The organism is Neoluteolibacter marinus (assembly GCF_014904755.1).
GTDB classification, from domain to species: domain Bacteria; phylum Verrucomicrobiota; class Verrucomicrobiia; order Verrucomicrobiales; family Akkermansiaceae; genus Haloferula; species Haloferula marina.
The window spans coordinates 1-57,671 of the sequence record NZ_JACZFQ010000021.1 but is presented as its reverse complement, the minus strand read 5'-3'; the positions used below and the strand labels follow the sequence as shown (position 1 = coordinate 57,671).

At 64.3% G+C, this 57,671-nt stretch carries 38 protein-coding genes and 1 tRNA gene (1 of these 39 running past the window's edge); 23 read left to right on the top strand and 16 right to left on the bottom strand.

Annotated features, from left to right (window positions below; all coding sequences use genetic code 11):
- Positions 1 to 454: the 3' portion of a CDP-diacylglycerol--serine O-phosphatidyltransferase gene (gene pssA / locus IG178_RS05345; protein ID WP_193211494.1), read on the top strand. Its footprint begins 413 nt before the window's first position; 454 of the gene's 867 nt are visible here — the last part of the coding sequence; its start codon lies beyond the left edge, outside the window; it ends in the stop codon at positions 452 to 454.
- 28 nt (positions 455 to 482) lie between these two features.
- Positions 483 to 1,109 (top strand): N-acetylmuramoyl-L-alanine amidase, encoded by a 627-nt coding sequence (locus tag IG178_RS05340; protein ID WP_343225929.1) that lies wholly within the window; start codon positions 483 to 485, stop codon positions 1,107 to 1,109.
- A gap of 1 nt (position 1,110) precedes the next feature.
- On the opposite strand, the gene lpxA is transcribed toward IG178_RS05340, so the two are convergent.
- The gene (gene lpxA, locus IG178_RS05335) at positions 1,111 to 1,887 is read right to left on the bottom strand and encodes an acyl-ACP--UDP-N-acetylglucosamine O-acyltransferase (RefSeq protein ID WP_343225928.1); all 777 of its coding nucleotides are present in this window, start codon (positions 1,885 to 1,887) and stop codon (positions 1,111 to 1,113) included.
- A gap of 87 nt (positions 1,888 to 1,974) precedes the next feature.
- Here lpxA and IG178_RS05330 point away from each other — a divergent pair, with 87 nt between their 5' ends.
- Positions 1,975 to 3,177: an RsmB/NOP family class I SAM-dependent RNA methyltransferase gene (locus IG178_RS05330; protein WP_193211492.1), complete on the top strand. Its 1,203-nt coding sequence runs from the start codon at positions 1,975 to 1,977 to the stop codon at positions 3,175 to 3,177.
- Here the strand turns inward: IG178_RS05330 and IG178_RS05325 are convergent.
- Positions 3,159 to 4,847 (bottom strand): amidase family protein, encoded by a 1,689-nt coding sequence (locus IG178_RS05325; RefSeq protein WP_193211491.1) that lies wholly within the window; start codon positions 4,845 to 4,847, stop codon positions 3,159 to 3,161. The genes IG178_RS05330 and IG178_RS05325 overlap by 19 nt on opposite strands.
- A 370-nt stretch (positions 4,848 to 5,217) precedes the next feature.
- Between IG178_RS05325 and IG178_RS05320 the strand changes: the two genes are divergently transcribed.
- The 3 genes from IG178_RS05320 (at position 5,218) to IG178_RS05310 (ending at position 8,928) form a co-directional block, all read left to right on the top strand.
- The gene (locus IG178_RS05320; protein ID WP_193211490.1) at positions 5,218 to 6,588 is read left to right on the top strand and encodes a hypothetical protein; all 1,371 of its coding nucleotides are present in this window, start codon (positions 5,218 to 5,220) and stop codon (positions 6,586 to 6,588) included.
- Complete coding sequence (locus IG178_RS05315; protein ID WP_193211489.1) at positions 6,585 to 8,369, top strand: hypothetical protein; 1,785 nt, start codon at positions 6,585 to 6,587, stop codon at positions 8,367 to 8,369. Before IG178_RS05320 ends, IG178_RS05315 begins: the two co-directional genes overlap by 4 nt.
- Positions 8,370 to 8,757: 388 nt before the next feature.
- Positions 8,758 to 8,928 carry a hypothetical protein gene (locus IG178_RS05310; protein WP_193211488.1) on the top strand — a complete coding sequence of 57 codons (171 nt, stop codon included), beginning with the start codon at positions 8,758 to 8,760 and terminating at the stop codon, positions 8,926 to 8,928.
- Here the strand turns inward: IG178_RS05310 and IG178_RS05305 are convergent, their stop codons facing one another.
- The 5 genes from IG178_RS05305 to nuoD form a co-directional block, all read right to left on the bottom strand.
- Positions 8,929 to 14,340: a LamG-like jellyroll fold domain-containing protein gene (locus IG178_RS05305; protein ID WP_193211487.1), complete on the bottom strand. Its 5,412-nt coding sequence runs from the start codon at positions 14,338 to 14,340 to the stop codon at positions 8,929 to 8,931.
- Positions 14,341 to 14,611: 271 nt separating this feature from the next.
- Positions 14,612 to 16,030, bottom strand: a complete 1,419-nt coding sequence (gene nuoF, locus IG178_RS05300; RefSeq protein ID WP_193211486.1) for an NADH-quinone oxidoreductase subunit NuoF — start codon at positions 16,028 to 16,030, stop codon at positions 14,612 to 14,614.
- Between the two features lie 22 nt (positions 16,031 to 16,052).
- On the bottom strand, positions 16,053 to 16,643 hold the full coding sequence (locus IG178_RS05295) for an NADH-quinone oxidoreductase subunit NuoE family protein (protein ID WP_193211485.1): 591 nt from the start codon (positions 16,641 to 16,643) through the stop codon (positions 16,053 to 16,055).
- Between the two features lie 2 nt (positions 16,644 to 16,645).
- The gene (locus tag IG178_RS05290; RefSeq protein ID WP_193211484.1) at positions 16,646 to 17,314 is read right to left on the bottom strand and encodes a thioredoxin-like domain-containing protein; all 669 of its coding nucleotides are present in this window, start codon (positions 17,312 to 17,314) and stop codon (positions 16,646 to 16,648) included.
- Between the two features lie 18 nt (positions 17,315 to 17,332).
- On the bottom strand, positions 17,333 to 18,583 hold the full coding sequence (gene nuoD, locus IG178_RS05285; RefSeq protein WP_193211483.1) for an NADH dehydrogenase (quinone) subunit D: 1,251 nt from the start codon (positions 18,581 to 18,583) through the stop codon (positions 17,333 to 17,335).
- Between the two features lie 143 nt (positions 18,584 to 18,726).
- Here nuoD and IG178_RS05280 point away from each other — a divergent pair, with 143 nt between their 5' ends.
- On the top strand, positions 18,727 to 19,608 hold the full coding sequence (locus tag IG178_RS05280; RefSeq protein WP_193211482.1) for a sugar phosphate isomerase/epimerase family protein: 882 nt from the start codon (positions 18,727 to 18,729) through the stop codon (positions 19,606 to 19,608).
- Positions 19,609 to 19,628: 20 nt separating this feature from the next.
- Here IG178_RS05280 and IG178_RS05275 read toward each other — a convergent pair whose 3' ends face one another.
- A complete protein-coding gene (locus tag IG178_RS05275; protein WP_193211481.1) occupies positions 19,629 to 21,620 on the bottom strand; it encodes a sialate O-acetylesterase in 1,992 nt (663 codons plus the stop codon).
- 410 nt (positions 21,621 to 22,030) lie between these two features.
- Between IG178_RS05275 and IG178_RS05270 the strand changes: the two genes are divergently transcribed.
- The 3 genes from IG178_RS05270 to IG178_RS05260 all read left to right on the top strand — a co-directional run bounded on the left by IG178_RS05270 (position 22,031) and on the right by IG178_RS05260 (position 28,525).
- Complete coding sequence (locus IG178_RS05270; protein ID WP_193211480.1) at positions 22,031 to 27,343, top strand: cadherin domain-containing protein; 5,313 nt, start codon at positions 22,031 to 22,033, stop codon at positions 27,341 to 27,343.
- Positions 27,340 to 28,167, top strand: a complete 828-nt coding sequence (locus IG178_RS05265) for a hypothetical protein (protein WP_193211479.1) — start codon at positions 27,340 to 27,342, stop codon at positions 28,165 to 28,167. Before IG178_RS05270 ends, IG178_RS05265 begins: the two co-directional genes overlap by 4 nt.
- A 127-nt stretch (positions 28,168 to 28,294) precedes the next feature.
- The gene (locus IG178_RS05260; protein WP_193211478.1) at positions 28,295 to 28,525 is read left to right on the top strand and encodes a hypothetical protein; all 231 of its coding nucleotides are present in this window, start codon (positions 28,295 to 28,297) and stop codon (positions 28,523 to 28,525) included.
- Positions 28,526 to 28,546: 21 nt separating this feature from the next.
- Here IG178_RS05260 and IG178_RS05255 read toward each other — a convergent pair whose 3' ends face one another.
- The 3 genes from IG178_RS05255 to IG178_RS05245 all read right to left on the bottom strand — a co-directional run bounded on the left by IG178_RS05255 (position 28,547) and on the right by IG178_RS05245 (position 34,352).
- Positions 28,547 to 29,260: a hypothetical protein gene (locus IG178_RS05255; RefSeq protein WP_193211477.1), complete on the bottom strand. Its 714-nt coding sequence runs from the start codon at positions 29,258 to 29,260 to the stop codon at positions 28,547 to 28,549.
- 11 nt (positions 29,261 to 29,271) lie between these two features.
- The gene (locus IG178_RS05250; RefSeq protein WP_193211476.1) at positions 29,272 to 32,664 is read right to left on the bottom strand and encodes a hypothetical protein; all 3,393 of its coding nucleotides are present in this window, start codon (positions 32,662 to 32,664) and stop codon (positions 29,272 to 29,274) included.
- A gap of 350 nt (positions 32,665 to 33,014) precedes the next feature.
- Complete coding sequence (locus tag IG178_RS05245) at positions 33,015 to 34,352, bottom strand: tetratricopeptide repeat protein (protein ID WP_193211475.1); 1,338 nt, start codon at positions 34,350 to 34,352, stop codon at positions 33,015 to 33,017.
- A 101-nt stretch (positions 34,353 to 34,453) separates the two neighbouring features.
- Between IG178_RS05245 and IG178_RS05240 the strand changes: the two genes are divergently transcribed.
- The 3 genes from IG178_RS05240 (at position 34,454) to IG178_RS05230 (ending at position 39,534) form a co-directional block, all read left to right on the top strand.
- Positions 34,454 to 35,392: a bifunctional riboflavin kinase/FAD synthetase gene (locus IG178_RS05240; RefSeq protein ID WP_193211474.1), complete on the top strand. Its 939-nt coding sequence runs from the start codon at positions 34,454 to 34,456 to the stop codon at positions 35,390 to 35,392.
- A 62-nt stretch (positions 35,393 to 35,454) separates the two neighbouring features.
- Positions 35,455 to 37,935: an Amuc_1098 family type IV pilus outer membrane protein gene (locus IG178_RS05235; protein ID WP_193211473.1), complete on the top strand. Its 2,481-nt coding sequence runs from the start codon at positions 35,455 to 35,457 to the stop codon at positions 37,933 to 37,935.
- Between the two features lie 54 nt (positions 37,936 to 37,989).
- On the top strand, positions 37,990 to 39,534 hold the full coding sequence (locus IG178_RS05230) for a hypothetical protein (protein WP_193211472.1): 1,545 nt from the start codon (positions 37,990 to 37,992) through the stop codon (positions 39,532 to 39,534).
- 8 nt (positions 39,535 to 39,542) lie between these two features.
- Here the strand turns inward: IG178_RS05230 and IG178_RS05225 are convergent, their stop codons facing one another.
- Positions 39,543 to 40,199: a 3-keto-disaccharide hydrolase gene (locus IG178_RS05225; protein WP_193211471.1), complete on the bottom strand. Its 657-nt coding sequence runs from the start codon at positions 40,197 to 40,199 to the stop codon at positions 39,543 to 39,545.
- A gap of 165 nt (positions 40,200 to 40,364) precedes the next feature.
- Here IG178_RS05225 and IG178_RS05220 point away from each other — a divergent pair, with 165 nt between their 5' ends.
- Positions 40,365 to 40,976 carry an HNH endonuclease gene (locus IG178_RS05220; RefSeq protein ID WP_193211470.1) on the top strand — a complete coding sequence of 204 codons (612 nt, stop codon included), beginning with the start codon at positions 40,365 to 40,367 and terminating at the stop codon, positions 40,974 to 40,976.
- 3 nt (positions 40,977 to 40,979) lie between these two features.
- Here the strand turns inward: IG178_RS05220 and IG178_RS05215 are convergent, their stop codons facing one another.
- Entirely contained in the window at positions 40,980 to 41,768 is a 789-nt protein-coding gene (locus IG178_RS05215) for an MlaE family ABC transporter permease (RefSeq protein ID WP_193211469.1), read from the bottom strand.
- Positions 41,769 to 41,894: 126 nt separating this feature from the next.
- On the opposite strand from IG178_RS05215, the gene IG178_RS05210 reads away from it, so the two are divergent.
- From IG178_RS05210 to IG178_RS05185, 6 genes are read left to right on the top strand one after another with little or no spacing between them, the layout of a single operon-like run.
- On the top strand, positions 41,895 to 42,902 hold the full coding sequence (locus IG178_RS05210) for an AAA family ATPase (RefSeq protein WP_193211468.1): 1,008 nt from the start codon (positions 41,895 to 41,897) through the stop codon (positions 42,900 to 42,902).
- Between the two features lie 5 nt (positions 42,903 to 42,907).
- Positions 42,908 to 43,840, top strand: a complete 933-nt coding sequence (locus tag IG178_RS05205) for a DUF58 domain-containing protein (RefSeq protein WP_193211467.1) — start codon at positions 42,908 to 42,910, stop codon at positions 43,838 to 43,840.
- Positions 43,841 to 46,666 carry a PA14 domain-containing protein gene (locus tag IG178_RS05200; RefSeq protein WP_193211466.1) on the top strand — a complete coding sequence of 942 codons (2,826 nt, stop codon included), beginning with the start codon at positions 43,841 to 43,843 and terminating at the stop codon, positions 46,664 to 46,666.
- 5 nt (positions 46,667 to 46,671) lie between these two features.
- On the top strand, positions 46,672 to 49,083 hold the full coding sequence (locus IG178_RS05195) for a hypothetical protein (protein WP_193211465.1): 2,412 nt from the start codon (positions 46,672 to 46,674) through the stop codon (positions 49,081 to 49,083).
- Positions 49,084 to 49,101: 18 nt separating this feature from the next.
- Complete coding sequence (locus IG178_RS05190) at positions 49,102 to 52,665, top strand: DUF4175 family protein (RefSeq protein WP_193211464.1); 3,564 nt, start codon at positions 49,102 to 49,104, stop codon at positions 52,663 to 52,665.
- A 5-nt stretch (positions 52,666 to 52,670) separates the two neighbouring features.
- Positions 52,671 to 53,729 carry a prenyltransferase/squalene oxidase repeat-containing protein gene (locus IG178_RS05185; protein ID WP_193211463.1) on the top strand — a complete coding sequence of 353 codons (1,059 nt, stop codon included), beginning with the start codon at positions 52,671 to 52,673 and terminating at the stop codon, positions 53,727 to 53,729.
- Between the two features lie 7 nt (positions 53,730 to 53,736).
- Here IG178_RS05185 and IG178_RS05180 read toward each other — a convergent pair whose 3' ends face one another.
- Positions 53,737 to 54,366, bottom strand: a complete 630-nt coding sequence (locus IG178_RS05180) for an FHA domain-containing protein (protein WP_193211462.1) — start codon at positions 54,364 to 54,366, stop codon at positions 53,737 to 53,739.
- Between the two features lie 144 nt (positions 54,367 to 54,510).
- On the opposite strand from IG178_RS05180, the gene IG178_RS05175 reads away from it, so the two are divergent.
- On the top strand, positions 54,511 to 54,828 hold the full coding sequence (locus IG178_RS05175; RefSeq protein WP_193211461.1) for a bactofilin family protein: 318 nt from the start codon (positions 54,511 to 54,513) through the stop codon (positions 54,826 to 54,828).
- A 38-nt stretch (positions 54,829 to 54,866) separates the two neighbouring features.
- On the opposite strand, the gene rarD is transcribed toward IG178_RS05175, so the two are convergent.
- Positions 54,867 to 55,754: an EamA family transporter RarD gene (gene rarD / locus IG178_RS05170; protein WP_193211460.1), complete on the bottom strand. Its 888-nt coding sequence runs from the start codon at positions 55,752 to 55,754 to the stop codon at positions 54,867 to 54,869.
- A complete protein-coding gene (locus tag IG178_RS05165) occupies positions 55,751 to 56,368 on the bottom strand; it encodes an LON peptidase substrate-binding domain-containing protein (protein ID WP_193211459.1) in 618 nt (205 codons plus the stop codon). The genes rarD and IG178_RS05165 overlap by 4 nt, the downstream gene beginning before the upstream one ends.
- 163 nt (positions 56,369 to 56,531) lie before the next feature.
- Here IG178_RS05165 and IG178_RS05160 point away from each other — a divergent pair, with 163 nt between their 5' ends.
- Positions 56,532 to 57,398 carry a M28 family peptidase gene (locus IG178_RS05160; RefSeq protein ID WP_193211458.1) on the top strand — a complete coding sequence of 289 codons (867 nt, stop codon included), beginning with the start codon at positions 56,532 to 56,534 and terminating at the stop codon, positions 57,396 to 57,398.
- Between the two features lie 78 nt (positions 57,399 to 57,476).
- A tRNA-Ala gene (locus IG178_RS05155) sits at positions 57,477 to 57,549 on the top strand.
- Positions 57,550 to 57,671 lie beyond the last annotated feature (122 nt).

Sequence of the window (57,671 nt, the reverse complement as noted above, 5' to 3'; positions counted from 1 at the left end):
GGCGCGGTTCAATTGCATCGCGGCGATGCCCCCGCGTCCCGGGCGGACGACCGACTTCAGCGGCCTGCCGATCCCGATGGCGGCCGGCTTCATCTCCTCGCTGACCTACCTGGTGATTTATTTCAACGAGACCGACCGCAACCTGGGCGCGTGGAAGTACTTGCTGGGCGGTGCGATGCTGGGCCTGTCGCTGCTGATGGTGAGCAAGGTCAAATACCCGAGCTTCAAGAAGGTCGGCTGGCGGACGCGTGGCACGCCGCTGCTGATCGTGGTGGCGGCCGTGGTCCTGATCGTCACCGTGCGCTTCCACTACGTGATGCCCGCGGTGCTATTCAGCGCCTATCTCTTGTATGGGCTGGTGGTGAGACCTTTCCTCCCCGTGAAGGTCCAGCGCGAGATCGAGGCGGAAGGCGAGGAGGTAGGCGAAGCCGCCGAGGAGAAAGACGTTGAGTGATCTTACGGGATTCCGTATGACAGGGCGCGTGAGGAAGTGTTTCGACGCGAACCGGTTTTCCTCCCTGTCCCGATGGATGTTCGGGTGGATCCTGGCCCTTCTGGTGTGGGGAACCACCGCGGACGCGGCACGGTATACGACCGTGATCATCGATGCCGGACACGGTGGCAAGGACAAGGGCGCCTACTGGGGTGGCATCCGGGAGTCGCACCTGACGCTCGCGACGGCCCAGCGGCTGGAGCGCTTGTTGAAGAAGAAGGGAATGAAGACGGTCATGACGCGGCGCAGCGATGTGTTCGTCTCACTGGCCTCGCGCGCGGCGATCGCGAACCGCTACCGGAACTCGGTGTTCGTGAGCATTCACTACAATGCTCACCGGAACACCCGCTTCCGCGGGGTTGAGACCTACTGCTGGGGGGCGACCGGCATGAAACTGGCGGGGGCGATCCAACGGCGGCTGCCATCCCGGCTGGGGACGCGCAACCGCGGGGTGAAGCGGCGCCAGTTGACGGTGCTGATGAAGACGAAGATGCCCGCTGTGCTGGTGGAGTGCGGCTTCCTCAGCAACCCGACGGAGCGCGGGCGATGCCGCGGGGCGAGTTACCAGCAGACGGTCGCCCAGGCGATCTGCGACGGGATCATGGTGGTCCGTTAGATCACGGGCTCATCACGCCCTTCTTCGACGGCGTGGCGATCGCGTCGAGGAAGCGCCGCGCGGCTTCCGGCCAGTCGATCACAGCGGCCTCGGCGAGGGCCTCCTTGCGGAGCTTTCCGGACTGGAAGATCAGCTGGAAGGCACGCTTCACGGCCGCCCGCGTTGCGGCGTCGAATCCCGCCCGGCGCATGCCGACGGTGTTCAGGCCGGCGAGGGTATTCCGCCCGTGGGCGGTGCAAAAGGGCGGCACATCCTGACTCACCGCCGAGGTGCCCTGGATCATCGCGAGGTCGCCGATCTTGATGAACTGGTGGTAGCCGGAGCCGCCGCCGAGGAATGCCTTGTTGCCAATCGTGACATGGCCGCCGAGGAGCACGTTGTTGGCGAGGATGTTGCCATCCCCGATTTTCACGTCGTGGGCGAGGTGGACCCCGATCATGAGGAAATTCCCCTCGCCGATGACGGTGTGCATCCCTGCCTTCGACCCGCGGTGGACGGTGACGTATTCCCGCAGGGTGTTGCGGGGGCCGATGATCACGCCCGAGTCCACGGACGGATCGAACGAGAGATCCTGCGGGTCGGCTCCGACCACGGCACCCCAGCCGATATCGCTCGCTTCGCCGATGTGGGTGCGGCCGGTGACCAGGGCATGACCGCCGACTTTCACGCCGGCAGCAAGCTTCACCGGACCCTCGATCACCGAGAAGGGGCCGATGCTGACGTCGTCGGCAATCTCGGCTTCGGATGAAACCTGGGCGGTCGGATGGATGGTCGGCACGCCGGTTTCTAGGTCCGCCGTGGCCCTGCGGCAAGAGCAGGGAATATCGTCATTGATTGCCGCACCGCGCCAGCCAAGGTCGCGGTGATGAGAGTTCACCGGGTGTTGGCGGAAGGCTGTGCGGGGGTCCTGAAGGAAGTGTTCGTCGAGGGCAAGGTCCTCGACCGGGCGCTCGACGAGTCCTTCCGCGCCAACCCGAAGTGGGGCAAGCGCGACCGCGGGTTCATTGCGACCACCGTTTTCGAAGTAACCCGCTGGCGGAGGTCGCTGGCCTTTGTGGCCGACGGGGATGCGGTCGAAGCTCTATGCGCGGCGCAATGGCGGCGCGGCGGGCTGGAGGTTCCGGATTGGTGGCAGTGGAAGGGCGCCGATCTGGCCGACATGGCCGCCCGCGAGGAGGAACTTCCGGGGCAGCCGCGGGCGGTGCGGGAGTCGGTGCCGGATTGGCTGGATGCTCTCGGTGAGGCGGAGCTGGGCGAGGCGTGGGATCGGGAACTCGCGGCCCTGAATCGCCGGGCGCGGATTTTCCTGCGGGTGAACCCGCTGCTGGCCACGGTCGACGAAGTGGTTGAATGGCTTGCCGGGGAAGGCGTGACCGTCCAGCGGGTGGAGGGCGTGCCCCAGGCTTTGGTGCTGCCGGAGGGGAAGCTGCTGCCGAAGCCTTGCGCACAGGACGGTCGGATCGAAATCCAGGACGCCGGGTCGCAGCAGATCGTTCCCTTGCTCGACGTCGAGCCGGGGATGCGGGTCGTCGATGCCTGCGCCGGGGCCGGTGGAAAGACGCTTCAGATCGCCGGACTGATGAAGAACAAGGGTGAGATCCTCGCCCTGGATGTCGCCGAACGAAAGCTGGTCGAACTCAAGAAGCGTGTCGGCCGGGCCGGGGCCCGCAACGTGCGGATCGAGCGATGGCAGGACAGCACGCTGCGCCAGCGCAAGGGCTGGGCGGACCGCCTGTTGATCGATGCCCCGTGCTCCGGCTTGGGCACCCTGAAGCGCCAGCCGGACTTGAAGTGGCGGCTCACCAGGGCCGGCTTGGAGAAGATCAAGCGCAAGCAGGCGGAGTTGCTTGCCCTCTATCAGAACTTGCTGGGGCCGTCCGGAAAGTTGGTCTACGCCACCTGTTCGCTGCTGCCGTCCGAGAACCAGGGTCAGGTCGCCGCATTGATCGGATCGTCGTCCCGCTGGCAGCTCGGGAAGGAGGAACTCATCTCGCCGGCGGCGACCGGCTGGGATGGCTTCTACGGCGCGTGCCTGATGCCGGAGGGGGTTCAGTCTAACAGACTGTAGTGGATTGCCGGTTTGCGGCGTTCGGCGAAGTGCTCCGCGACGGCGGCGATTCTCAACAACACGGGTTCGTCCCACCAGCGGCCGATCGCTTGCATGCCGACCGGTAGTCCCGCCGGGTCGTGGCCGGCCGGAAAGGAGATGGCGGGGAGACCGGTCAGGTTGCCGGCGACGACGAAACGCATGATCTCCGAAAGCAGGGCGAGATCGGATTCCCCGCCGCGCATGGCATCGCTCTGAATCCGCGGTGCCGTGCAGCCGGTGGTCGGTGTGAGGATGGCGTCGACGTTTTCAAACGCGCGCCGGAAGATGGCCATCGCCCGGGTGCGGACCCGTTGCGCCTGGATGTAATCGGAGCTGGTGAGGTGGCGCGCCAAGGCGAGGTTCATGCGGGTGTCGTGGGAGAAGTCCTTGCCGTGATCCTTATGATAGCGGCTCATCGACTGTGCCATCTCCGAAACGATGGAGACCAGATGTGCCACGCGGATGAATTCGAGATCATCAATGACCACCGGGACGATCTCGGCGCCCGCTTCCTGAAAGCGTTCAAGCATCCGGCTGCAGCACTCCGACACCTCCGGACTGGCGTCGCGGAACCAGGGATCGAAGACGCCCAGCCGGACTCCTTTCAGGTCGCACCGGTCGATGCCGTCGATGGACACCGGGGGCTGTCCTCTCGTTCCGGGGGCGGCCGGATCTTGGCCGGCGATCAGGGCGTAAGTGATGGCGGCATCCCGCGCGGTCGAGGCAATGGGACCGATGTGTGCCAGGGACCAGCAGAGCGGGAATGCTCCTTGTTCGCTGACCCGGCCGAAGGTGGGTTTGAGCCCGACGACACCACAGAACGCCGCGGGGATCCGGATCGATCCGCCGCCGTCGGCTCCGAGCGCCACCGGGCAGAGGCCCGCCGCCACCGCGGCCGCGGAACCGCTCGATGATCCTCCGGTATGACGGGAGGGATCGTGCGGGTTCCGTGCCGCACCGTGGTGGGGGTTGTGTCCGGTGACGCCGATGCCGATCTCATGCATGTTGGCTTTTCCGATCAGCAGGGCGCCCGCGGCGCGCAAGCGGGCGACGGCGGTGGCATCGCGGGTGGCGATGGATTCGCCCAGGAAAGTGGTACCGGCACGGGTCGGGTAGGGGACTTGATCAAGTTCGTCTTTCACTGCGACCGGCACGCCGTCCATCACGGACAGCGGGCTGCCGCTGCGCCACCGCAGCGCCGACTCTCGGGCTTGCCGCATCAGGTCGCCGGGATCCAACTGGATGATGGCCCGGAGCGGCAATTTCGAGGAGTTTGAGTCCGAGATCGCGTCGATCAGCTTGTGCGCGACCTGTTCGGGGTCCGTTGTTCCGTTCCGGTATGCGTGGAGAAAGTCGTGGATGGTGGGCGGCTGGAAGCCGCGTCGTCTCGTCGGGGTCAATGCGACAGTCTCGATCGAGGCTGCGCTCACCGAAACGACGGCGCACTGGATTTGATCGGGATCGACGAAGGGCCGCAGGGTAGGGGGCTCGTCGACGAGCTTGCCGCGGAACGAGGTGATGCCGACTTTCCGGTAGAGGACACTCCTCAGCAGTCCGCCGAAGACCCGGCTTTCGAGCAACCACACCACCAACCGGAGGCTGCCGCCTGCCAAGCGCGGGGCGTGCAATGGCTTCAAGTCGTAACTCACGGCGGATCCAGCCAATCAAGGAATGGGCGTGCTGCCGAGCAATTGTGTGGAGCGGAGGGAAGATCTGTCATCTTTCCCTCGCTTCCACCGGCGGGCGTGAATCGCATTGACTTCACGAACGAAAACGGAGCCACTAACCGGCAATTGACTGAAAAGTCATGTCGATTCAACCCACGTGAAAAGGACACAACTCACATTGCTTTTCGCCGCTGGTGCCGGAGGCCTTGCTTGCGGCTTTGCCGCCAAGCGCGCGGGCGACCGTTCGCTCCCGGCCACGGAATCCGTCGAAGTCGTGGACCAACGACCGAATGTCGATCTGGCCACCGAACCGGGCAGCAGGTCGAGGTCGCGCGATCGGGCGCCCCGGATCGTGCTACCGTCCGTTCACTCGGACGATGATCTGGAGTCCCTCAAGGCGCTGCCGCCGGAGGACCTCTATGCCCGGCTCGCGCTGTGGATGGTGGACGCCAGCCAGGAAGACATCGCCGCCTTCTGGCAGCACTACAAGACCGTCGACAACCGCGCCAACGAGATCAACGACCTGATTTTCATCAACTGGTCCCGCATCGACCCCCAGGCCGCGGTGGACGCCGCCAAGGGCACGCCCGACGAGCATTACACATGGTGGGCCTGGGCCTGCCACGATCCGGCGGGATCCCTGGCCGCCGTCATGGCCCAGAACCCCGGGCGCTTGAACAACGTGACCTGGGGGCTGGGGGAGTTCCACCCCGACTGGGTCCGGGAGCATTGGGACGAGATCCCCTCCGAAGGCCAGAACAACGCTCTTCAGGGCATGGCGAAGTGGGATGACGTGGGCAATCCCCTCGATATCCTCACCTTCCTCCAGGACAAGGGTTATGGTTTCCATCCTGGGATTTTCAAGGTCCTGATCGGCAAGGATCCCTGGGCCGCCTACGAGTGGATCCAGGAGAGCGGCGGGAAAGTGAGCACACCCTGGGGCGGCTCGCAGGACACCCTCGGGAGCTTCGTTAACCTCGTGGCGGAGCAGCACCCGGAGATGCTGGAGAAGCTCGCCGCCCAGACGCCCTCCGGCGAGCTGAAGTGGAAAATGGAAGCCGCCCTTTTCGCGAACCTCCTCAAGACCGACCCGGAGGCGGCCAAGGAGCAGGCCCTGGCCAATACCGCGCCGAAAGTCGCCATCGACCAGCTCTCCGCCGTCGGCATCAGCCTGCTTTCGAGCGATCCCGACCAGGCCTTCGCCATGGCGGAGCGGATCTTCTCCCTCGATCCCGATGCCCTCAGCGGCATGACCACGATCCATTACGGCGGCGGTGGCTCCGGCTGGGGAAGCGGCGCGCCGGAGGCGAACCGCCTGATCGCCTCCCTGGTCTCCCGCGATCCCGCCCGCACGCTGGAGATGGTCATGGGGACAGATCCTTCATCGGGCCACCGATCCAGCTTCCAGCAGGTCGCCAACATCTGGGCGCAGCAGGACCTGGATGGCTACGCGGACTGGGTCGGCCGCCAGGACGATCCCTCCACCCACACGCAGGGGGTCAATGTCATGGTTTCAAGGTTGACCGAGTCCGGGCGCTTCGATGACGCCGTCGAGTGGGCGATGAGCCTGAAGGAATCGGAGAACCGATACAACTACCTGCCCAATCTCATCCACCAGTGGGGCCGTTCCGACCGCCAGGCAGCCGTCGAGTGGTTGGAAAACTCCGGCCTCCCCGAAGATCAGATCACCCGCCTCCAATCCTCTCTCCCCGCCCAGCCATGAGCCGACCCTCCTCTTCATCCCCCGGCCGCCTCGTTTCCTTCGCGCTGCTCTTCCTCGCCACCGCCACCGCCGGCTGGCAGCTCGCCGGGGGCAAGCCCGCGCCCGCCGCCGGGGAAAAGTCCGCCGCTGACCGCGCCACCAAGTCCTCCTCCCGCGCCACGCGCACCCGGCGCGTCTACGGCCCCACGGAGCAGGCCAAGCAGCTGATGCGCGCCGTCCTCGACGCCGGCTCCGCCCAGGACCGCATGCGCGCCACCATCTCGCTGGTGAATTCGCTGCCGCTCGACGAGATCGGGCGCTGGCTCGACGAGCGATGGTTCGAGGACCGCACTGGCTTCGAGCTCACCCTCTTCAACAAGCTCGCCAAGGAGCGCTGGAAGCGGGAGGACCCCGAGGGATTCCTCGCCTGGAGCATCCGCGAGAACGAGCAGTCCTCGGACGCGGTCTTCACCCGCTGGGCGGAGGAGGATCCCCAGCGCCTGCTCTCCTTCTTCAAGGAGACCCCGGACCTTGGAAAGGAACTCCAGGCCCTCGGCAAGATCGCCCGGAATGACCCCGCCCTCGCCCTGGCCCGCTACCGGGAGATGATTGCCAATGGCGAGATCAGCATGAACGACACCTACCGGGCCCAGGGGTTCCTCCGCGACCTCGCCGAGAACTCGCCGGCCGCCCTGGAGGCCGCGCTGGAGTCCCTGCCTGACCATGTCCGCCTCCAGGCCGAGTCCGCCTTGACCGGGCAGCGGCTCAAAACGGACTTTGACTCCGAGATCCGAAGTCTCTTCGAGCGTCCGGACGGTTGGAAGCTCTTCGAGACCGCCCTCAACAACGGCAACAACGTGAACTTCGGTGACAAGATTCTCGCCGACCTCGATCAGTTCCCCGCTTCCTGGAAGGCGAAGTTTTCCGATGTCTATTACCGATTCATCTCTGATGAGAACGCGGCCACCTGGCTGGCTCTCGACTACGAGGGCCACGGCTTTGAAGACCGCCAGGCCAAGTTTTTAAAAGCGCGAGCCATCCAGACCCTGTCCGGCCGCGATCCGGAAGGCGCGATCCGTGCCTTGGAAAGTGCGGGACTGGACTCCTCCGATCGCCAGAATGCGCTCAGGAACATCTTTTCCCGCTTCTCCCGAGACGAAGCCAGGACCGCAGAACTGATGGCGCTGCTCGGCTCGGAGGCCGATCGCGAGACCGTCGCGCAGGCCGTCGAGAACCGGGGAGATGATCCCTTCGGCTTTGGTTCTGCCTCGGCCAAGGTCGAGACGCCCGATCAGTGGTTCGAGAAGGCCGCCGCCTTCGACCCGCAGTCGAACAGTGGCTATGAGCTGATGCGGATGCTCAATGGTTGGAACAAGGAGCAGATGGCGGAACTCTCCAAGCAGTTCCAGACCTTGCCGGACGAGAGCAAGGTCTCCGTGGCCCGGGCCATCTCCGGAAACGATTACGGCATGGGAATTGATCCCGCCCTCAGGGGCGACGCCATCGCCTACCTGATGGAGCGACCCGCCACGGAGGATGACGAGAATCAGGATCGAGCCACCCGCAACCTGGTCGCCTCCGCTTCCCGCCACGCCGTGACCTGGGGGCTGAAAGATCCCCAGGCGGCCAGCGCGTGGACCAGCACCCTCCCCGAGGGCGACGCCCGGCTGTGGGCGCAGAAGAACCTCGCCGCGAACTGGGCGCAGTATGACCCGAACGCCGCGAAGCAGTGGGTCGCCACCTTGCCCGCCGCGGACCGGGAAGCGGTGGATCAGTATCTGAAGGACGGCCCCAAGCGTTGACCCGCGTCAACGGAGCGCCGGATTCATCCGGCTTGGACAGAAGGTTTCAGGTGACACTTTTGCATCATTCTTGCCCCAAGTTGATCGGGGATGGAGGGCTGATGACCCGGAAAGCAGTGCTTTCAACCCTTCTGCTGCTGACCAACCATCCAAGCCGACTGAAGTCGGCGCTCCGCCACGCCCGCGGCCGGGCGAACGAAATGGGACGGCAATGTGATCTTGAATTCACAAGCCCTTCCCCGGGGCCAACAATACCGGGGTGGAGAAAAAACAGGGAGAGTGGAGATGCTTGTTACCCCTGCCGGTGGCGGTTGCGTCCACGGCATGTGGCCACTTGGCGGCCCGTCATTCGTGGGAGCTGTTTTTCGCCATCCACTGGTACCTTGAGATGGCTGTCCTGATCTCCCTCCTGGCGGCGATCGCTTGTCTGATCCGTTTGTGGCCAGGCCGCGGGGGGCGGGGTTGGTCGTGGGGTTTCGTGACGAACGCCTGCCTCGTCGTGGCCGCAGGGGCTCTGGTCGTCTGGGTGAATCTCTGGGGCGAAGGCGGCTTGCTTTGATCACGGCTCGGTGACCTGGAAGCGGAAGAAGCGGCGGTCGCCGGGTGGAATGGCGAGGTTCACGGGGGTGTCCGAGGTACTGTAACCATCGTGGTTTTCCGGGGCGTCCCAGGGTTGCCAGCCGCTGAGGTCGTCGCTTGTTTCAATCTGATAGCGGCGGTAGGCCTTGCGCAGGAAGCTCAGGGTGCTGCCGCCGTCACCGATCATCGCCTGCCAGGCGCCGGTTCCGGTGAGCGGTGAACTGCCGAGGAGATACTCGGTGTAGTTGTCGAGGCCGTCGCCGTCGAAGTCGATGGCCTTGTCGCCGTCCGGGTCGCCTGGCGCGAAGTAGCCGTCGCGCCACTGGTCGTAGAGCGGATGTCCGGGGAGGGAATCCTGGATCCACTCCGTGAGCAGGGCGATGCCGCTCTGGTCGAGTTCGCTGGTGGCCAGCGGGGGCATGCGGGTGAAGCCGTTGGTGGCGGCCACGCGGCTGAGCACGATGCTGTGGGCGATGTCGCCGGGGACCACGTACTGGTTTTCAGGACTACCGCCGTTGTTGACCGGGATGCCATGGATCAGGCCGGTCTGCTCGAGCGTCAGTTCCGGGCGGCCGTCCCAGAAGCCATCCACGCTGCCTCCCGCCTGGTGGCAGTAGGCGCAGTTCACGGCGAGGTAGGATCGGACCCGTTCCTCGACCGGATGCTGGGTGTCATCGGGCGCGATGTGGCGGCCGAGCGTTGCCACCGGGTCGGGCGTGTTGGAAAGGAAGTCGTGGGCGGCCAGCAGGTTGATCTGGTTGCCGGCGAAGCCGTTGATCGAGCCGTCGCGGTTGAGCTGGCGCGTGTTGAAGGAAAGGGGATTGTCGCCGTGGCAGGTGATGCAGGACGACCGTCCGGGGATCTGCCAGTGCTGGACGTGGGGGGTGCCGCCTTCATCGATGTCGATGTCGAATTCCTCGCCGCCGTCGCCGACGAGGGTGGCTTCGGTCTGCGCCTCGTTCCACCGGTAGCTCACGCCATAGGCCCCGGTGTCGGTCTTGACGAGGACCCGGGTTTCGACGCGCTTGCGGGTGGCGGGGTTGCCCCGTTCGAGTTCGAGGTCGAAATGTTTCACCCACAGCATGCCGGCCGGATAGGACCAGTTGCCTTCCTTGCTCCAGGCCATGTGGCTGGTGGCATCGGGGATGGCGAACCAGCGGCGCTTGATGGCGTGGTCGCTCCAGAAGGTGAGGTTCGGCTGGTAGGGCAGGAGGCCGGACGCGGGCGACAGATCGCTGAGGTCGGAGAACAGGCCGGTGGCGGAGAGCGTGGCGGGGAAGCCGCTGGAAGCATCGCTACCGGAGGAAAGGCGCATGATCTTGCCAGTGAGGTAGGCGGCGAACAGCGGGTCCTTGTTCGACGGGTCGACGCCCTGGGTGGAGATCACGCCGTAGGCGCCGGGCAATCCGGTCAGGCGCACGGTGGCGCCGCTGCCGGTGTCCATTTGCCAGACGTGGCCGGAGACGGAGTCGCTGAAGATGTAGGTGCCGACCAGCGAGGGGTAGCGCGTGCCGCGGTAGACGTGGCCACCGACGACGGAGTTGCCCTTGAAGTTGGCGTCGCCGGCGAGGGCGGTGTGGACGTACTCGTAGACGGGATCGATGCTGGTGAAGCCGGCCGGTTTCGCCGGTGGCACGGGATTGGTGAAGGCGGTGTCGTGGAAGCCCTCGCGGTAGACCCAGCCGTAGTTGCCGCCCTTGATGATCTTGTTGACCTCCTCATAGGTGTCCTGGCCAACGTCGCCGGCCCACAGGTCGCCGGTTTCCTCGTCGAAGGAGAAGCGCCAGACATGGCGCAGGCCGGTGCACCAGAACTCGGTGCGCACGCTGCCGAGCGGCGTGATCTCGTTGCCGTTGTAGAAGCCGTCCCAGGTGCCGCCGAGGGAGGTGTGGACGAAGGGATTGTCGACGGGCACCGAGAAGCGGGCGATGCCGCCGTCGGTGGGGATGGCGGAGTGGGGATTGGGCTCGAGGTTGCCGGGCTTTTTGTCGACGTCGATGCGGAAGATGCCGGAGAAGAAGTCGAGGTTGATCTTCTGGCTGTTTTGCAGGACGTCGCGCTGGGCGAGCTCGTCGCCGGCGGTGTAGTAGAGGTAACCGTCCGGCCCGAAGTGAAGGTCGCCACCGTCGTGGTTAGACCCTTCGTCGAGCTGCTGGAGAAGGATTAGTTCGGAGGCCGGGTCGGCCGTGTCGGGATCGCCGGCGTTGACCTGGAAGCGCGAGATGCGCTGGTAGTAGGCGCCGCCGTTGATGCGCACGGTGTAGGCGACGTAGAAGTAGCCGTTGCCGGCATACTGCGGGTGGAAGGCGAGGCCGAGCAGGCCGTGCTCGGCATTCGCGCCGCCTTCGATGGTCTCCGTCGGCGTGCGACCGGCGATGACCGCCTGGAGGTCGAGGAAGGTGTTCTGCACCGGCGTGGCGGCGGTGACATCCGGGACGTGCTTGATCTTGGCGATCCGTTCGCAAACGAAAAGCCGGTTGGTGTCGCCGGGAACCGCCGTGATGCAGATGGGCTGGTTGAAGGTGAGGCCGGGCAGGGCATCGACCATCTGCCAGGTGTTCACCGGGGGCGCGGCCGGCATGGCGAGGGCCTCGTTGGTGAGCCGCAGCGAGGTGGCGAAATCGATGGTGACGGTGCCTTCGGCGGTGTTCCCGCTGACGTTGCCGACGCGGTAGGTGAAAGTGACCGGTGACGAGCTGCTTCCGGAATGAGCATAGAGGATCCGGCCGTTGTCGACCGAGGCAATGCCGGTGGACGGAGGCGCGACGATTTCCAGGGTCCCCGGCAGCGGGCCGCCGCTGTCGTTGGCAAGGACATCGACGAGCACCTTCTGATCGGCGTGGATGGTGGCCGAGTCGTCCACCGTGACGGGTGGCTCGAACACGGCATCCGGACCGGCGGTCCGCGAGGAGGCGACCTCGGCGCTGGAGATGGCGCGGTCGTAGATGCGCAGTTCGTTCAGCTTGAGGTTGGAGTTGGAGTCGGCGGCCCACATCGAGCGGCCGATCCAGTTGTTGACGTCGGCGAGGTCGGGCAGCCGGTAGGCGAGGTCGGCGGTGCCGTAGAGGGTGCCGTCGCGGTACCACTTGACCAGGCAACCGCCCGGGCCCGCGGTGCCGGCGCCATCGGCCACGGTCATGACGAAATGGTACTCGGTGCCCACCTCGGTGATGGTCGACAGGTCGGTGTTGCCGGGCGAGGTCTCGCCGCCGCCGCCGATCTTCGCGGCAAGGCGGTGGGAGCCGAGGGTGCCGCCGACGTTGAGGGACAGGAAGAGGTTGTCGTTGGCGACGAAGTTGCCGGGAAGCTGGCCACCGTCGATGATCTCACCGGGCTCGGCGCCGGTGCCGCTGGTGATCGACGAATTCCCGAAATCAAAGACGCGCTGCCAGTTTCTCGAAGAGAGGGGCGTCAGCCAGGCTTCGACGGTCAGGCTGGGTCGTGACGAGATGATCCCGTTCGGCAGATCGAGGTACGACGAGATGTTCTCGACGATCTGGTTGCCGGTGGTGATCGCGCCTTCGAGGACGAGTTCGCTGCCGTTGAGCGTGGCGCCATTTCCCTGCACCGTGGCGATCTCGCCGGTCGCCTCATCGAGGAAGGTGGTGCCGGGAAGCGCATCCCCGGGTTCCGTGTCGAAGGTCCAGCGGCGAGAAGGAACCGGCGCCGGTGCCGGAGGTTCGGGCGGTCCCACGGTCGGGTCGGGGCCCGCACCGTAGCTGGCCACGATCTCGGCGGGGGTGATGACCCGGCGGTAGATGCGGAACTCGTCGAGCGACAGGTTGGAGTTGGAGTCGCCGGAATACATCGAGCGGCCGATCCAGTTGTTCACGTCGCTGAGCTGCGAGAGGTGGAAGGGGAAGTCCTCGGAGTTTTGGAGAGCCCCGTTGCGGTACCAGCGTGCCTGGCATCCGGCGCTGCCGTGGGTGCCGGCGCCATCCTCGACGACGAGGACGTAGTGGTAGCGGGTCCCGACGACCGTGGCGGCCGTGGTGCTTGAATACTGGGCGGCGTTCCCGCCGATCTGGCCCTCAAGTTGCTGGGAGTTGAGGTTGCCGCCGGTGTTGAGGGTGAGGCTGAGATTGTCATAGCCGCCAAAGGCGGGCGATGCGGTGCCATCGACGATCTCGCCCGGCGCCGCGTCCGGACCGCTGGTGACGTTGCAGCGACCGAAGTCGAAGAGGCGCTGCCAGTTCTTCGACGACAATGGCGTGGCCCAAGCTTCGAAGGTGACGCTGTCGGTGGCCGTCGCGATTCCGTTGGGAAGGTCGATGTAGGCCGAGATGCTGGAGGCGGGCTGCGCCCCGGTGGTGGAGCCGGGCAGGACCACGGCACCGCCGTTGAGGGATGCCCCGTTACCCTTCAAAGTGGCGATCAGGCCGCCGAGTTCATCGGTGAACGTGACTCCCGACGGAACCTCCGATTGCGCCTGGGTGGTGAAAGTCCAGAGATGGTCGGCGACCGGGGGGGCGACCGGGTCCGGAGGATCGACGAGCACGTCCGGGCCTGCGGCCAGGTTGGCGGTCACTTCCCCGAGGCTCAGTGCATGGTCATAAATACGGCACTCATCGTAGGATGCGTCGGCATTCCAGTCGTTCGCCCATTGGGACCGTCCGAGCCAGTTGTTGACGTCCTCGAGTTGCGACAGGCGAAAATCGACGTCCGCGGTGTGGAGCAGCGATCCGTCCCGGTACCATTTGACCTGCCCGCCGTTACTTCCGTAGCTGCCGGCACCGTCCTCGAAGGTGAAGACATAGTGGTGGCTGGTGCCCAGGGTGGTGGCGAGGTTGGTGTCGTGGTAAAGATCGGGGTTGGATCCGTCGGCATTGATCATGGCGTCCATCCGCATGGAGTTGGGATCCGCGCCCAGGCTTAACGAGAGGTAGAGGTTGTCCTCCGCCTGGGTTGCTCCCGGGGTCTGGCCCTGTCCGTTGACGTCGACGATCTCCCCGTCGGCGGCACCCGGTCCGTGGGTGTCGATGCCGCGGGTGCGCCCGAAGTCGAAAAGCCGGTCGTATCCGGTGGTGGTGAAAGGGGTGGCCCAGATCTCGACGCTGAAGTTCGCTTTCGAGCTGACGATCCCGTTGGGCAGGTCGACGTAGGCCGACATGAAACCCAGTGAATGGTTGCCATTGGATGTACCGGGAAGGCGGAGTGCCGCGCCGTCGAAGCTCGCGAGGGTGACATACTGGCCGATCACCGTGGCGACGGCGCCTGAAATCGAGTCGACCATCGTCGTCCCGGACGGGGCGTCGCCGGCGGGATCATTGAACGACCAGCGGTTGGTCAGTTCCGCGCGGGCGTGGGTGGCGAGCAGGGAGATTGCAAGGATTCGACAGGGCAGCGAGCCGGCAACGCCGGTTGCCGGTGGACACGGGTTTCGGGAGATCATCGCGGGTTGGGTTTTTGATCGCGGGACGTCGGGTGGGACGGGACTCCGGCGATCATTGGCGGGGAATCTCAGGGCAATTCCGTGTTTCGACAAGCCTAGAAATGTTGCAACGTATTGGAAATCAGAGGGTTCTAGGGTTAATGCGACGGGATCTGGGAATTTTGCGACAGGTCCTAACCCAAAAGGGGGAGGTGCATCGTCCCCAAAGAAAAGCGGAGCCACCCATGGGTGGCTCCGCTGAAGGTCGAAAGCTGTGCGGTTTCCGCTTGGATCAGGCGTGCTGCAGGAAGCGGCGCTGGGCTTCGGCTTCCGGATTGTGCGGCACGGCGTCGTTGTCGGGATTGGTGTCGGCAAGGAGCTCCTCGCGGTATTTCGCGATGATCGCCTCGACGGGCCAGGACGACGCTTCGCCAAAGGCGCAGATCGTGCGTCCGTCGATCTGGTAGGCGACGCTCTCCAGGGTTTCGATGTCTTTCGGCGACGCTTCGCCGGCAACGATCCGGTCGGAGATTTTCTTCATCCACATCGAGCCCTCGCGGCAGGGCGTGCACTGGCCGCAGGATTCGTGGGCGTAGAACGAGTTGATATTGTTGAGCACCCACGACATCTTGCGCGAGTCGTCCATGACGATGACCCCGCCCGAGCCGGCCATCGATCCGCAGGCGGCGAGGGAGTCGAAATCCATCGGGATGTCCCAGAAGCCGAGTTTCTTGTCGGTGCCGTCCGGGCCTTGGCCCCGGAGGGTGAATTCCTCGTCACAACGGAGGATCTTCGACGACGAACCGCCCGGGATGACCGCCTTGAATTCGCGGCCGTCCTTGGGGCCCCCGCACATGTCGTAGAGGAGCTCGCGCATCGTGATCTTGCCGACCTCGACCTCGAAGTAGCCGGGCTTCTTGACGTCGCCGGAGACGCAGAGGATGCGGGTGCCGGTGTTGCGGGCCACGCCGAGCTTGGCGTATTCATCGCCGGTCATGCGGACGATGTGCTTCACGTGGCACAACGATTCGACGTTGTTGACGATGGTCGGGCACATGTAGAGCCCGAGCGCCGCGGGGAAATAAGGCGGCTTGATCCGCGGGTAGGCGCGCTTGCCTTCGAGCGACTCGATCAGGCCGGTCTCCTCGCCGCAGATGTAGGCGGCGGCACCGCGGTGGACGTAGATCTCCAGGTCGAATCCGGAACCGAGGACATTCTCGCCGACGAAGTTCTTCGCACGGGCTTCCTCGATGGCCTTCTCAAGGATCCGGGCCGCCTCGGGAAACTCCTCGCGGATGTAGATGTAAGCGATCTTGGCGCCGACAGCGAAGCAGGAGATCACCATGCCCTCGATGAGCTGATGGGGATCCTGGTGGACGATGTAGCGGTCCTTGAAGGTGCCGGGCTCGGACTCGTCGCAGTTGCAGATCAGGTAGACCGGCTTGGTGTTGGTCGGCGGGATGAAGGTCCACTTGAGGCCGGTCGGGAAGCCCGCACCGCCGCGGCCGCGCAGGCCGGACTTCTTCACCTCTTCGGTGATCGCCTTCGGTTCCATGCCGAGGGCCTTCTTCAGGTCCTCGTAGCCTCCGTCGCGCAGGTAGCAGTCGATCGACGGATCCCATCCCTCGCGGTCGACGTTCTTGAAGATTAGCCGGTATTCGCGGGGATCGGGCTGTTTGCCGGCTTTGTATTGGACGTTCGCGGTGCTCACTGAGGTGGCGCGTTTTCGGAGTTCAGTGTTCAGCGGAAGGAGCCGAATCGTATTGGTCGAGGAGGGACTGGGCTTTGTCGGCGGCGACTCCTTCGTGGAAGTCGTCGTTCACCAGGCAAACCGGAGCGGTGCCGCAGGAAGCGAGGCATTCGGCGAACTCAACCGACCACTTGCCGCAGGGCGAAACGGTGACCGGGTGGTGATGGGAGTCGGCGTGCGAGCGGTCGATGCCGGTCAATTCACAGATCTTGTCCATCAGTTCGTGCGAGCCGCCCATTGCACAGGACAGCGTGCGGCAAACCCGGATGTGGAACTTGCCGGGAGCCGACTGGCGGAAGCCGGGATAGAAGGTGACCACCTCGAGCACCTTGATCGGCTCGATCCCCAGGCGTCCGGCGACCCAATCGATCGCCTCCGCCGAGATGAAGCCGTGGTGGTGCTGGACGAAATGCAGCAAGGGCAGCACCGCCGAGCGCTTTTGATCCTCGGGAAACTGGGCGAGGCGCTTGTCCGCTTCCGCCTCCAGGGCCGGAGTCGGGGTGAAGGGCGGGAAGAACTTCGAACCGGGCGTTTCTTCGGACGCGACGTTGTCTTCGAGGATCGATGAGGACATGATTACTTAACGAGTTTCTCGAGCTCGGCGAGATTGCGGAAGTTGCCGAGGTTCTTGCCTTCAAGGTCGCAGACGATCACCGATGGGATGCCGGTAACGCCGTGCTTGAACTCTTTCTTGAAGTCGTTGGCCTTCTTCAACTTGAGCTGTGGCCAAGGCATGCTTTTGTTGGCCGCGTACTCCTCCATCGAATCCTCGTCCTGATCGCTGGTGATCAGGACAATTTCGAAGTTCTCGTTCTTGTGCTCGTTGTAGAACTCGACGAGCGACGGCGTGAATTGCTGGCAGGGGCCGCACCAGGATGCGGTGTAGTAGAAGACGTAGAACTTCTCCGGGCGCTCGGTGAGTTCGAACTTCTTCAGGCGCTTGCCGTCGAGTTTCAGCAGGTTGCCATCCAAGGTGTCGTCGAAGACACTCGGCTTGCCTTGCACTTCGGCGGCCGGCGGTTCCCAGGCCGCGAGCTTTTCACCCGCTTCCTCGGACAGGTCGGAGGCCTTCAGCGTGACGGTCTTGCCATTGCGCATCTTGAACTCGCCGGCCTTTTCACCGTCCTTTTCGACGACCTTGATGAGGTCCAGTTCGGCGGTCTTGCCGTCCTTGTTGGTCCACTTCTCGAATCCGGCGAAGGAGACACCTGCGAGCAAAAGGCTGAGTAGAATCGTCGTTTTCATAACAAATCACCTATACGGTCAGCGGTCGCACTCGCCCATCACGAAATCGAGCGAGCCGAGGAAGGCCGGGATGTCGGAAACCATGTGGCCCGGGAGCAGGGCGGAGAGCGGGGAAAGGTTGCAGAAGGAGGGGCTGCGGATCTTGAGGCGGTAGGGGACCCCGCCGCCGGTCGAGTGAATGTAGAATCCGAGCTCACCCTTGGGGTTCTCCGCCGCGAAGTAGACCTCGCCGGGCGGGGCGTCGATTCCCTGGGTGGCGACCATGAAGTGGTGGATCAACTCCTCCATCGACATCAGCACCTTCTCCTTGTCGGGGAGCATGCTCTTGGCGTGGGCGAGGTTGACGGGCCCGTCCGGCATGGTGTCCAGCACCTGGCGGCAAATCCGGATCGACTGGCGCATTTCCTCCATCCGCACCTGGTAGCGGGCGTAGCAGTCGCCTTCGTCGGCGACGACGACGTCGAAGTCGTATTTTTCGTAGCCGAGATAGGGGTTGTCCTTGCGCAGGTCGCGGGCGACACCCGAGGCCCTGAGGTTGGGACCGGTCAGGCCCCAGGCAATGGCGGCCTCGCGGGAGATCACGCCGATGTCGGCCATGCGGTCGACGAAGATTTTGTTTTTGTCGAGCAGCTTGGCGACCTCGTCGATGGTCACCGCGCACTCATCGAGGAAGGTGCGGACGGAATCGGCGAAGCCCGGCGGCATGTCGCGGACCTGGCCGCCGACGCGGGTATAGGATGTCGTGAAACGGGCGCCGGTGAGCTGTTCGCAGAGGTTGTAGATCTTCTCGCGCTCCGTGAACGTGTAGAGGAAGACGGTCATCGCACCGACGTCCATCGCGCAGACGCCGACGCCGAGCATGTGGGAAGAAATGCGGGCGAGTTCGCAGCAAAGGACCCGGAGGGCTTGGCCGCGGGCCGGCAGTTGCCAGTCCATCAGCTTCTCGACCGCGCAGGCGTAGGCGACGTTGTTGGCCAGCGGCGCCAGGTAGTCGAGCCGGTCCGTGTAGGGCACGAACTGGTTGTAGTGCATGTTTTCGGCGATCTTCTCGTCGCCGCGGTGGAGGAATCCCACATCCGGTTCCGCCTTGGTGATGGTCTCGCCGTCGAGTTCAAGGATGAGACGCAACACGCCGTGGGTGGCGGGGTGCGAAGGGCCCATGTTCAGGACCATCTTTTCGCCCATCAGGTCCGTCGTCTCCTCGTGGTACTCGGCGGCCTTGGCCGCGACGTCGGGGGCTTGGTAATCGGTCGTGGAGGTGCTGCTCATGGGAATCCCGGCCCCGGAATCAGGCCCCAAGTGGGCCTCGCGGGCAAGGGGTTTGTGAAAATTTTCACAAAGTCCGGAGAGCGGCGGAACAGCCGGGTTTGCGCGAGCTTGCCAAGGTCCCGCGATCCCGCGAGAAATGGACCATGAACCGCAGGAACTTCATCCGTTATTCCGCCGCCGGATCGATCGCGATCGCTGCCCCAAGCCGGTTGTTGGCCGCTTTGGCCGCCGAAAATTCGAAAGCAGGCAACATCGGCATCCAGCTCTACACCTTGCGGGATGCCCTCGCCAAGGATGCCGCGGGGACCTTGAAAGCGGTCGCCGCCGCCGGTTACCAGCAGGTCGAACCCTTCGGCTTCCCCAACTGTCAGCCCCTGCTCGACGGCGCCAAGGAGGCTGGACTGGCGTTGAATTCCGCCCACTTCGAGTGGGCCAGCGTGGTGAGCCCCAAGGACGCGGGGATGAGCGACTTCATGAAAATCCTCGAGCGGGCCAAGGAAGTGGGCCTGAGCCATCTGGTGATTCCCTACCTGCAGGACGGCGAGCGGCGAACGCTGGATGACTACAAGCGGATCGCGGCCAATGCCAACAAGGCGGCGGCCAAGGCGAAGGCGGCCGGGATCCAGCTCTCCTACCACAATCACGCGTTTGAATTCGAGCCGAAGGACGAGGGGAAATGCGGCTACGACGTGTTCCTCGAAGAATTCTCGGAGGACATGAAGTTCGAGATCGACATCTTCTGGATCAAGGTCGGCGGCCACGAACCGGCCGCCTTCATCGAGAAACTCGGCAAGCGCGTCTCGCAACTCCACCTCAAGGACCTCAAGGCGGGGCTGGACCTGCCCGAATACGGAAGCATCCCGCAGGATGCCTTCAAGGAGCTTGGCAACGGCATCATCCCGATGGCGCCGGTCCTCGCCGCCGCAAAGAAGGCCGGCGTGCAGCACCTGCACGTCGAGCAGGACCACTCGCCCGATCCGATGGCGAGCATCAAGACCAGCGTGGCCTACCTGGCAAACATGTGAGCGAGGGGCGCTGAAGCAGTTCAGTCGGCCGGGCCGTAGACCTCGAGTTCGCTGAGGAAGGCGTGGTTCTCGTTGTACTGGTCCTGCTTTTCGTGGTGATCGGGGAAGGTGGCGCGGACAAATCGCGCCGGGCGCTGGTCGAAGCGGATTTCGGTGGAGGAGCGGGTCTTGCCGGCGAACTCGTGTTTGCCGATTTCCTGGAATTCCTTGCCGTCGCCGCTGATGGAAATGGTCACGGTTTTGGTCGCCCCGAAACCGGGAACTCCGAAGCGCACGGCCCGGACGTCGCGGGCGCGGCCGAGGTCAATCGTGACGTGCTTCGGGAAGCCGTTGGCGAATCCCGTGGCGAAACAGGTTCCCGCGGCGTCGTTCCAGCTGCCGTCGGTTAGGCCGGTGTTCCAGCCGGCGGTGTTGGGATCGCTCGACGTGAATGGCCGCTGGAAGGCGACGTTGCGGCCGAGTTCGGGGTCGTCCGGCCAGTGGCTGTGGAAGGCTGCTGCTGGGAGTCCTTCCCGGTTCATCAGGTTCGGCTGCGCGGTCTGGTGCCAGGCGAAGCGGACCATGGTGGGGGACTTCACTTCTTCGCTCCGGACGACCACCACCGGCTCGTTGCCGACGATTTCCGCGGTGGCGGGCTTGAAACTCCAATCCGGGCCCGCCACTTCGAAATCGGAGGGCGGCTTGCCATCGCGGGTCGCGAGGCCGGTGGGAGTGTGGCCGAAGCGGACGCGGATGGAGTCGCCTGCAACCTCGAATTTTTCGAACAGCGGCCCGGACTTGACGATGTCCGGTTTGCCATAGGTGTCGGCGAGGGCCCAGAGCGAGAGGCGGCGGCCGACTTCCGATTTGTTGCGCGGGTGGATGTCGCCGGGGTTCCCGATGTCGAGGGTGACGGCCATGCCCGTGCGGGGGATTTTCAAAGCCCGCTCCTGCGCCGTCCACAGCGCCTGCAAGGCGCCTTCACGGTTGCCCCCGTAATTGTAGGGGGCCAGCTGGACATAGAGGAAGGGCGCCTCGGGGCTCGCGAACTTCTCCCGCCAGCCCTGGATCAGCGCCTGCATTTTCAGGGTGTAGAGCATGCCCTCACCGACATTGGACTCGCCCTGGTACCAGATGAATCCGCGGAGTCCGTAGGGAACGAGCGGATGGATCATCGCCTGATAGGTGCCGATGGCCTGGTTGTGGCCGACCGGCAGGACGGGGGGCGCGGCGGGTTGTCCGGGGATCGGACGATGGTCATGGAGCGCGCGTTCCGCAGCATCGACCCAGGCCCGGGTTGCACCGAGGTGGCGCTGCATGATCTGATTGAACTCGTCGCTGCCGGGAGTCCGCTTCTGGCGGAACTCGCGCATTTCCTGCAGGTCCGGGATGTCCTTGAAGCCTTCGTCGGCGAGCCACGGTTCGATCCGTGAACCACCCCAAGAGCTGTGGATCATGCCGACGGGAATCCCGAGTTCCTCGGTCAGGCGGCGACCGAAGAAGTAAGCGACCGCAGAAAATCCTGGAGCAGTTTCAGGTGTCGCCTGCTGCCACTGCCCTTCGAAATCGTCGAGACGGTAAGGCGAGAGCCGCTTCGGCACGGTCAGCAGCCGCAGCAGGGGAACGGGAGCGGATTTGGCGATTTCCTGGTCTTCCGCGCGGGACGCGCCGATGTTCCATTCCATGTTCGACTGGCCGCTGGCGAGCCAGACTTCACCGACCAGGACGTCGTGGATCTCAAGCTTGTTGCCGCCTTCTTCCGAGGCTTCGAGGGTCCTGCCCTCCGCGCTCGCAGGCATGGGGTCGAGGTCGACCCTCCAGGTCCCGTCACCGCCGGTTTCGGCGGATTTCTCCTGGCCGCCGAATTTCACGACCACCTTCTTGCCCGGCTCGGCATGGCCCCAAACGGGGACGGCCCGGTCCCTCTGCAGCACCGCCCCATTGGTGAATACATGGGGCAGCCGGACTTCCGCGCGGGCAGGTGCCAGGACGGCAAGAAGGGCGAGAATCAGGGGTCGTCTCGGAAACGTCATGCGGCGCCGATTACGACGGGAGGCCGGGGGTTCTACCAGCCCGGATTCTCGGTGATGGGGGAGACGGAGGGATGACGATCCTAGTCTGCTAGAGTCCGTGACCGGGTAACCGACTGAGCTGGAGCTTCAACGGCAAGTTTGCTTCTTGCACGATGGTCGCGGATCCGGCATGTTAGCCAACGCGGTTTCCCCCGTGTTCCCCCCACTGCATGAAGCGCAACCCGGCGATTCTGGCCACGCTTGTCGTGGCCGCATTGACGGAGCTGTTCCATTCAACCCACGGTTCCGGCTCCAAATCAGCGATCCCCCCCCCGGAGATTCCGGCCGGGAGCGTCGTCCGGGACGTGCAGCGTGCAGGTCCGGACCAACGGCTTGCCGGAAGAGTTCCAGATCGCCGAAAGGCGAGGCCGGTGGCCTTGCCAGCCAATTTCCTCGACACCTCGGTGAGGGGCGGCATCTGGTCGGTGCAGCTACCGGATGGCCGTGCGACCAAGGGCGAAGTGACGGCCATGGATCATGACGCGGATGGTATCGTCCGGGTTGAAGGGAGGCTGATCGAACCCGAAGCCGGACGATTCTTTTTCCAGCGCCAAACGGTGGAAGGCGTGGCAGGGCACCTGGTTGGGAATATCGTTCCCGATCGCGGCGAGTGGGGTTGGAAGGTGGCTCCAGTCGGTCCAGGCGGATCGCCGGCTCTGGTGGAGGAACATCGGGATGGGATCCTCTGCGTGGGGTACCTGACGGAGGCGCCGGAGGTTTCATTGACCGAGCAAGCGCCGCAAACGCATCCGTCGGACATTCCGATTCCGTCCTATCAATCGGTCCTGCCCTTGCAGAGCCTGCCGGGCGCGGTGGGAGTGATCTATTTGGATTTCGACGGGGAGGAGGGGCCGTTCGCGGGCTGGGGGGACTTCGATGCGGAGGCAGCCGGGTCCACGAATAGCCAGATCCAGCAGGTCTGGCAGATGGTGGCGGAAGACTTCCAAGGGTTCGACCTGAACGTGACCACCGACCGCAGGGTGTTCGACAATGCCGCCGAGGGTCGCCGCCAACACGTCGTGGTGACACCGACAACCACGGCGGCACCGGGCAGCGGGGGCGTCTCCTACATCGGCTCCTACAACTGGTCGGGTGACACCGTCTGCTGGGCATTCTATTCCGCGGGCAAAGCCGCCGCCGAGGTGATCTCCCACGAGGTGGGCCACGCGCTCGGGCTGAGCCACGACGGGCGTGAAGTGGACGGGGTGACGGAGACCTACTACGAGGGCCATGGTGGCACCGGTCCGACCGGGTGGGCCCCCATCATGGGCGTGGGCTACTCGCGGAACCTGACCCAGTGGTCCCAAGGAGAATACAGTGGTGCCAACCAGGCGCAGGATGACCTCGAGATCATTGCGTCCACGAACAACGATCTCACCTACCGGCTCGACGACGCCGGGGCAACGACGGCGACCGCCCGCTACCTCGAGGTGTTCGACGACGGGGCGGTCACCGGGGAAGGGATCATCGAGACGACGGGAGACATGGATGCCTTCCGCTTCTCGACGACAGGGGGCGAGGTGCATTTCCAAATCGATCCCGCGGAATCCGGCCCGAACCTCGATATTCTGGCCGAGCTGGTGGAGGCCGGAAGCGGCGAAGTACTGGAAGCGTCGAACCCTGACCTTGAGCTGTCGGCCGCCTTGAGCTCCATCGTGCCGGCCGGTGATTACTTGCTACGAGTGCGTGGCACTGGACGAGGAGACCCCTTGGTCGATGGCTACACGGACTACGCCTCGCTGGGAACCTATTTGATCAGCGGGAATGTGTCGGGTGGCGTCGCGGCGCAGCGGTTGTCGGTTGTGGAGAATGCGGACGCGGGTGCATCGGTGGGCTTCGTGGCTGCGCGTCTTGAACACGGCGAGTCGATCTTGTCATGGAGCATCGCGTCAGGGAACGAAGGGGCGAAGTTCGTTCTTGATCCCTTGACCGGCGAGATCCGGGTGGCGGATCCGGCTAAGATTGACTTTGAGCCGCTTTCCACTCGTTGGGACGAGCCTGCGGTGATCGAACTGCTCGTGGACATTCTGGACGTCGCTGAACCGGCGTTGAACGAGCAGATCCGGGTGGTGATCTCGGTGGAGGACATCAACGAAGCTCCGACGGTCACCGATGCCTCGCTCGTCATGTTGGAGCGGACGATCGTCGGCAAGCCGTTGCTGAAGGTCGAGGCGGTTGATGAGGATCATTTCGACTTTCCCGAGTTCAGGATCATCGCCGGCGACCCGGAGCAATGGTTCGCGATCGATGCTGGCACCGGTGAACTGAGTGTGGCGGCGGAGATCGAGGTGAGTGGGACGACGACCTTGCCGCTGACGATCGAGGTTGCCGACCAGGGAACACCCCGGGGTCTCGCCTACCTGACCGTGACCATGACGTTGGTGGACATTGCCGAGGGACTCCGGCCGGGACAGGTGGTGCGGACCTATTTCGAGGGGATCGCCGGCAGCACGGTGGCGGATCTGACCGGGGCGGTCACGTGGCCCGACCATCCGGACAGCGAGGAATTCCTGGATGATTTCGATGGCGACGGGCACGGCGACGAATTTGGCAGCACCATCCGCGGCTACTTGATTCCCCCGGCGACCGGAACCTATCGCTTCTGGATTTCTTCGGACGACGCCAGCGAGTTGCTATTGAGCAGCTCTGCCGATCCCGCTGCGGTGACGACGATGGCCACGGTCAGCAGTTGGTCGAAGCGCTATTCCTGGCCGAACTTCGGTTCCCAGCGCTCCGCCTACGTGACGCTGACGGCGGGGGTTCCCTACTACATCGAAGCCCGGCACAAGGAAGGCGACGGTGGTGACCATCTTGCGGTGGCTTGGTACGGGCCGGGCTTTTCAAAGCAGTTGCTCAAGGGGCTCTACGTGGCTCCATACCGGCAGAACTACGCGCCGGCAGTGGTGGAGGAGAGCTTCGACGTCGCCGAGGAAGCGTTTCCGGGCCATCCGGTGGGTTTCGTCCGGGTCGCCGATGTAAATCTGGACGATGGACACGGCGACTTCGTCATCACGGGCGGAAATGATTCCGGTCTCTTTGAGATCGATCCGGAAAGCGGTGAACTGAGTGTGGCACCAGGCGCCTGGTTGAGTCATGCCGAACAAGCGGCCCATCAATTGACCATCGCGGTTTCCGACGACGGTTCTCCCGAGCTGTCGGGCTCGGGGACGGTGACCGTGAATGTCCTGCCCGCGGGGTGGTTTGCGAATCCCGGCATCTATCAGCAGGTATGGCAGGGAATCTCCTTGGGGACCGTGGCGTCGCTGACGGGGAACCCTCGCTATCCCTACCATCCCGACGAAACCCGAATCCTAACGTCTTTCGATACGGGAGAGAACTCGGGCGATAACTATGGCTCGCGGGTGCGCGCCTTGCTGATTCCTCCGGTCAGCGGCACCTACCGGTTCCACCTCTCGTCCGACGACAGCTCGATTCTCTTGTTGGGCAGCAGTTCGGCGGCCGGGTCGGCGACCGAGGTCGCGAGGATCCAGGGCTGGAGCGGATACGACGAATGGACCAAGCTCGCCTCCCAGACCTCGGAGCCGGTGAATCTAACAGCCGGTCAAAAGTACTACATCGAGGCCGTGCACAAGGAAGGTGCCGGCGACGACCATCTGAGGGTGGGCTGGAGCGGCCCCGGGATCGATGGCATCCAAGTGGTGCCGGGAAGTGCATTGCAGCCCTACGATCTCAACACGGCCCCTGTTTTCGCCTCGCAGGGAGGGGGATTCACCCTCGGCGAGGAAGCGCCCGACGGATCCTCGGTGGGTTGGATGTCGGCGCTCGATCCCGAGGGTGAGTCCTTGGTCTATACCATCACCGAGGAGCTGAGCGAGGGGGTGTTCGCGATCGATCCAGCGACGGGTCAGATCACGGTGGCCGACGCGTCGAGGATGGAGCCGGGGGATCACTATTTGACCGTGGCCGCGCAGGACATGGGGCTGGGGGGGCTCTATCCGCTCAAGACGACGTCACGGTCGGTGGTCATCACCGTGGAAAGTTCGAACCTGCCGCCGGCATTCTATTCCGAGTCCATCGAACTGGGCGGTCTCGAGGATCAACCGGTCAGCTACATGCTCAGCGCCCACGACCCGGATGCGGGAGATGTCCTGATCTACGAGAAGATTAGTGGGCCGTCCTGGCTCGTGGTTGAAGAAGACGGGCAGCTGGACGGGGTGCCGTCGAACGGCGACGTCGGATCCAATCAGTTCACGATCCGGGTCACGGATTACGGCGGGCTTTTCGACGAGGTGATTCTCACGATCGAGGTCGTGAACGTCAATGATCCCCCGGTCTTCGTGGACGCTTATTTGTCGTTGCCAGACGCGTCCGAAGACCAGCTCTACCTAACATCGTTGGAGGGTCTTGGCGTGGATATCGACCCGCAGGATGCGATCAGCTACTCGAAAGTTGCGGGTCCGGATTGGCTCTTGGTGTCGGCGGATGGGTCACTGCTCGGAACACCTGGAAACGACTTCGTGGGAACGAACTCGCTCATTGTTCGAGCCACGGACAACGCCGGTGCCTATGGCGAGGCAATGGCGGTGATCGAGGTGATCAACGTCAACGATCCTCCGGCTTTCTTGAGTCCCGGTATTTCCGCCGTCGCGGCGAACGAGGGGCAGGCGTACTTCGCGAGCATCGCCTCCCTGGCTTATGATCCCGATGCGGGAGACACGCTCGCGTTTCGGAAGACGTCCGGCCCGGCCTGGCTGCAAGTATCGGAGGACGGAACTCTCTCGGGGACTCCGGCAGGCGGGGACGCTGGATGGAATTACTTCGGTGTCGACGTCAGGGATCCGAGCGGATCGATCGCCGGAGCGACGCTTGGCATCGAGGTGATGCCTGCATATTCACCTCCTTCGTTTCAGTTCGATCCCGTCGTCCGGGAGGGCGGGCGTGAGCTGGTCGGCTACACCGGAGCCTCCCTCTCCGGAAGTGCCATCGATCCGGATGCCGGACAGGCACTGGTCTACGCCAAGATCGCCGGCCCCGGGTGGCTGGCGGTCGCTGAAGACGGCAGCTTGTCAGGGACGCCTCCCGCCGGAAGTGCCGGCCTCAATGTCTTCACCGTCAGGGCAAGCGATCCCGGAGGTTTGTTCGACGAGGCGCAGCTCCTGATCGAGGTTGCCTCGGAAGGCCTGCCCTTGCCGTGGCAATCGGTTGGCATCGGGATCGAGGGTGGCGTCGATCAATCGGATGGCCTGATGGAGGTGACTGGGTCGGGGAATCTGTCGGGACGAATGGATCGCTTTCAGTACGTTTGGCAGCCGATGGCGACCGACGGGAGCATCACCGCGCGCGTCGAGTCGATGGGTGACAATGCGGACCCGGGCGCATTGGCGGGAGTGATGATCCGCGACACGCTCGCCGGGAATTCCCGTCACGTGTTCCTCGGCGCGGCAGGCGACGGAAGCTGCCGGTGGGTGAGGCGGACCGGCTACAATGGAAACACTTCGACCAGCAGCAGCGGGAGCGCGTTGCTTCCGGATGCGTGGGTGCGCCTGGTCCGCACGGGAAGCCGGATCACCGCATTCAAGAGTTCCGACGGATTGACCTGGATCCAGATCGGAAGCCTGACCGCAGAGTTGCCCGCCACCTGTTATTTTGGCCTCGGGGTTTGTTCGGGAAGCCTGAGCGAAACGATCACGGCAGATTTCAGCCACATCACCTTGTCGCCGTGAGTCGTCTCCGTCATTTCCCTCTGCTCACTTTCCTGTGTTTCGTGGCATGCGATGCGCGCAGGGATGGAGGAGTAGCCGCGAACCGCCCGGAAGTCCGCAAGACACATCGATCGGCGGAACCACGTCGTATGGAATCACCGGCTGATTTCAGGAGTGCGCTGCGGGTCGACCTTGATCGCGCTGTTCAGGATGATGATCGCGAGACAAGGGAGCGCTCGCTGGAGGCAGTGGCCTGGAATGCGCTCGATATTGACCTTGCTCTTGCCGGCGAGGCCTTTGCCGAGCTGGGTCCGGGAGGAACCGCGGCGAAACGGTTGGCGGGTCATCACGCCATGCGGTTGGCGGAGGAGGATCCTGCCGCGGCCCTCGAGTGGGTCCATGCATTGGAATCCCCCGATGAGCAATGCGAGGCGATCAGCATGGTCGCCATGGTGATCGCCGCCCGGGATCGGCAGCGGGCACTGTCGGTTCTCGATGCCGTGCCGGAGTGCGAGGCCAAGGATCGGGCGACGGTTCAATTGTCTCGGTGCTTGGCGGAGCAACACCCGGTGGCGGCGGCCGCATGGATCACCACCTTGCGGCCGGGCGCGACCCGGATGGCAGCCATCAAGGAAGTGTTTCCCGGATGGCTGGATTCAGATCCACCTGGCATGGCCGCATGGATGACGGCGGCGTGCGACGAGGTCCGGATCGAAGCCGTTTTCGTCCTGTCACGCTCCCTTGCTGAACTGGATCCGGTGTCGCTCGACTCGAAACTGCTTCGGCTGGAAAACGAGGAAATACGACGACAGATTGAAAACCTGCTGGCGCAATGGCCGAGGTGAGGGCAGGGTGATCGCTGTGAGCGTGGACACTTATCTCTGCCCCGGATGCGACAAAGAAGTTCGCGTCGGCTCGCGGAGATGTCCCCATTGCAATCCTCCCGCGAAAGGGCTCAAGCGCCGTCGCAGGGTGAAGGCACGCCCGAAGCACGGGTGGGAACAGGATTCCAAGCTAGACGCCCTGGGGCTCCCGGATGAGGACTTCGACTATGATGAATTCATCGCCCGGGAGTTCGGGGGAAAGCCTCATCGTCGCACGGGCGTGAAATGGTACTGGTGGGCGACGGCGGTGATCCTGCTCGGATTAATCATCCTCGCAGGCTTCTCGCTGTTTGGCTGGGGACACAACGCGTGGCGCTGAAGCGTCGAGCCCGAGTGCGGGTCAATCCTTGGCTTCCGCGGTCACCTGCTCGGCTGCGACCACAAGACGGTTCTCGGGGACGATCTTGAAATCGACGACCCCCGTCCTGGCATCGGTGCCGGGTACGATGAACACGAGCTTCCGGACGTTGGGGTCATGTTCCCAGACCGCGGAGTAAAGAATGTCCTTGGGCTTCTCAGGAGCGGCAACTTGTACGCCGACATTCCGGGTTTTGCCTTGCTGGACGATGTCGACGGGCTTCCAGGTCTTGGGAAGCTTCTTCACGATCTTCTCGTGCAATATCAGCAGTTCCCTGCCGGTCGCATTCAAGACGCGGACGCTTCCCCACGCGAAGTTCGCGGTGTCGTCCTCGATGACAAAGGGACGGACCCCCGTGGGGTGCTTGGGATCCGGAATGATCAGGACGAGCGGCGACTTGAAGCCCGAACCCAGCTTGATGTCGACCGACACCTGTTTGCCGTCGGCGCTGGTTTTGTCGAGGGCGACCAGCTTGGGAACGGAATCCTCGCCTCCCACCTGGAACGCCTTTGAGCGCTGGCCGGGATGGAGGTCCTGAAGCTCGACCACATCCTTGCCTCCCTGGAATCCAAGCTGTCGTCCCGCGACAGTATCGTCCCAAGGCAAGAAGCGGATGCTGCCGGCGAGCAGCGTTCCCTGGAGAGTGAAGGCGCCCGCAACGATGGCGGCGAGAGTGGAGCGACTGAAAAAAGACACGGTCGGTGAAATTACAGGGTGTTCTGGATCTCGGAGCGAGGAATGTGGCGGAACGAAACGATCTCGTAGCGGCGTCCGAAGGTCTGGTTCACCTCCTTGGTCGCGTCGAGGAGCGTATCGGCTGGATCCGTCGCATCAAGGAATTCAGGCGTGCGCTGCACCACGGCTTCGCACCAGGCGCGGGCGATCACCTTGCCATTCGAATCCTTCGCTTCGCCGTAACCGCGGATGGTGAAGGTGTCCGATCGCGGCGTGATCACCGGCGCGAGCGACTGCAGGACATCGGCTTGGGTCAGGTAGCCCGGGATGCCGACCCCGGTGTCCGGGTTGATGTGACCGCGGGCTTCGGCCGGATAATAGTTCGTCGAGAACTGCGCCTGCTGGGCGCTGTCATTGAAGTTGGCCTGGTCGATGGCGGTTTGGATGGCACCGCTCCGGCCGAGGTCGCTGTTTTCAACCCGGCGGTTGACGAATTCCGCAAGGGAGAGGAAGGGGCCGCGCAGCTTGACCTGCTCGACGATGCCCTCGGCCAGGGTGCGGATCTGGCCCTCGGAAAGTGCCCGGAAGCCGTCCCAGTTGTCGCCATTTTCACCGGAAGGATGGCGGAAGCGCGGGAATGCGGTGAGAGCGTCGGAAGGAGCCTGGCCGCGTTCGACCTCGAAGTCCTGGCCGCGCATGCCGGAGAGAACCGCGACCCAGGCTTCGACATCGGTGGAGTTGATGTTGAAAGCGCCGTCCACCATCAGATGGGATGCGATCTTGGTGCAGCCGGCAGGGTCGAGAAGTTCCTCCACGAGCTCGTCGTCGCTGAGGCCGCCCTTGCGCAGGCGCATCCGTGGATTGGCGAGCGGCTGGTTCAGGGGGTCCTTGACGAAGTTGTTCAGGATCTGCTCGGTCGAACGGGTCACGCTGGCAATGTCGTTTTGCCAGGCATTCGACGGGGAACCGCTGGTTCCCGGGCTCAAGCGCGGGGCGGCGCCGCTGAAGAAGAAGCTGTCCCACAGCGCCTCGTTGGAGAGGTAGGAGACGTCGTAGATCGGAACCCCGGCAGAGATCTTCGAGCGGTCGAGGTTGCTGGCACGGTTCCGGCCCAGATAGGGCGAAGCCCAACTGTTGGCGAACTGGTTCGAAGGCGAGAAGGTGGACGTTGCCAGGTCCGCGCTTTGGAACGCGGCCAGGGAAAGCATCGGCTCACGCGGGATTTCGAAGAAGGGCAGTTGCGACTCACCCGACGACGATTGGGACGGTCCCCAGAACGAGCGACGGCCGTCACTGGTGGTCTGGATCGCGCCGTCGAATGAAGAAACCGCGCGCAAGGTCGACTGGTAATGAGGCGCGACCGGGAAGCTGCCGGCGGAAAGCAGGTGGTTGATCGACGCGTGCCGCGGGTTGGTGGTGTAAACTAGGTCCGCGATCGCTTGCCCCGTCAGGCCTTGCTTGGCAACCCGATGATAGGTTTCAAGGACTCCGAAGGGCTGGGTGATGGTCTTGAGCGCGTCGTAGCTGCGGAGCGGGGAGGAGACCCGGGTCACCGCGGAGCTGAAGTTCAGGACCTGCACCGCGGAGACCGCCTCACCTCGCGTCGCATCGGAGGGATTCTTGATCCGGGCCGAGTCTTCGAGGGAAACGAAGTAGTGGTAAGAATTGTTGAGCGCGTTGACGGCGGTGCTGACCGATTCGCCGCGCTTCACGGTGTAATCGAAGCCCGTGCCATTGATGCCGCCGCGCATCGGCACGGCCAGTCCACCGCGGGTGTTCATCTGGGATGCATCGTCCACCGGGCGCATCGGGACAGTGCGCTGGAGATTGGAGCCGTGGCGGATGAATTCCACCGGTGTCGGCGAGGTGGGCACGAAGACACGGACTTCGCCCGGTTCGAAGCGGATCGGGGCGGTGGTGCTGCCGCCGCCACCGGCCGTGATGGCGCAGAAGAAGTAGGGATCCACCGAACGACCGTGGCTTTGGCTCTCGAACTGTCTGCCCATGATCTGGGACATGCTGACGCCGTAGTTCTTGGTGCCGGAGGTGGTGCGGATTTGCCAGTCGATGGTGAATGGAACGTCGATCCACGGGAAGGCAACGGCACCCTCAATTTCGAGGGCCGTGTTGTATGGGTTCCACAGCGAGATGATCGGGGTGATCACCAGCCTCACTTGGCTGTCGCTGCCGAGCGATGCGCTCAAAAGGTAAACCATGCGGTTGAGGACCGGCCGGACGGACAGCTGGGAGTTTCTTCCCTGAGGCGGATCGGAGGGGGCATAATAGGTTCCACCCGGTGCGCGGTCGATTTTGACTGCAACATGGTCGGGGCCGCGTTCGGCGACGGTTGGCGTGCCGCTGCCACCGTAGAGGTGATGGGGAATGCGGTAGAAGGACCGCAAATGATCGAAGGTTGGAACTCCCCCGGCGTAAAAGCGGTCGGCGACCGACGCCGGCGCGAAGTTGGTGGTGTTGGAGATGATCGCGTTGGTCGTCAACGGCCGGAAGATCGACAGCTCACCCTTGTAGGTGGAGGCCGACGAGAATGGAGCGCGGCTGTTGGGCGAGCGGAAGGGGTTTTCAGTGTCGCCCCAGGTGTCCTTGGCGAAGTCCGAGTCGCTCATCTCGAAGCCGAGATTGAGATCGACCTTGAGGCCGCCGCGGACCACGTCGGAGAGGACGCCCTGCGAATGAACGGTGTAGCTTGCGCCCGTGGAGGGAGCGCTCTTTGGATCAGAGATCAAATCCGAATCCAAACTGACCTGGTTGAACGAAAGCACCCGGTTGGCGCGACGGTTCCAGTCCGAGTCGGGATCCTGCAGGACTTTCGACGCAGCCAAGGACGGGCGGGCCTGGGCTTGAAGCACCGAGTTGCCGGTCGGGTCGCGATCGTCGGGTCCGGCGACGTTGACCTTGGCCTTCGTGTTTTCCTGGGACACCACCCAGGCGAAACCTCCGGTGTCGGTGGCCACCGACGGGGCGCTGAGATCGAAGCCATCGCGGTCCTCTGTGAACAGGGAAACCCAGTCGCCGCCGGATCCTGAATCTGCCCAGGCCCGGTCGGTCAGTTCGGTGGGATTCGGCGATGAGGCGAGCCAGGAGCGGAAGCTGGTTTCCTTCTGCGAGTCGTAGTTCGGCGCCGAAAGGTTGGGCCGGGAAATGAAGTTCGGAGTCCACGAGTCCCAGACGCCGACCAGGTGCGGTTGGCCGGTGCTGCCGGTGATCGAGGCGTCGGCGGTGATTCGGCGGTCGTCGCCGCTTTGTTTTTGCAGTTCCCCGATGGCGAGAACGATGGCGAGGCGGGCATTGGCGATTGCCTGGGCATTGGCGTCGCCGGCGGAGGAAGTGCGGAGCGAGATGGCACTCAGCGAGAGAAGCCCGACACCGATCACGGTGAGCAGGACCATCAGGCTAAGTGTGATCACGAGGGCAAATCCTCGATCTTTCGGGTTTTTGCGAGTGCTTGGGTTCATCGGACGCAACTGGAACGGGTTTGGCTACTTTTCAACGTCGCTACGCTGCTTTGGGTTTAGCGGGAAACGCAGATCGGATGAATATACATGGTTATCACCGGTCATCCAGTGTCCCGAACAAATGTCACGAATCCATCAAACTTAGCGAAATCTACCAAAATCTCGCTGCGACGGGTCGTGGATGTCGCAAATGAGATAAAAAAATGACCGAAATCAGGGCTCTCCGGAGAGAGACCCAATTTCGGTCAAAATTTCACCAAGCGCAATGAAATTTCATGCAACTAAGTGCGCCTGGCGATGGTCTAGGCCGGGTTCGATGCTTTTTGCAATGCGGCGAGTCTTTCGTCGGCGGCACGCAAGGAGGCGAGGATCTTGGTTTGCTTGGCTGCGAGCTCCGGATCGAGGGCGGCGGACGTCGCCCGTTGGGCGGTTTCATTCACCGCGTGGCGCAAGGCCTGACCCGCCGCGGCCTGGAAGTTCGGATCGGCGAACGGTGCTCCGGGCGAAGCTTGAGGATCCATCGACTCGACCAGGAATTCGGCGAAAAAGTGCGGCTGGCAAACCCGATAAACGTGGAGGCCGAGTTGGAAAAGTTCGCAGGCGATCGGTCGCAGGCCTCCGAAGCCCTGGCGCTCCCAGTGGCGTTCGACGGCGAGTCCCTCCTCGACCGTGTCGGTGGCGTCGCCAACCCAATCCTCCTTGAGTCCCGGTCCTTGTTGCTCCTCATCAAGCCAGGCGCAGAGCGAGTGGGCGAGGAGGTGGCGTGCCTGCAGGGCCAGTTCCGCCGGGGCAGGATGCTGCTTTTCGTGCTGTGAAAGAAGGCTGATCACCTGGCGCGCATCGTCGGCGGTCGCGTCGAAATCGTGGACCACCTGCAGGGAGTGCCGGCCACGGTTGAGCAGGGCGCTGCACAGGGTCAGCAACTGGGACGGGTTCTGCGGGGAAGGCAGGAGGGCGATGGCTTCCTCGAACTGGCGACGGGCCTCGTCGTGGTCGCTGGCGACCAGTCCCCGGTTGGCCGTGGCCAATGCAAGGCGCTGCAATGCGGCCGGGTTTTCAGTGTAGGGAAGTCCGCGCAACAGGGAGATGGCCTCATCGTAGCTGAGGCGGGCTTCCTCTTCCCGTTCACCGAGCCGGTGCAGCAGGTCGCCGCGGTTGATGAGGTTGGTGGCAAGCTCCCAGCGGTATCCTTCCTCCTCGTCGAGCGGCAGCTCCTTGCGCAGCGCGATGGACCGGTCGAAATCACCGAGAGCCCCGTTCAGTGATTCCTCGTCACCGCGGGCCATCGTACAAAGGCCGCGATTGTTGAGCGTATTCGCGAGCTCATGCTTGCCGTGAGGGCTGCCGTCGTCGAGGTCCGCGGGGGTAGCAAGGGCGGCGTCATAAAAGGGGGTCGCATGGTCGATCAATCCGTGGTCGCGGTGGAGATTGCCGAGGACCACGCGCGCCAGCGCGAGCGCGGAGCGGCTGGGTGCATCGGGTTTCTCCTGCAGGGCCTCGACAATGGTATCGAGCTCCTTCACGGCGGTGCCGAAGTCCTCCTCGGACATCGGGGTCGGCACGTCGCGCCATTTGACGATCGTGGCGAGTGTTTCGGGGAGTCCGGGGGCTTGGGGTGTGGATGGGAAAACTTCAGCCATGGTTGGTGGGCGGAGCGTCGGCGGGCCGCCGCTGGAAGTCCAGAAAGACGAACGCCGAATTTCGGGGTTCACCTTCCCGGTGCCGCGTTCATGCTCCGGCCGTGCTGCGTTTCACGGCAATTGAAGAACTCGCGCGGGTCGAAGGACCCCATCACCTGGCCCTCGGGGTATTCGATGGCGTGCACCGGGGGCATCAGGAAGTGATCGGGCAGGCGATCGCCGCGCGCGCTCGCGAGGGTGGGACTTGCGGTGTGCTGACCTTTGATCCCTATCCGATCCGGGTCCTCTCTCCCGGGACGGCCCCGCGCCGCTTGTTGGCCTCGCTCGACCACAAGGCGGAGATTCTGGGGCGGATGGGCGTCGACTTCCTGTTGGCGCTGACCTTCGATCTTGAGCGGGCCGCGCAGGACGCGGACGACTTCGTGCAGGAAGTCGTGGCAGTGGGGGTGAAGACGATCGCGGTTGGCGATGACTGGCGCTTTGGCAAGGCGAGGGCGGGGGACGTCGCCTTGCTGGCCCGTTATGCCGGGGACCTCGGGTTCACCTTGAAGGCTTTGCCGCCGGTGATGATGGACGGCGAACGGATCAGCAGCACCCGCATTCGCCAGGCCATCCGGGACGGGAGTCTGGATGCGGCCGCCAGGATGTTGGGTCGTCGCTACACGGTGGAGGGCAAGGTGGTGGAGGGTCGCAAGCTCGGCCGCCAGATCGGCTTCCCGACCGCCAATGTCGAGCGGGGCGAAGAGCAATTTCCGCCGGACGGGGTGTGGGCGGTACGGGTGCGGGAGGGGGCGGGGCGCTGGAACGGCGTCGCCAACCTGGGGGTGAGGCCGACCGTGGATGGGGAGGACCGGGTGCTGGAAGTCCACTTGTTCGACTACAGCGGGGATCTCTATGGCCGGATCCTGGAGGTCGAATTTATCAAACATCTCCGCCACGAACGGAAATTCGAATCGCTGGACGCGCTGAAAGAGCAGATTTCGCACGACGTCGCAGAGGCACTGTATTTACTTCGTGGGCTTGATGGCGAGGATCGCTGAAATTTCCCGGATTTTCGGCTTACGCTCAGCGAAAGCGGTCTCTATACGTCCCGGAAACCCCGATGCCGATCAACGATCGTTTGACCTCCAATTTCGTTTCCCGTGCGCGCTTGCTGGCGCTTGCGCCGGCGACCTGTCTTCTCCTGTCGCAACCTCTCCCCGCCCAGCAGGCTTCGAACCTGGCTCAGGCGGAGTTGCAGCGACGGGCTGCCAATGCCGCCGAGGCACAGGAACTCCTGATCAAGGGTGACGAGGCCTACGAGGCCGGTCGCTGGTCCGATGCCGTCGAGGCCTACACCGGGGCCCGTGAGCTTTTGCCGGATGCACCGGCCACTGCCGCGCAGAGGAAGGCCGCCACCGAACGCCTCGTCCAGGCGACCGTCGAGCGGGCCCGCGAGCAGCGCCGCTTGGGCGACGTGTCCGGGGCGGGGGAAACCATCGACCGTGTCTTGGACGAGTCGGTTGCTCCGGATGATGGCAGCGCGCTGGCGATGCGGGAGCAGCTGGACGATCCGATCCGCACCAACCCGGCCGCGACCTTGGACCACACCAAGGACGTCGAGGAAGTCCGCAACCTGCTTTATCGGGCGGAAGGCTTCAAGGATCTCGGCGAGTATGACCAATCGTTCCGCACCTATGAAGAGGTGCTGAGGGTGGACCCCACCAACAAGGCGGCCCGCCGCGGCATGGAAGTCATCGAGCAGCTGCGTGCCGACTATGCCCGTGCCGCCTACGACGAAGCTCGTGCTTCGATGCTGGCGCAGGTCGACGAGGCTTGGGAGCTCCGGGTGCGGCCCTCGGCCGAGGTGCCAGCGGATCTGGTGGCAGGTGGCTCGATCACCAACAGCAGGATGCTGATTTCGAACAAGATGGATCGGATGATTCTTCCGATCGTTGATTTCGATGAGGTCAATATCCAGGAGGCCCTTGACTTCCTCCGTGCCCAATCGGTGGACCTCGACACTTTCGAGGTCGATCCGGCCCAGCGCGGCGTCAATTTCGTGCTCGATCTCGGCCCCTCGGACTCCGAGCCGCGGCAGCGCACGATGGCCACAAAGATCAACCTCCAGCTGCGGAACGTGCCGCTGAGCCAGGTCCTCGGCTACATCTGCGAAATCACGCGCACCGTCCACGTTGCCCACGAATACGCCGTCACCATCCGGCCCGCGGGCTCGGACTCGAGCGACATGATCACCCGCAGCTACCGGGTGCCGCCCGATTTCCTCACCAGCGGCAGTGCGGGGTCCGGCGATGACGGGGCCAACGACCCGTTCGCCGCGGATGACGGATCGGAAGGTCTTCTTGCGCGGCGCTTGAGCGCCGAGGAAGTTCTCAAGCAGCAGGGGGTCTCTTTCCCTGACGGGGCGACCGCCAATTTCAATGCCGGGAGCAGCACCTTGCGGATTCACAACACTTCAGCCAACCACGCGATGGTCGAACAGATTGTCGAAGCCGCCGCGAGCACGGAGCCCGCGATGGTGCTGGTCGAGGTGAAGATGCTGAAGACGCAGAAGCGTGTCCTGGAGGAACTTGGTTTCGATTGGTTGCTCGGTGGCTACAGCCTCGGAGGCGAAGGACTTACTCCCGGCACGCAGGCACTCACCTTGACCGGCGGGTCTGACAACCCGGGCAACTTGGCAGACATCGCCTTGCCTTCCGGCGAGTTTTTCCGTCGCGCCATCACCACGGGCAACCGCAGTGGCGGGGAAGCGATCGCCAGCGACAGCATTGATGCCCTCTTGCTCGAATACAGCACCGGTTTCGGCGCGAGTACCTCGCGTGCGCCGGGGGTGTTGTGGGCGAATGCCGTGGTCAACAATTCGAACCTGACGATGTTGATGCGGGGCTTGGACCAGAAGACGGGAGTGGATCTCGTGGTCAGCCCGTCGACCGCCACGCGCAGCGGGCAGCAATCGACGATCGAGGTCATCCGCGAGTTCATTTACCCGACCGAATACGAGCCGCCGGAATTGCCGAACACGGTCGGCGGTGGCGGGCTGGTCGATTTGGACACCGGGGAGGTGTTCAACGAGGATCTGGGCCAGACGCCGATCACTCCCGCGACGCCGACCAGCTTTGAAACCCGCGAGGTCGGAGTGATCCTCGATGTTTTGCCTACGGTCAGTGCCGACCGGCACTACATCGACATTGTCCTCAAGCCATCGGTCACCGACTTCGACGGTTTCATCAACTACGGCACGCCCATTCTCGGTGATGCTCCGCAGTCCCTTGGTGGCTTCGCCACCAGCTTCACGGGTGGCAGCCGGGTGGTGTTGACGTCGAACGAGATCCTGATGCCGGTTTTCTCGACGATGCGGACGGAAACCAACCTGACGATCGCGGACGGAGCGACGCTGATCATCGGCGGCATGCTTCAGGAGAAAATCCAGAAGGTGGAGGACAAGACGCCTATTCTCGGGGATCTTCCGCTCATCGGGCGGATGTTCCAGAGCGATGTCTACTCGCCGGTGAAGACCGCGATCGTCTTCTTCGTGACGGTGAAAGTCGTCGATCCGACCGGCCGGCCCTTCCGGGACAATTGACCCCCGCCGCATCATGTGGAGCATGCCCGTGTTCCACCTGATTCCCATCCCGCGATGCCTGCCACCGATCCCGAGCCGGAGAACTATTCCATCGATGAAATGATGGGGCGCCTGCGCTCCCGTGGCGAGGGGCGAAGCGACGGCGAGGCTGAACTCGTGACCCGCGAGGATGGCACCCAGGTTTACCGCATGCGGAAGCGCAAGCGCCGCACCCGGCAGCCGAAGAAGGAGAAGGAGAAGCGGCAGCGCCGTTTGCGGGTGGCCCAGGTGATCGCCGCGGTCGTGATGGTCGCGGGAACTGGCTTGGCTTTCCTCGCGGCGCTCATTTATCTCAATAGCTCGGCCTACCAAGCGTCGGTGGTGGAGAAGATCCGGCAATGGTCTGGGGCGGAACCAGAGCTGACCCAGTTTCGCGCCTCGCCGGTCAGTGCCGGGGCGGGAGCGATGACATTGACTTGGCCCGAGGGATCGGTGCTTGAGTCGCTCAAGCTTCAGGGGGTTCGTGGCAACCTGCACGTCACCAGCTTGTTCGGCGGCACCTGGAAAGGCGCCGAGATGGTCGCGACGAATGGCGGCACGCTGATCCTCCGACGCCCGAGCGGTACGTCGGCCCTTCCGCTGGAGCGTTCCGGCGAGTGTCCGTTCCAGTTCCGCTACCGCAGTCCCCGGTTCCAGTTGCTGATGGGTGGCAGCAAGTCGCCCGACCTGAAGCTCGGCGATAGCGAGGCGTCGCTGACCGTGCTCGATCCGACCGCATCGGTCGCGAACCTGCAGCTTGAGCGCGGCAAAATGGCCCTCGATGGATGGGGGGAATTCCAGTTGATCCTGGCGTCCCTTCAGTTCGAGCAAGGTGGCTTCCGGGTTGGCACCATCCGATTGGCTCCGGAGGGCAGCCCGGAAGGGGAAATTGAAATCTCCAATCCCGGCAAGGTCGTGGTCGACATGAGCGGCGGCAAGACGGAGCTGCCGGTCCGGGTCCAGCACTCCAGCTTGAGTTCGCTGGTTGATCCTGCGTTCGGCATGTGGTTGACCGCTGAGGTGGAGTCTCCCGAGGAAGAAGGGGACGGAACTATCACTCTCGTTTCCGGGAGGAAGTATTCACTGGCGTGCCGGATCCCTTTCAAGGCCACCGCGTCCTCGGAAACCCGGATTATCGGGCTCAAGATGTTCGGAATCCTCGCCGGTGAGCTTGGCGAGGACGCCTATGAGAACCTGCGCTACGACGTCGAGACTTCCGGGGTCATCGTTCGCGACGGGAATACCTCGGGCATCGAAGACCTTCGTCTCGAATCCCGTGGACGCCTCGTCATCACCGGCAAGATTGCTTCCGACCGCCAGGGGGTGATCGACGGGGTCCTCGAAGTGGGGTTGCCCGTGGCCTCCGTCAACAATGCTTCGGGTGCGCTGCGCTCCGTGTTCAAGAACCGCAAGGAGGGCCGCTCGTGGGCGACGATCCGGATATCCGGAACCGCGGACAAGCCGGTGGACGATCTCCAGAAGCAGCTCGATGCCGCGGCGACCCTCGTCACCCCGGCCACCGGCGGCGCGGAGGCAATTGAAGATGCCTTCCGCGAATTGACCACTCCGGAAGAGCGCTGAGCGCGGGATCAGAGCTCCTTGATCCGGAGATTGCGCCAGCGGACCTTGCAGGATTTGCCGGAATGAACCTGAAGGGCGAAGAAGCCTTCCGGGGTGAATTCCTTGGCCTCGTCGGTGTAATCGACGCGCTCCTTCCCGTTGAGCCAGATCCGGATGTGCTTGCCCTCGCAAACGATGCGGATCTCGTTCCAGTCCTCCCACTTGATCAGCTTCCCGCCTTGCTTGGTGAAGGCCGCCTCGGCCGCCTTGTCACCGCTCTTCGGCTGCAGCCAACCGCGGCGCGCCTCGTCGTAGAGTCCGGCGGTCCAGGCCCGTGCCTTGCCGTTGTCATGCTCGCACTGGTAGCCGTAAACCCTGCCGTCCTGACCGTCCTTTTGCAGGCCGCGGAACATCATGCCGGAGTTCCCGCTCAAGTCGTCGAACTTCATCTCGAAGCGGAAATCGAAATCCTTGTAGGTCTTTTCGGTCCGCAGAAAGGTGTTCGACTTCACATTCTCGCCGAAGCCGACGATCTGCCCGTCCTCGATCCGGTACTCGCCGTTGCCATTGACCTTCTTCCAGCCGGTGAGGTCCTTGCCGTTGAAGAGGTCGGTGAATCCAGGCTCCGCGGCGTAACCGAGGTTCAGGGTGAGGAAGAGGGCGGCGATGGTGCTTTGGAGTTTCATGAAGTTGTCCGACAAGTTTGGGTCCAAGTCGGGCCGGTGCAAGAGAGAAGTCCGTGGGTCCCGGCGCTGAAGCCCTGTTGGTTCCCGTAATTTCCGCCACTCCAAGCTTTTCCTTGCGACAGGCGGCGTTCCTGCTAGCTTCCGCGGCAATTGCTGGGAAAAGGCATGGTAGCGCATCTCGACTATCCCGTCCTCGTCCTCAACCGGTTCTGGCAACCGGTGCAAACCTGCTCCGTCAGGCGTGCCCTCAAGCTCTTGTTCCTGGGGCATGCCCAGGTGGTGCAAACGGAGGGTGAGGAACGCTTCCGGACCCACGATCTGGGTTCGTGGGTGGAGCATTCTTCCATGGAGATGGTCGAGGAAATGATCCACACCGTCCGGGTGGCACTGAGGGTTCCCAAGATCATCGTGCTCTCGCTTTACGAGAAGCTGCCGCGGATGGAGGTGCGCTTCACGCGCCGCAATGTGTTCCTCCGCGACAAACACACCTGCCAGTATTGCGCGAAGATTTTCACAGAGTCGGAGCTGAATCTCGACCACGTCCTGCCCCGGGACAAGGGAGGGCGCACGACCTGGGAGAACATCGTCACGTCGTGCATCCGCTGCAACACGCGCAAGGCGAACAAGCTGACCCACGAAGCGAACATGCATCCGCTCCGCAAGCCGTCGGCGCCGCGCTGGCGGCCGATGTTCGGGATGCGCGAAAATTCCCCGTCGCACGAAAGCTGGGGGCATTTCATCGATCCCGACCCGTCGTCGGTGAGGTTGTCCGCGTGAGCGTCAACCGCGGTGTAGGCCAGCCGGGAACACGATGTTCATCAGCAGGGTCAGGAAGAAGTTGAAGACCAGGATCGCGAGCGCGGAAAAGACCATCGCCCGGGTGGTGCTGCGGCCGACCCCGACTGCTCCGCCGCTGGCCTTCATGCCCTGGTGGCAGGAGATCGTCACGATCAGAAGGCCGAACACCATGCCCTTGATCAGGGCGATGGTGATGTCGCTGAGGTCGGTGAACTTCCCCATCTGGTTCATCCAATAGGCTTCGTTCACACCGAAGGGTCCGGTTCCAACGATCACCGAGGCGATGATCCCGAATGCCGCCGACTCGCCGATGAGGAGCGGCATCGCCACCAACATGGCGATCACCCGCGGGGTGACCAGGTAGTCGACCGGGTGGACGCTCATCGATCGCAGCGCATCGACCTGTTCGGTGACTTTCATGGTGCCGATCTCCGCGGCCATCGCGGCACCCACGCGGCCGGCCAGCATCAGGGCGGTGACGGAAGGCCCGAGCTCCCGCAGCATCGCGACGCTCACCAAGGCACCGGCGCCGGTTTCCATGTTGAGCATGCTGAACTGGAACAGCGACTGGGCGGCCAGAACGGCACCCGTGAACGCTCCGGTCACGATCACGACCGGCTGGGAACGGTGACCGATCTCGACGATCTGCTGCATGACAATGCGCCAGCGGATCTTGCCTTTGACGAAGGACTCGAAGATGTCGCCAATGAGGATCGAGACCTCCCCGAGATACTGGAGGAAGCCGGTCACCAAGCCGCCAAGGAGCCTCATGAAACCCACGCCGAAGAGCCTAACCGGCCACCCGTGGATTGGCGAGTACCGCGACAGCGGGAAAAACTTCGGAACGCGTTTGATTCGATGCAACTTGATGGAAGGGCCGGGCGTATGCCCGGGATCATGAGCAACGACGACAAGGCGGCGGTCGAAAAACTCCACGCGACCTACGGGCGGATGAAAGAGGAACTCGGGCGCGTCATCGTCGGGCAGGAGCAGGTGGTCGAGCAGGCGCTGATGGCCATCTTCTGCCGGGGGCATGCGCTGCTTGTCGGCGTGCCGGGACTGGCCAAGACACTGCTGGTTTCCACCCTGTCGCGGGCGCTCGATCTCGGCTACAAGCGGATCCAGTTCACCCCCGATCTGATGCCCGCGGACATCACGGGCACGGACGTCCTCGAGGTCGATCCGGAAACCGGCCGCCGTGGGTTCCGCTTCGTGCATGGACCGATTTTCTCCAACCTGGTGCTTGCCGATGAAATCAACCGGACGCCCCCCAAGACCCAGGCGGCCCTGTTGGAGGCGATGCAGGAGCATCACGTCACCGTCGGCGAACACACCTTGCACTTGCCGGAACCGTTCTTCGTCCTCGCCACCCAGAACCCGATCGAACAGGAGGGAACCTACCCGCTCCCCGAGGCCCAGCTGGATCGCTTCCTCTTCAACATCGTGGTGGACTATCCCGGCGAAGAGGAAGAGCGCGAGATCATCCGCCGCGTCACCAGCCCGGGCTCCGCGGAAATCACCCCGTTGATGAATGCCGAGGAAATCCTCCGCATGCAGGAAGTGGTGAAGCGGGTCCCGGTCGGTGATCACGTCATCGATTTCGCCGCGAAGATCGCCCGTGCGACTCGGCCGAAGGATGCCTCGGCGCCGGACTTTGTGAAAGAGATGGTCGGCTGGGGTGCCGGGCCCCGGGCGGGCATCTGCCTGATTTCCGCGGCCAAGGCCCACGCCGTGTTGCGAGGCCGCTTCCACGCGACCACCGGCGATGTTGCGGCGGTGGCCACTCCGGTGCTCCGCCACCGGGTGCTAACGACCTTCAACGCCGAGGCGGCAGGCGTCACCAGCGACGACGTCATCCAGCGCCTGATCAAGACCCTCGCCCCGCGCGAAGAGCTCGTCGTTTGATCCCCATGTCCGGTGATTCGCTGAAGCTGCCCGAGTGCATGCGGCTCCTCCCGCCGGAGACGATGGGCGTGATGCGCCGGCTCGAGTGGTATGCCCGGAGACGGATGCAAGGCACCTTGACCGGGCGGCACACGTCGCCGGACAAGGGCTTCTCGGTCGAGTTCGCCGAGCACCGCCAGTACGTCCCTGGCGACGATCCGAAGAACCTGGACTGGCGGGTGATGGCGAAAAGCGATCACAACGTGATCCGCCAGTACATCGAGGAGACCAACCTCCGCGCGACCCTCGCGATCGATGTCTCGGGATCGATGAACTACACCGGCGACCACGCGGCCAGGTCGGGGGAGACGGTGCTTTCGAAGCTCGAATACGCCAAGCACCTCGCCGCCGCGCTGGCCTACCTCTTCGTCAAGCAGGGCGACGGCGCCGGCCTAGTGACCTTTGACAAGACCGTGCGGAGCTTCATCCGCAGCGGCAGCCGCCCGAGCCAGGTGCGGCGCATCCTGGACGAACTCCACGACACCAAAGCCGGGGAGGATACCGACGTGGGCGGCGTCCTGCACGGCGTGGCGGAGCGTATTCCGAGGCGTGGCCTGGTGATCCTGATCAGCGACCTCTTCGACGACCCGGACAAGATCATCGAGGCGCTTCATCACTTCGACTTCCGCCAGCATGAGCTGGTGGTCTTCCATCTCCTCGCCGAGGAAGAGCTGACTTTCCCGTTCAAGAATTTCCAGCGTTTCCGCGATCTCGAGGGCGTCGAGGCGATGCTGCGGATCGATCCCCAGGCGATCCGGGCCGCCTACCTCGAGAAGATCCGCGACTTCGTGAAGAAGATCGACGGTGCCTGCGGGAAGCTCCGGGCCGACTACGTGGCGGTGAACACCAAAACCCCGCTGCGGGATACCCTGTTGCGCTACCTGGGAGGCCGGAAGTAGATGCTGTTCCTCAATCCATGGTTGCTTGCCGGATTGGCGGGAGTGGCGATCCCGATCATCATCCATCTGGTCAGGCGGCAGGCGGCGAAACCGATTGACTGGGGCGCCATGCGCTTCCTCTTCGACACGGTGGCGATGAGGCGGCGCAAGATGGAGTGGGAGGACCTGCTCCTCATGGCGGCCCGCTGTTTGCTGTTAGGCTTGGTCGCCCTCGCCGTGGCACGGCCTTTCGTGCCGCCGGATTCTTCGGTTCCATGGCTGTTCGTGTTGCCGGCGGCTCTTGTCGGGATCGCGCTGGCCGGCGGCTCAGTCGTGCTGTCCGGGAAGGTTCGCTGGCTGTTGCGGGCGGTGGCGTTGTTGCTGCTTCTGGGCGCCGCCGCGCTGGTGATGTTCGAGCGCAACCTCAACTTGAAACGTTTCGAGGCCAGCGGTCGCCGGGACGTGGCGCTGGTGATCGACGCCTCGGCTTCGATGGAACTTTCCCGGGACGGCAAGACGGTGTTTGCCCACGCGGTCGAAGAGGCCAAGGAACTGGTGAAGGAAGCTCCCCGCGGGACGGCCTTCCTCGTGATCCTCGGTGGACCGGCCCCGGAGGCGGTAACGGCGTCGCCGTTGACGCACCGGGCCGACGTGCTGGGAGTCCTCGACGGGCTGAGGCCGGTGGGGGGAACCTTCCGGGCCCATGAAGCGCTGGGCATGGCGACGCTCGGACTGGCTGAAGGTACCAGCGCCACCAAGGAGATCGTTGTTTTCACAGATGCCCAGCGCGGTGGCTGGCGATTCGACAATCCGAATGCCTGGGACGGTCTGGAAGAAGCCTGGTCGGCCCTGCCGTCGAAGCCGAAGCTTCTGCTGCGTGATTTCGGCGTGCCGGCCGTGCTGCGCAACGTCGCGATTGCCGGGATCGAGGTGTCGCGCCGTGTGGTCGGCACCGACCGCGAGGTCACGCTGCGGGTGCTGGTGGAGAACACCGGAACCGAAGCGGTCACCCCGGGGCCGGTGAGCCTGGAAATTGCCGGCGAGCAGGTGGCGGAGAAGCCGGTGGGATTGTTGGTGGCGGGACAGCAGGAAACCGTCGAGTTCCAGTATCGATTCCGGAAGCCCGGACCGCAGGTGATTTCCGCCCGGATGGAGAGTGGCGATGACCTGAGGACCGACGACCGGGCCGAGCGGGTGGTCGATGTGCGCAGCAAGCTGCCGGTGTTGCTGGTTGACGGCAATCCGGCCGGCTCGTTCTTCGAGCGGGCATCGGGGTATGCGGCGCTGGCGCTCGCGCCTTCGGTGGAAGTTCGCCGCGGCAAGGATGCGGGCGCGGATTTCCTGATGGATCCGGAGGTGATCCCCGCACCGGAGTTGAAGCCGGAAGATCTCGAGGACCGGGCGGTGGTCGTGCTCGCGGACGTGCCGCGTTTGCCTGAGCGGATTTCGACGAAGCTCGCGGGGATGGTTGGCGACGGGGCCGGCTTGCTGGTGATCGCCGGTCCACGGACCGATGCCGGTTTCTACAACGAGTGGAAGGGAGGCGATGGTCTGCTGTTGCCGATGACGCTCGGTGAAATGGCAGTCAGCGAGGACGGCGTTTCACCCGCTTCGGCGACCTTCCTCCACGAGGCGGTCTCGATCTTCAAGGACGGCAAGTCGACGGACATCGACTCGGCCAAGGTCCGGCAGTGGTGGAAGCTCGGGGCGGCCGGGGGCGGCGTCCAAGCGGCAGCTTTTCTCAATGGCGACACGTTCCTCGCCGCCAGAGGTTATGGCAACGGGCGTTGCATGCTCGCCACCTGTGCTTTCGATGCCCGGTCCGGGAATTTGCCGGCGTTGAAAACCTTCGTGCCGCTGGTTCACGAACTGGTCGCGTGGACGGCAGGTCATGGTGCCGATCTCAATGTCGAGGCGGCGTGGAGCCCGGCGGTGGATCTCCACGGCGCATCCGGCGGCCTGACCGGTAGCTACTACAAGAATCCCGAGTGGCGCGGCCGACCGGCCTTGGTCAGGGTCGATCCGGGCATCGATTTCCGTTGGGAGGGTAGTGGCCCGGACAAACGACTGGGCCGGGACCGCTTCTCCGTCGAGTGGCGGGGTCAGCTGATACCGCCCGCCAGCGGGGAGTTCGAGCTGTTCGCGGAGGTCGATGACACCATCGAGGTGAAGATCGGCGACCACACCACCTTGCGGGCCGAGTACGGCAACAAGAACCTCGGCAAGGTGATGTTGGAGGAAGGCAAACCAGTGGAGTTCCGAGCGAAATACCGGGAGGATGGCGGCGACGCCCGGATCCAGTTGTTCTGGCAGCCGCCCGGTGGCAAGCGGCACCTGATTCCCGGCTACGCCTTCCGGGCGGAACCGCTGGAGACCGCGGAGCCGATGCGGGTGATGGATCCGGACGGGTTGCCGCGCGAAGCGTCGCTGAGGCCGGCACGGCGTGGGCGCGAGCTGGCGATCAGCGGACCGGCCGTGCCCGGGATCTATCAGGTGAGCGCCGACGAGGGTCTCCGCGATTTGATGGCCCTGCCTGAAAAGGCGGTTCTGCCGGTCGCGGTGATCCGGGATCCGGTGGAGAGTCATTTCGAGCCGAGGTCGGAGGATGACCTCGCGTTGGTTCGGGGTCATGTCGATCTTCTCCAGCCGGGCTCGGTCGAGGACATGATCGGGGTGCTGCAGGGCAAGGGCTTCGGTCGCGAGATCTGGAAGCTGCTGGCGGTGGCGGCGTTTGTCTTGTTCTTGTTGGAAAGCGTTTTGTCCCGATGGGTTTCGCGCTCCAGGCGGAGCGCCGAGAACGTAAGGGTGGATTTCGGCGACGATGCGGTGTGGGCCGGCAGGAGATGACGACGATGAAGCATTTGATCCGAATCCCGATCGTTTTCCTGGTCCTGTGGGGCGTTCTCACCGGCTTGGGATCGATCGTGCGTCTCACCCCGGACCGGCCGGTTTGGGGAATCGCCGTCGGCGGTGCCCTGGCCATCGAGGCGATCCTCTTGCTCTATCGGTACGAGTCCGGCGCCGTCGCTCCCCGCCGGGCACGGTGGATGGTGGCCTGGCGCTTGGCGGCCTTGGCAGTCCTCGGGTGGATCCTCATCGAGCCGGTGTGGGTCCGCATGGTCGAGCGGGAGCCGCAACGCGAGGTCGTGGTGGTGCTGGACGATTCGGCGTCGATGCATCTGACCGACGACGGTGCCGCGGCCTCCCGGATGGATCTGGGCAAGGCCGGACTGGAGGTGTCGGGAATTCTCGACCGGATCGGCGAAACGATGAAGGTCCGCACAGTGCTGGCGGCCCGCAGCATCCGTGAGGACGGCGAGTCGAAGGCGGCGGGTTGGAACGATGCGACGGACCTGGCGTCTGCCCTCGGGACGGTTCTTGAGCAAGTGCCGCCGGACAGCCTGGCGGGAGTGATCATGGTCAGCGACGGCCGTCATAACCGGCCGGGACACGTCGAGGACGTGGCGCGGCGCTTCGGCATCCTCGACGCTCCGGTGGGCATCATCGCCAGCGGCAGTGTCGAGCCGCCCAAGGATGCCTCCATCCTGGAAGTGAAAGCTCCGGAGGCAATCCATCTTGGCGACCGGATGAGGGTTGCCGCGGCCCTGAAGTTCGATGGCTACAAGGGCAAGCAAGCGAAGGTCCGCCTGATGCGGGATGGAAAGCTGCTCGAGGAGCGGGTGGTGCAGGTGCCGCAGGATCACCATCGCGAGGAAGTCCGGTTCGTGACCGTGCCCGAGGAAGGGGGCGTCGGGGGATTCCGCATCGAGATCGACGGCCTTGAGGGCGAGCGGTTCGCCGACAACAACGGCTGGGATTTCGAGACGTCGATCACCGATGCTCGCACCAATGTCCTGATCGTCGAGGGCACCCCGCGCTGGGAATTCCGCTATCTCCGGAACCTCTTCTACGGGCGCGACAAGTCGGTGCATCTCCAGTACGTGCTCCTGCATCCCGATCGCATCGCGGGGCAGGAGGAAGAGGAGATCCCGGCTTCGGCTTCGCGTCCTTTCGGCGAGGCCCAGGCGACGCGATTGCCTGCGACGGCCGAAGAATGGCGGAAGTTCGACGTGATCATCCTCGGTGACATCGAGCCGGATGCGATCGACGAGGCGACCTGGGAAATCATCGCGGGCTGCGTGAAGGAGCGGGCGGCCATGCTGGTGATGGTCGCGGGGCCGCAGTTCATGCCGCACGGCCTCACTTCCGTGGCGGGGCGGGAGCTGGTTCCGGTCGAGGGTTACGAGGGACGTCGTAGTTTTTATTCGGCGGGCGGGGAGCCGTTCCGCATTTCCCTGACATCCGAGGGCCGGGCGCACCCGGTGACGCAGCAGTCGAGCGGGGAGACCGAGAACGCCGCGGTGTGGGCCGGGTTTCCCGAGTTGCGCTGGCGCCAGCCGATCGCGGGCTTGAAGGAGGGGGCGGAAGTGCTGTTGACGGCGGACGATGGCCGTGGTCCGGGACAGGTGACCGGGGGGCGGGATCTGGGCGAGGCGCTGGATGCGATGGTCAAGCGCCGCGAGCAGGAGGCCAAGTCCGCGTTGCTGGTCACGCGCCAGTCCGGCAAGGGCAAGGTGGCGTTGTTGCTGACGGATCGCACCTGGCGTCTGCGGGAGGGCGCCGGGGACCTCTATCATCATCGCTTTTGGGGAAACCTCGTGCGTTGGGGTGCCGGGCCGGTGCTGCGGGCGGGCGCTTCCCGCGTCCGCCTGGGGACGGACCAGTTGACCTACACGGCCGATGACAAGATCACCGTGACGGCGCGTTTGAGGGACTCCGAGCTGAGTCCCGTCGAATCCACCGACTTGACCGCCGAACTCGTCCGCGACGGGCAGGTCTTGACGAGCGTGGCGATGTCGGCGGTCGAGAACTCGAGCGGCTTGTATGAAGCGGTGATGGAGCCCTTGGCGGATGCCGGTCGCTACGAGATCCGTCTACAGGGGGCGGAGGTGGCCCGTCTGACGGCCGAGGACGGGGCCAACGGGGTGAGCGTCGGACTTCGGGTCGTGGGTTCCCGAGGTCCGGTGGAACTGGCCGAGACCACGCTCAACCGGGGCTTGCTGGACACGGTGGCGCAGCTTTCCGGCGGCAAGGTGGTGACGCCGGACGCCGCGGCGGAATTGGCGGGATTGTTTTTCAAGGATGGCAATGCGCGGACGGAATTGCGCGAGACCCCGCTGTGGGACAATGGCTGGGTGCTCGGGTTGTTCGCGATCCTGCTGACGGCGGAATGGGTGACCAGAAGAGGGGGCGGGCTCCCGTAGAACTATCGACTTGAACTCATGAACTCGGACCAATCAAGACAGGAGATCGGACGCCGGCTCGCCGGGGTCAGGCGCCGCATCCGGCGGGCCCAGTTGCTTCGCGGCGGTCTGCTGGTGGCTACGGTCGCGTTGGGCGGCTTGCTGGTGATGATGGCCGCCGATCATTTCATGGCGCCGCTGCCCGGGGCGGCACGCTGGGCGATGTTCACGGCCTGGGTGCTGGGAGTGGGTGCGGCCCTCTTCGCGGGAATCAAGCCGGTCACGAGGAAGATCGGCCTGGTCCAGGTGGCTCGCTGGATCGAGGGGCGGCATCCGGAGATCGAGGAGCGGATGAGCACGATCCTGGAAATCCGCGATGCGAACAGCGGGGCTTCGGCGGGGTTGTTGGATGAACTCGCACGTGCGGCGGGTGCGGACATCGAGCAGGTCGATGCACGGACGGAGATCAAGGCCGCGGGGGCGGGGCGCCGGTGGGCGCGGCCGGCCATGGCGCTGGCGGCCTTGCTGCTGGCCTTGTTCGTGATCTGGCCCGGGGAAGCGGCACGCCTGGCGGTTCGCGCCGTGGCGCCCTTCAGCGACCTGGGGAACGCGGCCGCGGTCCGGTTCACGGTGATGCCGGGAGACGTCGAGTTGCTGGAAGGCGACGGGGTCTCGATCGAGGTGGCCTACGAAGGGCGGGAGCAGGACCTTGAGCTGGTGATGGACTTCGACGATGGCAGCCAGGTGACGCAGCCCCTGTTGAAATCGGGCGAGGCCTGGAGCTACCGGATGGACCCGGTGCGGCAGGGCTTCCGCTATCGTGCCCGGGCGGGGCGGGGTGAGAGCGATGCATTCCGGGTGACTTCCTGGCCGATGCCGGCCGTGGTCGATCCCCGGGTCGAGCTGACCCTGCCCGAATACACCGGACAGCCAAAGCAGGAGCGGGCGCTGGGACGCGGGGTGGAAGCGATCCGCGGCACCAAGGTGACCTTGTCCGGCAAGCTCAACACGGCGATCGAAGCGGCGTGGATCGAAGTCGGAGGCAAGCGTCTGGCCGACGGCAACGTCGAGCGCTCGGCCGGCGGTGGCCGGGTCAGCCTGGGTTGGACAATGGAAGCGGGGGAATCCGGGGAAGCGGTGGTTTGGCTGAAGCATCGCCTGGGACGTGAGGTCGATGCCTTGCGCTTTCCCTATCGTGTCCTCGATGACCTGCCGCCCTTGGTCCGGTGGCTGAAGCCGGTTGCGAAGGAATTGCGGGTCCGGCCGGACGAAGTACTGGCTCTCTCGTATGAAGTGACGGAGGACCACGGTGTCGCGGCATTGCAGATCGAGGTGAAGACCGGAGGGAAGCAGCCGTTCCGGCTGGGGAGGGATTTGCCGGAGAAAGTTGCGGGGAGTGCGACGCCGGCCCGCTATCGTGGGAACACGGAGGTCGCATTGGGCGAATTGCTGGAGGAACTGCCCGGCGCTTGGGAAATCCGCATGCGGGTTCGTGCCGAAGACGGACGTCCCGCGGACCTGGACGGCCCGGGGGTCGGTCATTCCGAGTGGCTGCTGGTGCGGATCGACAAGAATGCGGAGTCGCTTGCCCGGCAGGAATTGCGGGTCGAACACGAAGAGGCCAGGGAAACCATCGAGGCGGCGATCCGCGCCACGCGCGAGGCCCGCGAGCGGATGGATTGGCATCGGGGCGAGATGCGAAACGAGGCGTTGAGCAAGGACGCCGAGAAGCATTTCGCCGAAGCTCGCGAGAAGCTGGCGGATGCGGAGGCGGATCTGAAGGAGCTGGCCGGGAGAATGGAGGAAAGCGTGCACGCCTCGAAGGCGGAGCAAGTACGACAGGCTTCGGAGGAAGTGGCGAAGGCCCGTGAGGACCTCGAGAGTGCGCCATTGCAGGACGATCAGGAACAACGGGAAGGCAAATTGGATCAAGCACGCAACGAGGCCGAGGCCGCGGTAAAGGGCTTGGAGGAAGTGCGGAACCAGATGGATCGCGAGAAGCAGCGCATCGAGGAACTCGCGCGCTTCCTCGAGCTCGCGCAGCAGCAAACGGAGCTGGCCCGCCAGGCGGATCAGATGGCGGAGGCATCCCCGGACGAAGCGGTTCCGCAGGACTGGAAGGATCTCCAGAAGGCGATGGAGGAAGCTCTCCGGCAGCAGTTGCGCGAGCAGCCGCAAGCCCGCGCCGAGGCCTTGGAGGCCCAGGCGGAAGAGGCCCGCGAGCTTGCGGCCGAGGCTCGCCAGTTGAGCGAGGAACAGCAGCGCTTGGCGGAGCAGGCCAAGGCGATGCCGGTGAACGCTGCCGAGCCACCACCTGCAGCCGACGGCCTCCGTGAGGCATTGGCGCAAGAACAGCAGAGGATCGCCGAGGCGACGGCCGGGCAGTTGGCCGAAGCGCGGCAGGAGCGTAGCAAGGCGGCGGATCTCTTGCCGCAAGCGGTCGCTGAGACCGGGGAGGCGAGTGAAGCTTTGTCGCGAGGGGACGACCAAGCGGCCGCGAAGTCGGCCAAGGAGGCGGTGCAGGCTTTACGCGACGCGGTTGCGGATTCTCCCGAGCAAGGAAGTCCGGAACAAGGAAGTACGGAGCAAGGAAGCACGGAGCAAGGAAGCACGGAGCAAGGAAGCCCGGAGCAAGGAAGCCCGGAGCAAGGAGGCCCGGAGCAAGGAAGCCCGGAACAAGGAAGCCCGGAACAAGGAAGCCCGGAACAAGGAAGCCCGGAACAAGGAAGCCCGGAACAAGGAATCCAGAGTGCCGCTCAAGCGGGGATGGAACACCCGTCAGATGACGTGGAGGAGTCGCGGAAAGCGCAGGTCGAGGCGTTGGCCCGGCGACAAGAGCAGGTCGCCGGGGCCTTGGAGGCTCTTGCACAAGGAAAGAACCAGGAGGCGCTCCAGGCCCTTGAATCGATGCAGGCGGAGCAGGCGGCAGCGTTGGCGGAGGCGGTCGCCGGATTGCCGCAGGTGGAAGGATCGGGAGCCATGAATGAGGCCCGGGATTCGTCCAGCCAAGGAAGCCAGCAGGCGCAGGCCGCCGCGGAGCAGGGCAGCCAGGGGAAATCGCAGGAGGCGGCGGGCCAGCATCAGCAGGCGGCCGGGAGCCTGCAGCGGAGTGCCGATGCCCTGAACCGGGCGGCCGACGAATTCCAGCGGGGTGCCGAGCAAGCCCGGGGACAGCAGGCGGATCCGAACCGGGCGCCGGTTTCGCCGGCCGATCTGGCGGAGGCTTTCCAAGCGGCGTCGCGTGCGTCCCGGCAGGCTCAAGCCGCGCAGGCTGCCGGGCAGGCGTCACAGGCCGCCGAGGCGATGTCGAGGGCCGCCCAAGCAGCCCGCCAGAGCATGCAGGGCCAATCGAAACCCGGGCAGCCGGGCCCGCCGGGGCCCCCGGGAGGTCCTCCGGGGCAGCGTCCGGACGAGGGCCCGCGGCAGCGCGAGGCCGACCCGGGGGTGCCCCCGGAGCTGGCGAAACTGGGAATCAGTGCGGCGGATTGGGAGAAGATCCAGGCGACCCTCAAGTCGGACGTCGGTGCCGCGGCTGGCGCCGGAGTGCCCGAGGAATACCGCGGGTTGGTGAGGGACTACTTCGATGCGATGACCAAGGAATGAAAAGGGTGCTTTCCATCATCCGCGGCCTGATGCCGGTAATCGGCATCACCGGGCTCGCGACGGCCCAGCAACCGGCAGACGAGGTGTTCGCCGAGTGGCGCGACCGGGTCGACCCGTCGGTCGAACTGGCTCTGGACTATCTGGCACGGGTGCAACACGAGGATGGCACCTTTCCCGAGAGCTACGGGGATTCGACCGGCATCCCCGCGCTGGCGGGCATGGCCTTCCTTTCAAAGGGACACCTGCCGACCGAAGGCGCCCATGCCGACACCTTGAACCGCTGCATTGATTTCGTCCTGGCGAACCAACGGGACAGCGGCTTGTTCGAGAAAGGGAATGCCGGCAGCGGCCCGATGTATGCTCACAACATCTCGACCTTGTTTCTCTCGGAAGTCAGCGGAATGGTCGATCCCGGGCGGCAGGAGAAGATCGCGGCGGCATTGCCGGGGGCGCTGGAGCTGATCCTCAAGGCGCAAGCGGTCAAGAAGGACGAGCGGCACCAGGGCGGCTGGCGCTATCATCCGGGTTCGCACGACAGCGACACGTCGTGCAGCGGATGGGCGTTGATGGCCCTGCGTTCGGCCAAGTTGAACGGGGCGGCGGTCCCGGACCAGGCGATCGCCGATGCCGTTGCCTACCTGCGTCGCCATCAGGACGAAAAGGAGGGGTCCTTCGGCTACACCAACCGCGCGGAGCATGCGCGGTCCCTCACCGGGATGGGCCTGCTATGCCTGGAGCTGTGCGGCGCGCACGGAACCCCGGAAACGGTGCAAGCGGCCGACTATGTGATGAAGACCTTCCGCGACCTGCCGGGGGACCAGTTCGAGTTCTACGGCAACTATTACAACGCCCAGGGAACCTTCCAGATCGGCGGTCGCTACTGGAGCGAATACGCGAACTGGATGTACGAGACCTATGTCAAGAAGCAGTCCGAGGACGGCTCATGGAACAGCCGCGAGGCCGGCCGCATCTACGGCACCACGATGATGGTACTCGCGTTCACCGTGCCCTACCGGCAGTTGCCGATCTACCAGCGCGACGAGACCGTCGACGAAGTCGAATAGACCATGGTTATTCGGCCGGCTCCGCCGCGGGTTCTGCGGGAGCTTCCTCGGTGGCCGGGGAGCCTTTTTTGGCAATCGCTTCGATCAGCGACTTGCCGTCGTTCTCCTGCGAATAGCGGATGTAGAGGCCCGCGAAAAAAGCGCCGGCGGAAAGCAGCATGAACAGCAGCACCATGCCGAAATTGGCGGCTGCGCTCGGTTGTTGCATCGCGGAACCCAGCGGCCGGTGGACGGCGGGGCCGGGACGGGCGGCCACCCGCTTGGACGGAGGACCGGTGTATTCCTCGCGGACGATGGGCGATTCCTCCATCGGCTTCTCGCGCGACAGGGCCTCGCGCTCGTCCTCGGTCAGCGTGAAATCGAAGGCTACGTCGCCGATCCGCACGGACAGGCCGTGGCGCAGCGGGATGATCTCGCGGGCCACGCCGTCGAGCTTGATCCCGTTGGTCGATCCGAGGTCGCGCAGCTGGTAGCCGCCCTCGATGCGCTCCATCACGGCGTGGCGCACAGATACCGATCCGCAGTCGATGACGATGTCATTTTCACTGCCCCGGCCCATGTTGACCTTCATGCGGTCCAGCTGGAAACGATAGGGTTGCGGGGTGCGCTCGGGGACGGTGATGGTGACGCGTGGCATGGAAATGTTTGACGTGAACTGCGAGGCGTTTCTAGCGGAGAATCAGCGCGATCTGCACGGAAAAACTGGGTCAGGTGCCGGAATGCCGGGTGACGGGGGAATCGGATTGCCAAGCCGCCCGGGCTCTGCTGAATTTCCTCCGCCATGGCCAATGCTACCAACGTCCTCGCCAGCGGGATCGAAATCACCGGTTCCATCCGCTTTTCCAACGACATGATCATCGACGGGAAGATCGAAGGTGAGATCATTTCCGAAAAGGGCCGGGTGACCATCGGCGAAAACGCGATGATCAAGGGCAACGTGACCGCCGGCGACGTCAAGGTGTTCGGCAAGGTGGAAGGCAAGATCACTTCCGAGCGCTGCGAGCTGAAGACCAAGTCCCGCCTCGATGGTGACATCAAGGCAAAGAATTTCTCGATGGAAGAAGGCGCCCAGCTTTCCGGCCGCACCGAGATCGGTTGAACGGCCATCGCGTCGTCATTTTGTGAAGGCCGCCTCGTTCAGGCGGCCTTTTGCGTTTCCGGGGGACGACGCAGGGCGTTGGCCGCGTAGATCGCGACGGCCGCCCAGATCAGCGAGAACGAAGCGAGGCGAAGCGGGCTCATCGCTTCGCCGTAGAACTTCCAGCCGATCAGGAACTGCAAGGTTGGTGCGAGGAACTGGAGGATTCCCAGGGTGGTCAGCGAAATGGTGCGGGCGGCGTGGCCGAAACAAAGCAGCGGTGTGGCGGTGGCGAGCCCGGTGCAAAGGATCAGCGCCGCCCTCGGGACGGATCCGCCGAAGATGACGGCGCCTTGGGACTCTTGCCAGAGCAGCCAAACCAAGCCGACCGGGGCCAGCATCAAGGTTTCCGCACCGAGTCCGGCGAGGGCACCGAGCGGCGCCTTCTTTCTCACCACCGCATAAAGCGAGAAGCTCAGGGCGAGGACCAGGGCGACCCACGGGATGCCCTTCACTGCCGGCAGTTGGCATGCCACCCCGGCGATGGCGACCGCGACGGCGGTCAGTTGGAGGCGATTCTGGCGTTCCCCGAAGAAGAGCGCCCCGGCCAACATGTTGAGGAAGGGATTCAGGTAGTAGCCCAGGGCACTTTCGATGATCCGGCCATTCAGGGTGGCCCAGACGTAGAGGAGCCAGTTTCCCGCCAGCAGGGTGCCGGAAAGCAGGTGCCAGCCGCCACCGCGTCGCGGCGCGAGGCTCCGGAAGAGTTCTCCCAGTTGCCGCCGTCCGGCCAGCACCGGCAGGAGGAGCAGCAGCGACCAAAGCGTGCGGTGGGCAATGATCGAGGCTGGGGGGATGAAGGACAGCGACTTCCAGAAAATGGGAAGGATACCCCACAGGAAAAACGCCGCCACCGCGCTCAACACCCCGTTGCGTGATTCGTTCACTGCAGTGAGCCGGACTCGAAGCGTTTGCAGATCCACGCCACCCGGGCGGCAGCGGATTCCATCTCCAGCAGAACCTGCCGTTCGTCCGGGTCGTGGAGAAATTGCTGGGCGATGACATCGGCCAGGATCGATGGATCATCGATCTGCGTCGTCATCGCGCTGAGCGTCTCGCGGACATCCGACGGCAAGTCCCGGGTGACGGCCTCGGCCGCTTCGTGGAGCGCTTCCAGCGCCGCTCTGGCCTGGCTTTCCGGCTCGAAGAGCGAGGGGATGGGTTCGATCCGCGCCTTCGGGTAGGGGGATTCCAGCCACTCGATGAAACGCACCCGGATCACGCCGTGGACGAGGAGATTCGAGGTTCCGTCATCGAGCTCCCGCGAGGCCCGCACCAGGCTCATGGTGCCCACCGGCGCGCTGCAGCGTGAGAAATCGCTGGTTTCCTTTCCGATCAGCCGTCCGACCGAAAAGAAGCAGGTGTCGTGCAGCGCTTCGTCGAGCATCATCCGGTAACGCGGCTCGAATATATGCAGGGGCAGTCCGCCGTGGGGAAACAAGGTGCAGTCGGGCAGCAGCATCACACCGCAGGTCTGGGGAATGTTCAGCGATGACGGCATCGACGCAAGGGAGGCGCGGGTGGGGCGGGGTGCAATCCTAAAATCCCGGGACCTTGGCGGAGCCGGAGCCATTTCGGGCCTTGCGTGGCGACGCCGCTTGGCGGACGGATGGCGCGTGTCCAACGCATCTCCACCGTCCCGCCGGATCGCCATGTTTCTCTGGATGCTACCACTTTGGCTGGTCATCTCCGCCTGTCTCGGGATGTGGCTGTATTTCGACCGTCAGTCGAGGGATCGCGACGTCGAGCAGATCCGCTTCGCCACCGGGGTGAACGAGGCGGGCTTGAAAGACGACGTGGGGAAGTTTCTGACCTTCGTCGGCGAACGTCACACCTCCAGCGGGGCAGGGGTGCAGGGGCTCACGCGGGCAGCGGCCATGATCGAAGGTGCCCTGGGGCCCGGCAACGCCGGCTACCGGGTCGAGCGGATCCAAGGGCCCGCAACCCCGTCCGGGCGGTGGCCGATCCTGATGGTGACCTTGCGGGGCTGGAACGACGAGGCTGCCCCGCTGTGGGTGATTGCCGGCTATGATGCGCGGCCCGGATCGCTGGGCGCCGAGCTGGATGCCAGCGGGACGGCCAGTGTGATGGCGGCGGCAAGCTCTCTGGCCACGGCCAAGCCAGAGCGGCCGGTCGTGTTTGCCTTCCTGCCCCACGCCTACGATCCGGAGAGCCCCTTGCTCGAGACCTTCGAGCTTTTCAGCCAGCGTGCTCGATCCGCCTCGGAGGTGCTGGTCGTCGAGTCGATGGGGGCCGCCCCGTCCCTGGTGATCAGCTCCCGAGAGGCGGAGAGCCGGGTGTTCCGCTCCGTCGGCGAGCTGGGCGAGATTTCTTCGGCCGAGTCGATTTGCCTGGAGGACGATTTCGATCTTTCGTCGACCCTTTTCGAGGTCGGCCTGCCCGCCGTCCGGGTCGCAACCCGGCCGGTGGTGAAGGCGGACGAAGTCGACAACAAGGCCCCGGAGGCCGCCGTCCATGCCGCCGCGACGAAAGCGCTGGTGTCCCTCATCGAAAGACTTTCGAATTCCTGACAAAAACCTCTTGCACGCGTCCGGTCCATCTCCTACCAAACGCCCGCACGCGACCGGTAACGGTCGCAACGCCGTAACGGGGGATTAGCTCAGTTGGTAGAGCACTTGCATGGCATGCAAGGGGTCAGCGGTTCGAATCCGCTATCCTCCACGGCTGTTGACTGCCAATCAGTTTCGGTTGCTGAGATGCAACGGATTTTTGGACCGTTTGTTGGTTAGTTGATCGAGTTCAGATCGGCTTCGAACTGGGCCGGGGTGCGGTAGCCGAGGGAC

Coding starts and splice junctions, on each gene's coding strand:
- IG178_RS05330 (WP_193211492.1), top strand. CDS start 1,975: ATGAGAGTTCACCGGGTGTTGGCGGAAGGCTGTGCGGGGGTCCTGAAG.
- IG178_RS05315 (WP_193211489.1), top strand. CDS start 6,585: ATGAGCCGACCCTCCTCTTCATCCCCCGGCCGCCTCGTTTCCTTCGCG.
- IG178_RS05310 (WP_193211488.1), top strand. CDS start 8,758: ATGGCTGTCCTGATCTCCCTCCTGGCGGCGATCGCTTGTCTGATCCGT.
- IG178_RS05305 (WP_193211487.1), bottom strand. CDS start 14,340: ATGATCTCCCGAAACCCGTGTCCACCGGCAACCGGCGTTGCCGGCTCG.
- IG178_RS05295 (WP_193211485.1), bottom strand. CDS start 16,643: ATGTCCTCATCGATCCTCGAAGACAACGTCGCGTCCGAAGAAACGCCC.
- IG178_RS05290 (WP_193211484.1), bottom strand. CDS start 17,314: ATGAAAACGACGATTCTACTCAGCCTTTTGCTCGCAGGTGTCTCCTTC.
- nuoD (WP_193211483.1), bottom strand. CDS start 18,583: ATGAGCAGCACCTCCACGACCGATTACCAAGCCCCCGACGTCGCGGCC.
- IG178_RS05280 (WP_193211482.1), top strand. CDS start 18,727: ATGAACCGCAGGAACTTCATCCGTTATTCCGCCGCCGGATCGATCGCG.
- IG178_RS05275 (WP_193211481.1), bottom strand. CDS start 21,620: ATGACGTTTCCGAGACGACCCCTGATTCTCGCCCTTCTTGCCGTCCTG.
- IG178_RS05245 (WP_193211475.1), bottom strand. CDS start 34,352: ATGGCTGAAGTTTTCCCATCCACACCCCAAGCCCCCGGACTCCCCGAA.
- IG178_RS05235 (WP_193211473.1), top strand. CDS start 35,455: ATGCCGATCAACGATCGTTTGACCTCCAATTTCGTTTCCCGTGCGCGC.
- IG178_RS05230 (WP_193211472.1), top strand. CDS start 37,990: ATGCCTGCCACCGATCCCGAGCCGGAGAACTATTCCATCGATGAAATG.
- IG178_RS05225 (WP_193211471.1), bottom strand. CDS start 40,199: ATGAAACTCCAAAGCACCATCGCCGCCCTCTTCCTCACCCTGAACCTC.
- IG178_RS05220 (WP_193211470.1), top strand. CDS start 40,365: ATGGTAGCGCATCTCGACTATCCCGTCCTCGTCCTCAACCGGTTCTGG.
- IG178_RS05215 (WP_193211469.1), bottom strand. CDS start 41,768: ATGAGGCTCCTTGGCGGCTTGGTGACCGGCTTCCTCCAGTATCTCGGG.
- IG178_RS05210 (WP_193211468.1), top strand. CDS start 41,895: ATGAGCAACGACGACAAGGCGGCGGTCGAAAAACTCCACGCGACCTAC.
- IG178_RS05205 (WP_193211467.1), top strand. CDS start 42,908: ATGTCCGGTGATTCGCTGAAGCTGCCCGAGTGCATGCGGCTCCTCCCG.
- IG178_RS05200 (WP_193211466.1), top strand. CDS start 43,841: ATGCTGTTCCTCAATCCATGGTTGCTTGCCGGATTGGCGGGAGTGGCG.
- IG178_RS05195 (WP_193211465.1), top strand. CDS start 46,672: ATGAAGCATTTGATCCGAATCCCGATCGTTTTCCTGGTCCTGTGGGGC.
- IG178_RS05190 (WP_193211464.1), top strand. CDS start 49,102: ATGAACTCGGACCAATCAAGACAGGAGATCGGACGCCGGCTCGCCGGG.
- IG178_RS05180 (WP_193211462.1), bottom strand. CDS start 54,366: ATGCCACGCGTCACCATCACCGTCCCCGAGCGCACCCCGCAACCCTAT.
- IG178_RS05175 (WP_193211461.1), top strand. CDS start 54,511: ATGGCCAATGCTACCAACGTCCTCGCCAGCGGGATCGAAATCACCGGT.
- IG178_RS05165 (WP_193211459.1), bottom strand. CDS start 56,368: ATGCCGTCATCGCTGAACATTCCCCAGACCTGCGGTGTGATGCTGCTG.
- IG178_RS05160 (WP_193211458.1), top strand. CDS start 56,532: ATGCTACCACTTTGGCTGGTCATCTCCGCCTGTCTCGGGATGTGGCTG.